The 57,671-nt window shown below is 68.6% G+C and carries 43 protein-coding genes (1 of these 43 running past the window's edge); 15 read left to right on the forward strand and 28 right to left on the reverse strand.

The window, feature by feature from the left end:
- The 8 genes from VD997_06120 to VD997_06155 form a co-directional block, all read left to right on the forward strand.
- The coding region (locus VD997_06120; GenBank protein HYE61551.1) for a MoxR family ATPase at positions 1 to 526 on the forward strand (526 nt) is incomplete at its 5' end.
- Between the two features lie 116 nt (positions 527 to 642).
- Positions 643 to 1,104 carry a GxxExxY protein gene (locus VD997_06125; GenBank protein ID HYE61552.1) on the forward strand — a complete coding sequence of 154 codons (462 nt, stop codon included), beginning with the start codon at positions 643 to 645 and terminating at the stop codon, positions 1,102 to 1,104.
- The gene (locus tag VD997_06130; GenBank protein HYE61553.1) at positions 1,098 to 2,021 is read left to right on the forward strand and encodes a DUF58 domain-containing protein; all 924 of its coding nucleotides are present in this window, start codon (positions 1,098 to 1,100) and stop codon (positions 2,019 to 2,021) included. Before VD997_06125 ends, VD997_06130 begins: the two co-directional genes overlap by 7 nt.
- Positions 2,022 to 2,133: 112 nt before the next feature.
- Positions 2,134 to 4,407, forward strand: a complete 2,274-nt coding sequence (locus VD997_06135; GenBank protein HYE61554.1) for a VWA domain-containing protein — start codon at positions 2,134 to 2,136, stop codon at positions 4,405 to 4,407.
- Positions 4,408 to 4,508: 101 nt separating this feature from the next.
- The gene (locus VD997_06140) at positions 4,509 to 6,737 is read left to right on the forward strand and encodes a hypothetical protein (protein HYE61555.1); all 2,229 of its coding nucleotides are present in this window, start codon (positions 4,509 to 4,511) and stop codon (positions 6,735 to 6,737) included.
- Positions 6,734 to 7,684, forward strand: coding sequence for an ABC transporter ATP-binding protein (locus VD997_06145; protein HYE61556.1), 951 nt, complete (start codon positions 6,734 to 6,736; stop codon positions 7,682 to 7,684). The genes VD997_06140 and VD997_06145 overlap by 4 nt, the downstream gene beginning before the upstream one ends.
- Positions 7,681 to 9,663, forward strand: a complete 1,983-nt coding sequence (locus VD997_06150) for an ABC transporter permease subunit (protein HYE61557.1) — start codon at positions 7,681 to 7,683, stop codon at positions 9,661 to 9,663. Before VD997_06145 ends, VD997_06150 begins: the two co-directional genes overlap by 4 nt.
- Before the next feature lie 54 nt (positions 9,664 to 9,717).
- Positions 9,718 to 12,555 carry a hypothetical protein gene (locus VD997_06155; protein HYE61558.1) on the forward strand — a complete coding sequence of 946 codons (2,838 nt, stop codon included), beginning with the start codon at positions 9,718 to 9,720 and terminating at the stop codon, positions 12,553 to 12,555.
- 419 nt (positions 12,556 to 12,974) lie between these two features.
- On the opposite strand, the gene VD997_06160 is transcribed toward VD997_06155, so the two are convergent.
- Both VD997_06160 and VD997_06165 read right to left on the reverse strand, forming a co-directional pair.
- Complete coding sequence (locus tag VD997_06160; protein ID HYE61559.1) at positions 12,975 to 13,793, reverse strand: class I SAM-dependent methyltransferase; 819 nt, start codon at positions 13,791 to 13,793, stop codon at positions 12,975 to 12,977.
- A gap of 225 nt (positions 13,794 to 14,018) precedes the next feature.
- Complete coding sequence (locus VD997_06165; protein HYE61560.1) at positions 14,019 to 14,975, reverse strand: mechanosensitive ion channel domain-containing protein; 957 nt, start codon at positions 14,973 to 14,975, stop codon at positions 14,019 to 14,021.
- A gap of 270 nt (positions 14,976 to 15,245) precedes the next feature.
- On the opposite strand from VD997_06165, the gene VD997_06170 reads away from it, so the two are divergent.
- Both VD997_06170 and VD997_06175 read left to right on the forward strand, forming a co-directional pair.
- On the forward strand, positions 15,246 to 16,241 hold the full coding sequence (locus VD997_06170) for an RNA polymerase sigma factor RpoD/SigA (protein ID HYE61561.1): 996 nt from the start codon (positions 15,246 to 15,248) through the stop codon (positions 16,239 to 16,241).
- Between the two features lie 131 nt (positions 16,242 to 16,372).
- A complete protein-coding gene (locus tag VD997_06175; protein HYE61562.1) occupies positions 16,373 to 16,858 on the forward strand; it encodes an SRPBCC family protein in 486 nt (161 codons plus the stop codon).
- A gap of 103 nt (positions 16,859 to 16,961) precedes the next feature.
- On the opposite strand, the gene VD997_06180 is transcribed toward VD997_06175, so the two are convergent.
- Positions 16,962 to 17,654 (reverse strand): hypothetical protein, encoded by a 693-nt coding sequence (locus VD997_06180; protein HYE61563.1) that lies wholly within the window; start codon positions 17,652 to 17,654, stop codon positions 16,962 to 16,964.
- 270 nt (positions 17,655 to 17,924) lie between these two features.
- Between VD997_06180 and VD997_06185 the strand changes: the two genes are divergently transcribed.
- On the forward strand, positions 17,925 to 19,208 hold the full coding sequence (locus tag VD997_06185) for a beta-ketoacyl-[acyl-carrier-protein] synthase family protein (GenBank protein ID HYE61564.1): 1,284 nt from the start codon (positions 17,925 to 17,927) through the stop codon (positions 19,206 to 19,208).
- Positions 19,209 to 19,457: 249 nt separating this feature from the next.
- Here the strand turns inward: VD997_06185 and VD997_06190 are convergent, their stop codons facing one another.
- The 20 genes from VD997_06190 to VD997_06285 all read right to left on the reverse strand — a co-directional run bounded on the left by VD997_06190 (position 19,458) and on the right by VD997_06285 (position 41,900).
- Positions 19,458 to 19,862: a GxxExxY protein gene (locus tag VD997_06190; GenBank protein HYE61565.1), complete on the reverse strand. Its 405-nt coding sequence runs from the start codon at positions 19,860 to 19,862 to the stop codon at positions 19,458 to 19,460.
- Between the two features lie 80 nt (positions 19,863 to 19,942).
- Positions 19,943 to 21,040 (reverse strand): hypothetical protein, encoded by a 1,098-nt coding sequence (locus VD997_06195; GenBank protein ID HYE61566.1) that lies wholly within the window; start codon positions 21,038 to 21,040, stop codon positions 19,943 to 19,945.
- A 92-nt stretch (positions 21,041 to 21,132) separates the two neighbouring features.
- The gene (locus tag VD997_06200; protein HYE61567.1) at positions 21,133 to 22,047 is read right to left on the reverse strand and encodes a hypothetical protein; all 915 of its coding nucleotides are present in this window, start codon (positions 22,045 to 22,047) and stop codon (positions 21,133 to 21,135) included.
- Positions 22,048 to 22,099: 52 nt separating this feature from the next.
- A complete protein-coding gene (locus VD997_06205) occupies positions 22,100 to 22,984 on the reverse strand; it encodes an FkbM family methyltransferase (protein HYE61568.1) in 885 nt (294 codons plus the stop codon).
- Between the two features lie 29 nt (positions 22,985 to 23,013).
- On the reverse strand, positions 23,014 to 24,255 hold the full coding sequence (locus VD997_06210) for a glycosyltransferase (GenBank protein HYE61569.1): 1,242 nt from the start codon (positions 24,253 to 24,255) through the stop codon (positions 23,014 to 23,016).
- 86 nt (positions 24,256 to 24,341) lie between these two features.
- On the reverse strand, positions 24,342 to 27,008 hold the full coding sequence (locus VD997_06215; GenBank protein HYE61570.1) for an MMPL family transporter: 2,667 nt from the start codon (positions 27,006 to 27,008) through the stop codon (positions 24,342 to 24,344).
- The gene (locus VD997_06220) at positions 27,005 to 27,760 is read right to left on the reverse strand and encodes a hypothetical protein (protein ID HYE61571.1); all 756 of its coding nucleotides are present in this window, start codon (positions 27,758 to 27,760) and stop codon (positions 27,005 to 27,007) included. The genes VD997_06215 and VD997_06220 overlap by 4 nt, the downstream gene beginning before the upstream one ends.
- Positions 27,757 to 29,292, reverse strand: a complete 1,536-nt coding sequence (locus VD997_06225; protein HYE61572.1) for a class I adenylate-forming enzyme family protein — start codon at positions 29,290 to 29,292, stop codon at positions 27,757 to 27,759. The genes VD997_06220 and VD997_06225 overlap by 4 nt, the downstream gene beginning before the upstream one ends.
- Entirely contained in the window at positions 29,289 to 30,656 is a 1,368-nt protein-coding gene (locus VD997_06230) for a tryptophan 7-halogenase (GenBank protein ID HYE61573.1), read from the reverse strand. Before VD997_06230 ends, VD997_06225 begins: the two co-directional genes overlap by 4 nt.
- Positions 30,657 to 30,779: 123 nt before the next feature.
- Positions 30,780 to 31,688, reverse strand: a complete 909-nt coding sequence (locus VD997_06235) for a hypothetical protein (protein HYE61574.1) — start codon at positions 31,686 to 31,688, stop codon at positions 30,780 to 30,782.
- A 45-nt stretch (positions 31,689 to 31,733) separates the two neighbouring features.
- Positions 31,734 to 34,169 (reverse strand): beta-ketoacyl-[acyl-carrier-protein] synthase family protein, encoded by a 2,436-nt coding sequence (locus tag VD997_06240; protein HYE61575.1) that lies wholly within the window; start codon positions 34,167 to 34,169, stop codon positions 31,734 to 31,736.
- Positions 34,166 to 35,200: a lysophospholipid acyltransferase family protein gene (locus tag VD997_06245; protein ID HYE61576.1), complete on the reverse strand. Its 1,035-nt coding sequence runs from the start codon at positions 35,198 to 35,200 to the stop codon at positions 34,166 to 34,168. The genes VD997_06240 and VD997_06245 overlap by 4 nt, the downstream gene beginning before the upstream one ends.
- 62 nt (positions 35,201 to 35,262) lie before the next feature.
- On the reverse strand, positions 35,263 to 36,066 hold the full coding sequence (locus VD997_06250; GenBank protein HYE61577.1) for an outer membrane lipoprotein carrier protein LolA: 804 nt from the start codon (positions 36,064 to 36,066) through the stop codon (positions 35,263 to 35,265).
- Positions 36,067 to 36,074: 8 nt separating this feature from the next.
- A complete protein-coding gene (locus VD997_06255) occupies positions 36,075 to 36,503 on the reverse strand; it encodes a 3-hydroxyacyl-ACP dehydratase FabZ family protein (GenBank protein HYE61578.1) in 429 nt (142 codons plus the stop codon).
- 3 nt (positions 36,504 to 36,506) lie between these two features.
- The gene (locus tag VD997_06260) at positions 36,507 to 36,764 is read right to left on the reverse strand and encodes a phosphopantetheine-binding protein (protein HYE61579.1); all 258 of its coding nucleotides are present in this window, start codon (positions 36,762 to 36,764) and stop codon (positions 36,507 to 36,509) included.
- A 104-nt stretch (positions 36,765 to 36,868) separates the two neighbouring features.
- Positions 36,869 to 37,471, reverse strand: coding sequence for a cyclodeaminase/cyclohydrolase family protein (locus tag VD997_06265; GenBank protein HYE61580.1), 603 nt, complete (start codon positions 37,469 to 37,471; stop codon positions 36,869 to 36,871).
- 19 nt (positions 37,472 to 37,490) lie between these two features.
- Positions 37,491 to 38,342 carry a sulfurtransferase gene (locus VD997_06270; protein HYE61581.1) on the reverse strand — a complete coding sequence of 284 codons (852 nt, stop codon included), beginning with the start codon at positions 38,340 to 38,342 and terminating at the stop codon, positions 37,491 to 37,493.
- Positions 38,343 to 38,522: 180 nt separating this feature from the next.
- Positions 38,523 to 39,698 (reverse strand): PA0069 family radical SAM protein, encoded by a 1,176-nt coding sequence (locus VD997_06275; protein ID HYE61582.1) that lies wholly within the window; start codon positions 39,696 to 39,698, stop codon positions 38,523 to 38,525.
- A 226-nt stretch (positions 39,699 to 39,924) separates the two neighbouring features.
- Positions 39,925 to 40,578, reverse strand: a complete 654-nt coding sequence (locus tag VD997_06280; protein HYE61583.1) for a class I SAM-dependent methyltransferase — start codon at positions 40,576 to 40,578, stop codon at positions 39,925 to 39,927.
- 131 nt (positions 40,579 to 40,709) lie between these two features.
- A complete protein-coding gene (locus tag VD997_06285) occupies positions 40,710 to 41,900 on the reverse strand; it encodes a nuclear transport factor 2 family protein (GenBank protein HYE61584.1) in 1,191 nt (396 codons plus the stop codon).
- 156 nt (positions 41,901 to 42,056) lie between these two features.
- Between VD997_06285 and VD997_06290 the strand changes: the two genes are divergently transcribed.
- On the forward strand, positions 42,057 to 42,578 hold the full coding sequence (locus VD997_06290; GenBank protein HYE61585.1) for a DinB family protein: 522 nt from the start codon (positions 42,057 to 42,059) through the stop codon (positions 42,576 to 42,578).
- Between the two features lie 234 nt (positions 42,579 to 42,812).
- On the opposite strand, the gene VD997_06295 is transcribed toward VD997_06290, so the two are convergent.
- From VD997_06295 to VD997_06310, 4 genes are all read right to left on the reverse strand, one after another.
- Entirely contained in the window at positions 42,813 to 44,834 is a 2,022-nt protein-coding gene (locus tag VD997_06295) for a hypothetical protein (protein ID HYE61586.1), read from the reverse strand.
- 99 nt (positions 44,835 to 44,933) lie between these two features.
- On the reverse strand, positions 44,934 to 47,102 hold the full coding sequence (locus tag VD997_06300; GenBank protein HYE61587.1) for a PqqD family peptide modification chaperone: 2,169 nt from the start codon (positions 47,100 to 47,102) through the stop codon (positions 44,934 to 44,936).
- Positions 47,103 to 47,236: 134 nt separating this feature from the next.
- On the reverse strand, positions 47,237 to 49,267 hold the full coding sequence (locus VD997_06305) for an efflux RND transporter periplasmic adaptor subunit (GenBank protein HYE61588.1): 2,031 nt from the start codon (positions 49,265 to 49,267) through the stop codon (positions 47,237 to 47,239).
- A gap of 63 nt (positions 49,268 to 49,330) precedes the next feature.
- Positions 49,331 to 50,302 carry an efflux RND transporter periplasmic adaptor subunit gene (locus tag VD997_06310; GenBank protein ID HYE61589.1) on the reverse strand — a complete coding sequence of 324 codons (972 nt, stop codon included), beginning with the start codon at positions 50,300 to 50,302 and terminating at the stop codon, positions 49,331 to 49,333.
- Between the two features lie 284 nt (positions 50,303 to 50,586).
- Here VD997_06310 and VD997_06315 point away from each other — a divergent pair, with 284 nt between their 5' ends.
- From VD997_06315 to VD997_06325, 3 genes are all read left to right on the forward strand, one after another.
- Positions 50,587 to 51,768: a DegT/DnrJ/EryC1/StrS family aminotransferase gene (locus VD997_06315; GenBank protein HYE61590.1), complete on the forward strand. Its 1,182-nt coding sequence runs from the start codon at positions 50,587 to 50,589 to the stop codon at positions 51,766 to 51,768.
- 127 nt (positions 51,769 to 51,895) lie between these two features.
- Positions 51,896 to 55,807: an immunoglobulin domain-containing protein gene (locus tag VD997_06320; GenBank protein ID HYE61591.1), complete on the forward strand. Its 3,912-nt coding sequence runs from the start codon at positions 51,896 to 51,898 to the stop codon at positions 55,805 to 55,807.
- Positions 55,808 to 55,934: 127 nt separating this feature from the next.
- Entirely contained in the window at positions 55,935 to 57,500 is a 1,566-nt protein-coding gene (locus VD997_06325) for a hypothetical protein (protein ID HYE61592.1), read from the forward strand.
- Positions 57,501 to 57,518: 18 nt separating this feature from the next.
- On the opposite strand, the gene VD997_06330 is transcribed toward VD997_06325, so the two are convergent.
- Positions 57,519 to 57,671: the 3' portion of a hypothetical protein gene (locus VD997_06330; protein ID HYE61593.1), read on the reverse strand. Its footprint extends 540 nt past the window's final position; the window shows 153 of its 693 coding nt (coding positions 541-693); its start codon lies off the right edge, out of view; it ends in the stop codon at positions 57,519 to 57,521.

Here is a 57,671-nt window from a genome sequence, read left to right on the forward strand (position 1 = left end):
CACCTACCCGCTCCCCGAAGCCCAGCTCGACCGCTTCATCTTCAAGATCGTCGTCGGCTACTCACAGCTCGATGACCTCATGACCATCCTCGACCGCACCACCGCCACCCAGCAGCCCGAGAGCAGCAAGATCCTCGACGGCCCCACCATCCTCGCCATGCAGCAGCTGGCCCGCGGCGTCATCGTCGCCCCGCACGTCAAGGAGTACGTCGCCCGCCTCGTCCTCGCCACGCACCCCATGGGCGTGATGGCCGCGGGCGGCGCGAGCGGCCCCACCAACAAGTACGTCCGCTGCGGCGCCAGCCCCCGCGCCGCCCAGGCCCTGATGCTCGGCGGCAAGGTCCGGGCCCTGGTCGAAGGCCGCTACCACGTCAGCTTCGCCGACATCCGCAGCGTGGCCGCCATGGCCCTCCGCCACCGCCTGATCCTCAACTTCGAAGCCGAAGCCGACCGCGTCGACCCCGACGCCCTGGTGAAGCAGATCGTCGACATGACCCCCACCGAGCCCGTGAAGGCGGGTGTGTAAGGCAAGGCACCACCGCGGAGTTTGCGGAGTAGGCGGAGTCGCGCGGAGTTTGAATCAGGATGAAGCAGAACGAGCACAGGCCCGGACCGCGCGATGTTCCCGAAGAGTGGAATCGGGTGACCGACCAGATCCTCGCGGCCGCGTTCAAAGTGCATTCCGTCCTCGGACCCGGGTTACTCGAGCGATTGTACGAGGAGGCCCTCGCCTACGAACTCACGAAGCGAGGAATCCCGTTCGAGCGGCAGAAGCGTCTCCGCGTCCGGTACGAGGAGATCGAGATCGGTGATCAGGTTGTTGACCTCCTTGTCGGCGGGCTCGTCATCGTTGAGCTCAAGTCAACGGAGAAAGTCAGCGACGGCCATATCGGCGTGATGATGAGCTACATGCGCTCGACAGGGATGCCCCTGGGCCTGCTGATCAACTTCAATACCCCGAGCCTCAAGTCCGGCATCTACCGCCGCGTCCTCACATCCAGGACCCCACTCCCCCGCTCATTCCTCTCAGAAGAAACTCCGCGCAACTCCGCTCACTCCGCAAACTCCGCGGTAGCGCCTTTCTCCGAGCCACACGAGTGCTGAAGACACAAGCCCCATCCCGCCCCAAAGGCATCGAGGACCTCCTCTCGAACGAGCTCATCGCCAAGCTCGAGAACCTCGACCTCTCCTCCAAGCGCGTCTTCTTCGGCAAGCTCAAGGGCGAGCGCCGCTCCAAGAAACGCGGCCAGTCCGTCGAGTTCGCCGACCACCGCCAGTATGTCTCCGGCGACGACATCCGCCACATCGACTGGAACATCTACGCCCGCCTCGACCACCTCTTCTTGAAACTCTTCCTCGAAGAAGAAGACCTCTCCCTCTCCGTCGTCATCGACGCCTCCGCCTCTTCCGACTGCGGCGAGCCCAGCAAGTTCCTTTTCATGCAGAAGGCCGCCATGGCCATGGGCTACGTCGGCCTCGTCAACCTCAACCGCGTCTCCTGCACCGCCATGGGCGCCGCCGAGGGCTCCGTCGCCGGCGCGCTCCGCGACCTCCGCGGCCGCCGCCGCACCCACGACCTCGCCCGCTTCCTCTGCACCCTCGAGCCCGCCGGCAGCTTCTCCTTTAAGGAAGCTTGCGAACGCATCGCCCTCACCCGCCGCGGCAAGGGCGTCATGCTCGTCTTCTCCGACTTCTTCTTCAAAGAGGGCTACGAGGACGGCCTCCGCCGCCTGGTCGGCCACGGCTACGACGTCTTCTGCATCCAGGTGCTTTCACCGCAGGAGCTCGAGCCGCCCGTCACCGGCGACCTCCGCCTCAAGGACGTCGAAGACGCCGATCTCGCTGAGGTCACGATCTCCGCCCCGCTGATGAAGCGCTACAAGGCCAACCTCGCCGCCTACTGCCAGGAGATCAACGCTTTCTGCCTGCGGCGTGACATGCAGATGCTCACCGTCCGCAGCGACACGCCCATCGATGTGCTGATCCTGGACTACCTGCGCAAGAGGGGGGTGGTGAAGTGATAGTGGCAAAGTGGCACAGTGGCGAAGTGGCAAAGTGGACCAGGAGTGATCGCTTGCGCACTTTGCCACTCTGCCACTTTGCCACTCTGCCACTTCCTAAGGAGGTCGCGCCATGACCTGGCTCACCCCCACCTACGCCATCATCGCCGCGAGCATCGCCGTGCCGACGCTCGTGATCCTCTACTTCCTCAAACTCCGCCGGCGCGACCTCGAGGTCTCCACCACCCTCCTCTGGAAGAAGTCCATCCAGGACCTCCAGGCCAACGCCCCTTTCCAAAAGCTCCGCAAGAACCTCCTGCTCTTCCTCCAGCTGCTCGCCCTCGCCGGCATCATCGGCGCCCTCGGCCAGCTCACGATGAAGGGCCAGAACGTCATCGGCAACAAGCACGTCATCCTCATCGACCGCTCCGGCTCCATGGCCGCGCTCGACGAGGACGACAACGGCAACCCGGTCTCCCGCCTCGACGCCGCCAAGAAGCAGGCCATCGCCCTGGTCGAATCCCTCGGCGAGGGCAACATGTTCAACCGCAGCACCGCCGACGAGGCCATGGTGATCTCGTTCGCCGGCGGCGGCGACGTCCGCCAACAGTTCACCAACGACAAGGCCGCGCTCAAGACCGCTATTGAGTCCATCACCATCTCAGAGGGCCCCACCTCGCTCGAAGAAGCCATGCGCCTCGCCATGGCCCACAAGCCCAAGCGCGTGGTCGAGGGCAACGCCGTCGAGGGCCTCACCGTCGGCGCCCCCGTCACCATGCACCTCTACACCGACGGCAAGCTCCCCGACGCCGACAAGGCCCGCCCCGACCCCGACGACACCGTGATGTACCACCACGTCGGGCGCGAGAACGCCACCAACCTCGGCATCACCGGCCTCCGCTCCGAGCGCAACTACGACGACCCCGCGAAGCTCTCCATCTTCGTCGCCGTGCAGAACGCCGATAGGCAGGACCGCGTGGTCGACATCGAGATGCTCATCGACGGCACCGTCGCGGGCATCCGCTCCACAACCATCCCCGGCGCGAGCAGCACCGAGCTCTCCGCCAGCGCCGCCGCCCAGGCCGAGGCCCGCGAGCGCGAAGCCGCGGCCGCCGCCGGCGCACCCGCCGCCACGCCCAGGCCCGACGACGAGAAGAAGGAAGCACCCGCTGCCAAGATCACCCCCGGCGTCGGCGGCGTGGTCTTCCAGCTCGAACGCGGCGGCGGCGCCCTCGTCCAGGTCCGCCTCCGCTCCTCCGGCACCGGCGAGCCCCTCGAGGGCGACGTCCTCTCCACCGACGACCGCGCCTGGCTCGTCGTGCCCCCCGCCAAGAAGATGGCCGTCGCCATCGTCGGCCGCACCGACCTCTTTATCACCTCCGCGCTCGGCGGCCTGCCCCTCTCCCGCCTCGACCAGAAGACCCCCGCCGAGTTCGAAGAGCTCGTCCGCCAGAACCGCGTCGGCGAGTACGACGTCATCATCCTCAACGGCTGGGTGCCAACGACAGAGGTGGCATCAAACGTGCCACCAGCGTCGCCGCCAACAGGAACCACCCCAACACCAGCCACCGCCGACGCGGCGAAGCTGGTGCCCCCCGGACCGCGGCTGACAACAGCCCTCCCCCCCGGCCGCTATCTCATGCTCGGCGTCGTCCCCCCCGGCCTCGGGATCACCGACAAAGGCCCCGGCCCCGCCGCGGCCGTCATCGACTGGAACCGCGACCACCCCGCCCTCCGCGTCGCCAACATCTCCTCCGTCAACATCGCCGCCTCGCGCCAGATCGAGGTCAGCCGCGAGCTCGGCGCCGAGTCCCTTGCCACCGCCGACAACGGCCCCATGATCGTCGAGGTCACCACCAACGATCTCCGCTCCATCGTCGTCCCCTTCGACCCCGCCGAGAGCGACTGGCCCTTCAAGCCCAGCTTCGTCCTCTTCCTCGCCTCCACCATCAACTATCTGGGCGAGGACGTCTTCAACACCGCCGGCCGCATGCTCCTCCCGGGACGCGAGCTCTCCGACCGCCTCCCCGTCGGCGCCAGGAACATCACCGTGAAACCGCCGGGCGACGACGCCCAACCACTCACCGCGGCCAGCGACGGCCGCATCGTCTTCGGCCCCATCGAAAAGACGGGCGTCTACGACGTCACCTGGGAAGGCCCCGCCGGCCCTACCGACCTCGAGGACGGCTCGGGCCGCGTGCTCCGCAGCTACGTGTGCAACATGCTCGACCCCAACGAGTCCGACCTCGCCGCCGCGAAGACCATCATGCTCGCCAACGACGAGGTCAAGCAGGAAACCAAGCGCTCCGCCGAGGCCGACAAGCGCCTCTGGCCCTGGTTCCTCCTTGCCGCCCTGGGCGTCGTCATGTTCGAGTGGTTCATCTACAACCGCAAGGTGTACCTGTGACGAGTCCGAGCATCGACACGCATACGAGACCGGAGCGCAAGCTCCGGACGAGTTCCCAGATCCTTTCACCCTCAGCAACAGCGAGGGCCCCGCACATCGCCGTGCGCCACCGATTCGCCGCGCTGCTCTTCACGCTCCTCTTCTCCCTCCTCTTCACCTCCTCCACCCTCGCCCAAGACAAACCCAAGCGTCGCAAACCCCCACCCGTCGAGATCGTCAACGTCGACCTCGGCTGGGGCTCCGGCATGCTCTCCGGCGAACGCTGGCAGCCCGCCACCGTCTGGGTCACCAGCCAGGACAAGCCCTTCTCCGGCATCCTCACCCTCACCTGCCAGCAGGACGGCACGCAGAACGCCGTGATGTACGTGGGCCCTGTCGCAACAACGCCCGGCCAGATCACGCCCGTCGAGGTCATCTTCAGCCCCGCGTTCAACGCCAGGGAGCTGGTCTTCACCCTCGCGGGCCCCGGCTATAGCACCAAGCTCCGATACGCCCGCCAGCCGCAGGGCGACGACCTCCAGATGCCCCGGATCGGCCTCGCGCGCGCCGGCCACGCCGTGCTCGTCGGCGAGACCTCCGCCAAGAAGGCCCTCGAGATCAAGCAGATCAACGTCAACCAGGGCACCTCCGCGTACAACTTCGGCAACCCGCCCAACGCCAACGTCGACCCCGACCAGATCTGGGACAACATGTTCCCGGCCAACATCCAGCCCGGCCGCCTGCCGATGAGCTGGACCGCGTACGAGTCCGCCGACATGCTGGTGTGCGCCGCGGAGGACCTCGCCCGCGTCGACCCGCGCATCAAAACTGCCATCAGCACCTGGGTGCAGGCCGGCGGCCGCCTCATCATCCGCGCCGACCAGATCGGCCCCGCCTGGCCCGACTTTCTCTCCGATCTCCCCGCCCCCATCAGCGGCACCGAGCAGCAGGTCTTCACCCTCGGCTCCGACATCAAAGACCTGATGCCCGGCATCGCCGCGACCACCCACCAGGCCCGCGCCCTCAACCTCACGCCTGAGGGCCAGCGCCTGGGCTGGAAGACCCTCTACCCCGCGCACCGCCCCAGTGATGACACCCCCGCCGGCTTCCTCGTCGCCCACGGCCCTGCCGGCCTGGGCATGGTCACCGTCATCGGCTTCGAGCCCCGCAACGCCGCGGCCCTCATGAACGACGAGGCCGTCAAGAAGGTCTGGCGTGCGATCATGACGCCCACCCTCACCCCACGCGCCAAGCTCGGGGGCCACCAGCAGCAGTACTACTGGGGCGGCTGGGGCGAGCTCAACGAGTCTGAGACCGCCGGCGCCATCAACAGTTCCCTCGACACCATCGCCACCATCCCGCCCATCGGCACCGGCGTCTTCTGGGCCATCTGCACCTGCATGGTCGGCCTCGCCCTGCTCGTCGGCCCCATCGACGCCAAGGTCCTCAAGTGGCGCAAGCAGTCGCGCTACTCCTGGTTCACCGCCCTCATGTGGATCTGCCTCGCCGGCACCGCGGCCGTGCTCGTTCCGCGGGTCATGCGCTCCGGCGAGTCGATCGCCTCCCGCCTCACCTTCGCCGACACCATCTGCTCCGCCGAGGGCCAGCCCCTCAGGTCCGCGCACCTGGGCCTCACCGGCATCTTCGCCGGCAAACCCATCACCGTCGCCCTTGAGGGCGGCCGCCACGCGGCCTGGGCACGCGGCGTCTCCGCCAACTCCAACGCCTTCAACTCCGACACTTCCCTCATCTCCCTCCCCGACCTCCACCTCCCCATCCTCAGTGACGACAGCGGCGCCGCACTCCGCACCGCCTGGCCCGAGACCGTCGACGTCCCCCAGTGGAGCTTCCGCACCGTCTCCGACCTCGCGCCCCTCGCCGAGTGCACATCAAAGGACATCGGCGCGAAGGTCAAGGACGCCGGCGGCTACTACGAGGTCACGCTCACCAACCTCCCCGAGGGCGCCGTCGTCCGCGAGGCCTTCCTCGGCATCGGCGACCAGTGGCACGCCATCGCACCGGAGACCGCCGTCACCGCCGCCAATGCGCGCGACCGTGTCTTCCGCGTCAGCACCGCCAGCCCCACACACCGCAGCACCGCCTGGAACCGCACCCCCCACACGAGCCCCGACTACTGGCGCCCCCCCACCGCCACCCCCGCCTCCCTCCCTTGGGTCCGCGAGCGGGGCGAAGCCGTGGACGCCATGCTCGCCGGCGGCCACTTCGCCTGCGTCTGCGTCCGCCTGACCGACCTCCCCATGGACCTCACCGTTCAGGGCGTCAAGAACCTGCAAACCAAGCAGACGACCATGCTGCGGCTGCTCACGCCGCTGGAGACTCAGCAGCCATGATCCGCACCAGCGGGCTCACCAAGCGCTACGGCGCCCTCACCGCCCTCGACAACCTCACCCTCGACATCGGGCCCGGCGAGATCTTCGGCTTCATCGGCCCCAACGGCGCCGGCAAGACCACCTGCATGAAGATCCTCGCCTGCCTCCTTAAGCCCGACAGCGGTTGGGCCCAGGTCTGCGGCCTCAACTGCGCCACCCGCGCCGACGACATCCGCCGCCTCATCGGCTACATGCCCGACTTCCTCGGCGTCTACGACGACCTCACCGTCGACGAATACCTCCAGTTCTTCGCCGCCGCCTTCAGTATCCCCCGGCGCGAGCGCCGCCGCATCGTCGACCAGGTCCTCGAGCTCACCGACCTCACCCAGAAGCGCACCGCCCTCGTCGACTCCCTCTCCCGCGGCATGCAGCAGCGCCTCGGCGTCGCCCGCGTTCTCATCCACGACCCCAAGGTCCTCTTCCTCGACGAGCCCGCCTCCGGCCTCGACCCCCGCGCCCGCATCGAGATGCGCTCCCTCCTCACCGAGCTCGGCCGCATGGGCAAGACCCTCATGGTCTCCTCCCACATCCTCACCGAGCTCGGCGAGATGTCCACCTGCATCGGCATCATCGAGCGCGGCCGCCTCCTCTACTCCGGCTCGATGAAAGACGCCCTCGCCCGCACCCGCGCCATCTCCACCGTCGGTGAGCGCATCGAGGTCAAGCTCGAGCCCGAGGGTGCCCCCGTCGAAGTCGCGAAGGACGCCCTCCTCAAGGACCCGCGCGTCTCCAGCGTCAAAAACGGCGAAGACCTCGCCCTCACCGTCGAGCTCGTCCAGGGCACCCACGGCCACCACTTCGTCATCGAAAAGCTCCTCGCCTGCGGCGCCCGCATCGCCAGCTTCCAGCCCCAGGAGGTCAAGCTCGAGGACGCCTTCCTCAAGCTCACCACGGGGGCCCTGCAATGACCATGGCGCCCGCCGCGCCGCCCTCACTCGACGCCCCGCCACCCGACGCCACCCCCGCGCCCCCGCGCGAGTCCCTCCTCACCCGCCTCAAGCTCCTGCTGCGCCCGAAGAACTTCATCGCCGCCGTCCCCGGCCCCATCTTCCACCGCGACGTCTGGATCAGCGGCCGCAAGAGCGGCACCTATTGGATCCGCTGCATTTACGTGCTCCTGCTCGCCGGCGTCATCGCCCTTACCTTCGCCGGCGCGTCCGACGAACTCCGCTCCGCCGCCTCCCCCTCGCTCCGCCTTCAGTCCCTCCAGACGGTCGCCCCCATCGCCACCAAGGTCATCCTCTGGTTCCAGCTCGGCGCCCTCGCCTTCGCGGGCGCAATCTTCGGCGCCCCCGCCATCTGCGAAGAGAAGCGCGCCGGCACCCTCGCCACGCTCCTCACCACGCCCCTCAAGGCCTGGCAGATCGTGATGGGCAAGACCTTCGCGTTCTTCGTCCAGCTCCTCATCCTCACCCTCGCCGCGGCCCCCCTCCTCCTCGCCGTCCGCGTCTTTGGCGGCGTCTCCGCCACCGAGATCGTCGCCGGCACCGTGCTCTCCCTCGCCACCGCGCTCTTCGCGGGCATGTGCGCCCTGTGGCACTCGATCAAGGCCAAGCGCACCACCAACGCCATGAGCGCCGGCTTCACCCAGCTCCTTTTCGTCATGGGCATAGTGCCGCTCGGCTGGATCATCTACGCGTGGAAGTTTAACGTCCCCCCGCCCTTCGAGTTCCTCACCTACTGCTCCACCCCCGCGGCCATGGCCTGCGTCACCTTCGGCTTCGAGTTCGGCGCCGCCGACGCGGTGCGCAACGCCTGGATCTTCTCCACGCTCTACACCCTCGGCTGGTGCGCCCTCATGTTCGTCGCCTCCTCCATCCGCCTCCGCGCCGTCATGGCCCGCGAGGGTGCGGGCGGCTCGATCATCCCCAAGGGCAAGAAGGTGAAGAAGCCCAGGAAGGTCAAGGGCGCTCCACCCGTCGCCGACCAGCCTGCCGTCTACGCAGCCGCTGCGAGCGCCATCGCAGGCACGCCCACCCCCACGTCCGACGACACCTTCACGCCTCCCGACATCAAGCACAAGCGCCGCGCCTCCTCCGTCCAGGAAGGCGTCACACGAACCGTCAGCGACCACCCCGTCCTCTGGCGCGAAGTCCGCCAGGCCCACTTCCGCACCAGGTTCCGCATGTACGCCGCCCTCGCCATCGCCGCGGCCGCCATGTGCACCATCTACTACTACGCCGGCCTTGACGGCGAAGAACTCCACTTCCCCGTCGGCATCATCGGCATCCTGCTCGTCCTGCTCACGGGCGCGATCTCGCCCTCCGCCGTCATCAGCGGCGAGCGCGAAGCCCGCACATGGGAAGTACTGCTGACAACCCCCCTCTCCGCCTGGTCGATCATCATCGGCAAGGCCGCGGGCGCGCTCCGCCGCCAGTGGTACATCCCTCTCATCCTCGGCGTGCACTTCGTCCTCGCCGTGCTCGCCGGCTTCTACTACGACCACCGCACCATCAGCCCCGCCATCCTCCTCTGGGTCCCCCTCATCCTCCTCCCGCCGCTTATCTTCCTCACCGCCACGGGCGCGCTCCTCAGCATGGCCTGCAAGAAGTCCGCCACCGCCGCGGCGGCTAACTTCGGCGTTGCCCTCCTCCTCTGGGCCATCATCCCCGGCGTCACCGCCTTCACCCTCTTCGCCATCCTCAACGCCAACGACGCAGGCGAGGACTTCTTCAGCATCTTCATGGTCCTCAACCCCGTCGCCCTAATGGCCCTTGCCCTGGAGGGGGCAATGGACCGCAGCTACAGCCTCTTCGACATCGACGCTGGCCTCATCGGCTTCGTCGCCGCCGTCATCATCTACGCCGGCCTCTATCTCGGCGCCGCCTACCTCGTCCTCAAGGCTGCCGCCGGCATCCTCGCCGCCAAGACCCTCCGCCTGAAGTAACACAGGCCCGCCACCGCCAAAGCCCCCCCCCTCCCGCGGCCGATAAGTACCGGAATGACCCGCGCTCCCGGGACCGCTATCCCCTGCCTCCTCGCCGCGGCCGCCGGGCTCGCGCTTTCAGCCGGCCTCGCACCCGCCCAGCAGCGCATTGAGATCATGCCGCCCGCGACCGCGCCTACGCCCGAGGAGGTCGCCCGCCCCGGCGCCAGCCGGCGCGTGGTGCGCGTCTTTGACTTTGAGGAACGCGACACCAACCCGCACGAGGTCCCCGAGCACTGGTTCCACGCCCACGATCGTCCCAAGGCCCCGCGCCCCGGCTTCCCTGCATGGAACCTCGCGACGCTGCGTTACACCAGCGAGGGCGGACTCGCCGCGGCTGGCGAGGGTGCGGTGCAGCTGCCCACCGCTGGCGGCAGCACCTCGCTCCTCCTGGGCGACGGCGTCATCCCCGTCTTCCAGAACGCCGATTACCTCATCTCCGCCAAGGTCCGCACCGAGAACCTCACCCACGCCCGCGCCGCCCTCGTCGCCCGTTTCCTCGACGCCGCTGGCCGCACGATCCCCAACACCGAAGTGCGCACCGAGCTCGTGGTCTCCAACGGCGAGTGGAAGCCGGTCGCGACCGAGCTCGTCGGCGACGCCGCCAACGCCGCTTACATCCAGCTCGAGCTCCAGCTCCTGCAGCCCCAACAGCACCACGCCGCACGCGCCGACGCTGGCACGGTGTGGCCGCAGGACTTCGACGGCTCCGCGTGGTTCGATGACGTCGCCATCGTGCAGCTGCCCCGCATCGAGATCACCACTGCCTCGCCCACGAATATCACCGCGCAGCCCGGTGCGCCCGAGCTCAAGCTGCTCGTGCGGGACCTCACCGGCGAGCCGCTGGCGATCCGCATCATCGTGACCGATGCCGAGGGCCGCCCCGCCGACAGCCTCAACAAGAGCATCGGCGCGGGCTTCACGCAGCTCGACTGGACGCCCCGCCTGCCGCGCCTCGGCTGGTACCGCGCGGCCATGACCGTCACCACCGACTCCGGCACACCCGTCGGCCAGTCCTTCGTCGACTTCCTCTGGACGGCCTCCAGCGTGGTCACCACCGATGCCGTGCTCGTGGCAGACCGGGCCAGGTTCGGCTTGAGCTTCTCGGAGATCCCCGCACAGGCGCTCCCGCATGCCGCAACGTTCGTACGGCAGATCGGCGCCGGCGCGCTGTCGATCCCTGTGTGGAATGAGCAGCTCACCACCGAGACCGCGCCCGCGCACACCGGAGCGCTCGCGCCGCTCATCGATGCGCTTCTCGCCGACCGGCGTGTTATCACGCTCACGCTCCCTCGCTTGCCCGCGCAGCTCGCCGCCCTCACCCAGCTCGACCCCGCGGACACCTGGACCCTGCTCGCGGGCCAGCAGCGCGCATGGCTCCCCTACCTCGCCCCCACGCTCGAGCGGTACGGCCAGCGCATCAACCGCTGGCAGCTCGGAGCGCCCGGCGACGACCGCGTCCTCTCTCGCGAGCACGCGTCCGCCGAAGCACAGTCGATCTCGCAGGCCCTCGCAATGCTTGTCCCCGGCCCCACGATCGCCGTTCCCACGAGCGTGGGCGCGGGATGGCCGAGCGGCTCCAGCCCCCCGGCGCTTGTGAAAGCGGTCCCAGCCGACGCGCCGCCCCCGGTCGTCACCGCCGCGGTGCGTTCCGCGGCGCCGCTGCTCGAATCCGGTGACGGCGAGCTCTCCTTCGTCCTGCAGCCCACATCCGCCCACGCGGCCGGCGCAACACTGACCGCACGTCACGCGGTGCACTTCTGGGCCGCGCTCTCGCGGGCGGACGGCGCGATGATCCCGGGTGCGACGATGTCGCTCCAGGACCCGTGGGTGTGGGTCCAGCAGGGGCGTCGATCGCAGCTCGCCCCGCGCCCGGAGGCAGGCGTATGGCGCACCATGACTGACCAGCTCGCAGGTCGGCGCGTGGTCGGCTCGGTGCCCGCCGGCGATGGAGTCACCTGCTTCATCCTCGCGCCCGCGCCCGGCCTGCGGCAGGCCCGCCCGGGTGCCCTGGTTGCGTGGAGCGAGTCCTCCCAACCAGCAACGCTGACCGGGGACTTTGGTCGCGGCCAGCTCCGCACCATCGACCTGTACGGCAACTCGCTCCCGGTGCCCGCGAGCGGCGTCACCAGTGCAGAAGGTCGCCCGCGCACGTCCATCCCGCTGAGCGAGGCTCCGATTTTCATCGAAGGCGTCGACGTCGACCTGATCCGCTTCACCGGCGCCCTCGCTATCAACCCGCCGACACTCGAATCCAGCACCGACCAGCACGAGCGCGAGCTGGTGATCCTCAACCCCTGGCCCGCGGCGGTCTCCGGGCAGGTCACCTTCCTCGAGCCCGGCGGCTTCGACACCGGCCACAAGAACCGCTCCTGGCAGATCTCGCCCCGCACCGTGCCGTTCAACATCGCGCCGGGCGACACCGCCCGCCTGCCTATCGCGATCTCCTTCAGCCCCGCCGAAGAAGTCGGCCCCAAGGACTTCGTCATGGCGGTGCAGCTCTCCGGCGACCAGCAGGCCTACGGCACCATCGAGGTCCGCCGCGCCGTCGAAGTCTCCGTGCAGAACCTCACCATCGACCTCACCGCCAAGGTTCAGGGAGGCGACGACCTGGTGATCGAGGCCACGCTCACCAACCGCGGCCCCACCGCCGTCACCCTGCAGCTCACCGCGTTCGCCGAGTCGCTGCCGCGCTCCAAGGCCACCATCACCGAGCTGCCCCCCGGCACCCAGACCACCCGCCGCTTCACCTACCCCAACGCCGCCACCAAACTCCGCGCCCAGCGCATCCTCGTCTCCGCCGAAGCCCCCGGCGCCAGCGTCCGCGTGAACAAGTCGGTCATCGCCCCGTGACGGCCGCTCACCCGCGCTGCGGTGCTCCCTTCCAGTTCCTCGGCCTCATATGAGTCCCATGACTCCTATGAGTCCTATCCACAACCCTGCACAACAGCATTCACTACAACCACTTACAACAATCTCCTAACAAAATCCAACAACACCGTTGCAACCCCTTCCAAATCCCGTACACTCCCCGCGTGTCCACGCCCCTCGAAAACCTCGAGGCCCTCTCCGCTCAGTGGCAGCGCGCCAATGCCGAGCACGCGCGCCTCCAGCAGGCCCGCCGCGACTTCGACCACGAGATCGCCAACGCCCCCGATTCCCGCGCCCAGCTCCGCGCCTGCACGAAGCTGCTCAAATCGCTCGAACCCGCCCTCCGCGCTCGGGGCTCACAATCTCGTGCTTCCCGCGCGTCCCATTGCTCACATGCCTCTTCACCGCCGCCGCAGCACGAACACGAAGTAGCCCGGCTCTCGCGCCGCCGCGTCCGCGCCGCTGCTGTCGACAACCCCCGCGATCTCCAGCGGCGACCGCTCGATCAGCGTGAGCCACTGCCGCAGGTTGTACGACCGCAGCGCGTACGTCGAGTCGAAGTGCGTCTCCTCATCGCCCCCGCGACGCCGCCGGCGAACCGTCACGTGGCTCACCACCCGCTCCTGCCGCTGGCCCTCCCCGCGTCGAGCATCCCCGCCCCCGCTCCCCGGCGGAAGGTACTGCACCACCTGCGTGACGCTGAGCCCTTTCGCGCGCCCGCTCCAGGTGTCCTCGGTCACGCTCTCCAGCCCATACGCCGCGAGCGAGAGCCCCACCGCGTACACGCCGTCGCGCCGCAGCACCCGCGCCACCTCGCCGAAGTGCGCCAGCATGGCCGCGTCGCTGCTCAGGTGCCGGATCGTGTTGATCAGGTTGAACGCGAAGTCCACGCTCCCCTCGCGCAGCCCGCACGCCTTGACGAACGACTCCATCGACGCCACCCGCAGCCGCACGCGCCGACCCACCCCCGCCTCGCGTGCCCGCGACCGCGCGTACTCGACCATCGCCTCGCTCAGATCAAACCCGACGCCACGAACACCGAACTTCGCGCCCCGGATCAGGTACCGCCCCGTCCCGCACGCGGGTTCCAGCCACAGGGGCGAGACCCGCCCCGCCGTGAACCGCCGTGCGACGCGCCGCAGCACCGCCACCTCCCCCGCCGTCCCCGGCGCGTGCAGCACGTCATATACCAGCGGGTCCGCATAGAAGTCGGTCGTCATCGGCCGCGGATGCTACACGCTCGCACTCTTCGCGTGCCATGGCGACGTCTTCGTCGCTATGACGAACCACCGTGCCACCCCGCACGCCTGGTCGCAGTGCGACCACATTGCCTCTCGCCGCGGACGCGGCCCACGACCCTAGCCGGGGGTGGCGTCCTCGACACCCCCGGACGAAACGTCGCGATCACCGCCGCCCCAGCGGGGCGGGTGATTCAACGCGCACTCTTAATTGTGCCCGTTCCGACCGAGCTCCGGCATCCCCGCCATCCGCCCCACGAACGCCGGCGTGTGCACCACCATCTGCGGGTACGGGATATCGATCCCCGCGCGCTCCAGCTCTTCCTTCACGCGCTTCACCAGCTGCTGCCGCACCGCGCCGTATGTGGCATTGGGCGCCCACACGGCCACCGTCCAATCCACGGAGGACGCGGAGAGGTTCTGGATCACCGCATCCACCGGACGCCCCGGCGCCAGCCCCTCCAGCCCCGACGCGGCCCGCAGCAGCGTCGTCCGCGTCTGGTCCACATCCGCCGCGTACCCGACGCCGACGTTGACCTCGACCTTGCGCACCTCGTGGTGCGTCACGTTGATGATGATCGAACCGAACACCTGCGCGTTGGGGATGATCACACGCCGGTTGTCGCCCGTGTCCAGGCGCGTCGAGAAGAGCTCGATCTCGTCCACCACGCCGGCCTGGCCCGCGACGACCACGGCGTCACCCACGCGGAAGGGGCGGAAGATCATGAGCATCACGCCCGCCGCGAGATGCGACAAGCTGCCCTGCACGCCCAGGCCAATCGCGAGGCCGACGGTGCCGAGGACCGTCACGAAGCTCGTCGCCGGAACGCCGAAGATGCCAAGGCACGCGATGACGACCAGCACAAGCAGCGCCCACCGCGCGAGGTTCGCGAGGAACTTGGAGAGGGTGACGTCGACCTTGGCCTTGGTCAGCCCCCGCACCATGGCGCGGACCAGCCACGCGGAGAGGATCCAGGCGCCGATGAGGAAGATGAGGGCGCCGACGACGCGCAGGCCATATTCGGTGAGCAGAGCGCCGGCCTTCTCGCCGATGACCTTCCAGTCGAAACCGCTCGTCGTGGTCGTGGTGGTCGTCGTCGTGGTCCCCTCGCCGGCGGCCTGCGCGAGCACCAGAACACTCAAGAGCTTGTCGAATACGAACATGTGCACTCCTCCCCAGGCCCTGTGGGCGCGATGTGGGCGGAACGGTATCCAGCTGGTGGAGAAACGGACACCCGGTGATCAACCCCGGTCGGGGCCGCCTGAACCGGATTTAGTCCCGCCTTTGCCGCTCGTTTGGGCGGCAGCTAAGCCCGCGTATTTGCTGGAGTTGGCGCATTAAGCCGGGCCCGGGCCAAGCACCGGCTGGCCACGGGGTGAAAGAGAATCACCCCGCGCTGCTGGCTCATTAATCCCACCCGCGATGATTCCGGCATGACTCAACCCAAGCCCGTTTCGTTCAACCGCTGGCAGTCCACCTCAAGAGGAGCAGAGAGCCGCGCCCGGGTCCGCCGCGAGCCCGAGCCCCGCACCTACTCGGCCAACGCCGAGGTGCAGTCCGACCTCCAGATCTACCTCCGCGAGATCAACCGCTACCCGCTGCTGACCGCCGAGGAGGAGCGGGAGCTGGGCTGGAAGATCATCAACGAGAACTGCGCCCAGGCGCGCGAGAAGATGATCCGGAGCAACCTCCGGCTGGTGGTGTCGATCGCCAAGCGCTTCACCAAGCCGGGCGTCTCGATCACCGACCTGATCGAGGAGGGCAACATCGGCCTGCTCCGCGCGGTCGAGGGCTTCGACCCCGCCAAGGGCGCCCGCTTCAGCACCTACGCGAGCTGGTGGATCAAGCAGGCGATCATGAGGGCTCTGCTCAACGCCGGCCACCCCGTGCACATCCCCGCGTACATGGTCGAGCTGATCAGCAAGTGGAAGACCGCGTACCGCAAGCTGGAGAGTGAGAGCGGGACCCAGCCCTCGCCCCAGGACCTGGCCAAGGCCATGAACCTGCCGCTCAAGAAAGTCCGCATCATCCGGCGGGCGCTGCGGGCGTTCCAGTCGCCCACCGGCGACGTGCAGAACAGCGCTGGCGACATGGTGAGCCTGTGCGACCTGGTCGCCGACCAGACCACCGGCACTCCCGAAGAACGGGCCCTGCACCGCGACGAGCTCAACACCCTCAAGATGCTGCTTGACACCATCGACGGTCGCGAGGCCGAGGTGCTCCGCCTCCGCTTCGGGCTCGACGGCTGCCAGCCGCTGACCCTCCAGGAAATCGCCGACGAGGTCGGCATCAGCCGCGAGCGGGTGCGTCAGGTGCTGGATGATTCGCTCAACAAGCTCAACGCGCGCCTGAACGACGATCGCCCGTCGCGCTACTTCCACCGGCGTCCGACGCCGCCCTCGGTCTCCCGCGGTCGCTACGGCCGCTGATCCGGTTCTCTCTTTCCCCCGCGACCTGACACGTGACCCTGGGGCCGGCACGTCTACGGACGGACGTGCCGGCCAGCCCAAAAGGGAGCGTCCGGGTGAATCGCACGAGCGGATCGCGCCGAAGTCACGGGGTGGACTACCTGCTTGAGCGCGTGCAGTTCCTGCCCTGTCCGGTGGACGAGGTGTTCGCGTTCTTTTCCGATCCGGCGAACCTCAACGACCTGACACCCCCGTCGCTGCACTTCCGGATCGTGACGGCACGCCCGATCGAGATGCGGCCCGGCACGCTGATCGACTACCGGCTGCGGGTGCACGGACTGCCGATGCGGTGGAGGACGCGGATCACGGCCTACGACCCGCCGCGCTCGTTCGTCGACGAGCAGCTCCGCGGGCCGTACGCGAAGTGGGTGCACACGCACACGTTCGTGCCGCACGTTGAGAATGGCGTCGACGGCACGCTGATGACGGACCGCGTGGAGTACGCGCTGCCGCGGTGGTCGCCGGGGTTCGTGAACCGGCTGGTGCACCGGGCGTTCGTGGCGCCGGACCTCACGAAGATCTTCGAATACCGGCGGGCGATGCTGGTGCAGCGGTTCCCGGCGGCGACTCACGTCTGAGGCGCGGCCCATGGAAGAGCCGCCGCGGAGCGGCGGGGTACCCAATGAAAAACGCCGCGGCGTTCCGGGCCAACGGCGTCAGTGGTGGGACGTGGTTGTGCGATCAGCGGCGGCGGCGGCGGGTGGCAAGGAGGGCGGCGCCAGCGAGGGCCGCGGCGCCAGCGGGGGCGGGCACGGGGGTGATGCGGTACTGGAGGAGGATGTAGTTGGTGCCGTCGCCGATGGTGGCGAGGTAGTTGCCGTTGTCGCGACCGGCCATGAAGCTGCCGTTGAGGCCGGAGATGTTGCTGAAGCTGCTGAAGGACTGGCCGCCGTTGTCGGAGAAGAAGATGCGGGCGCTGGTGAGGCCGACGGACTCGACCCAAGGCATGTAGTTGACGGCCTCCGTGGTGCCGAACTGCCACTTCCAGAAGAAGGCGGGACTGCCGTTCACCGTGGCGGTGGGCGGCATGAACATGGAGCCGTCGGAGGTCTTGAAGATGGCGTTGATGTAGAGGTCGTTGCCCTGGACGACCTCGTCCCAGGAGCCGAGGATCTGGCCGCCGCCGTTGCGGTTGTTGCCCAGGCTGGTGAAGCTGGCGCCGCGGGTGACGTTGACGTGCCCGCCCATGTTAACGGCGATGGAGTTGTCGTTGGCGTCGATCATGACCAGGCTCATGCTGGCGGCGTCGCCGGCGAGCACGGCCCGGCTGGCGGCGCGAGGGCCGTAGCCGCCCTCGTAGGGCGTGATGCCCGCGAGGGTGGGGGCAGCGGCGAGGGCGAGCCCGGCCGCGATGATGATGCTGCGAATGACCATGACACTCTCCACTCTCTTAGCCCGCAACTCCGGCCCGGTCATCGGGCGGAGCGCGCGTAGCCACAGCGGTCGGGTTGGGCGCACACACCAAACCCTGCGCGAGGCCAAGTCCCGGGTGGGAAGCCGCTCACTGGGAAACTAACCCGTTTTTTCGGGAAAACCACCAAAGGCGGCACTTTCCGCGCACGTGCTGCAATCGGCCGTTTTTCTCAACCACACCAGGGGAGCGTGCGACGTGTACATTGACTGGAGGGGGAGCACGGGAGCCTCATGGCGAGCACTCGCAGCGCGGCCATCACGGGCATGGGCGCGGTCACGCCGATCGGCGTTGGTCTGCCGGCCTTCGCGCAGGGGCTGCGCGAGTCCCGATCGGGCGTTCGGCTGCTGCGGTTCAGTGACGAACGGATCAAGAGCTCGGTGGCGGCGGAGTGCGCGGACTTTGATCCAGCGGCGGTGATGGCGGAGGCGGAGCTGGCGCGGGTGCCGCGGCTGGTGCCGATGGCCTTGGCGGCGGCGCGGGAGGCGGTGGCGCAGGCCCGCCTGCCGGTTGGGCACGGGGCGGACCCCGAGTTCTCGCGGACGGTGGGGCTGATCCTGGGGACGGGCGCGGGCGGGATCGACTTCACTCTGAACCAGGCGGAGGCGGGGCACCAGGGGAAACGCCCGAGCCTGTGGACGATCACCAACGCGACGCACGGGAACCTTGCGGGTGAGTTGTCGATCGCGCTGGGCCTGCGGGGACCGTCGCTGTGCTTGAGCACGGGGTGTGCGTCGTCGTCCGACGCCGTGGGGCTGGCGCTGGACCAGCTGCGGTCGGAGCGGCCGGGGACGCCGGACACGTGGATCGTGGTGGGCGCCGATGCGCACGTGCGGTGGGAGACCTTGTGGGGGATGGAACTGCTGCGGGTGATTTCGACGCGCGACTGGCGCGGCGAGCCTGCGCGCGCACACACGGCGTCGCGCCCGTTTGACCGCACGCGCGATGGGTTCGTGCTTGGCGAGGGCGCATGGGCGGTAGTGCTGGAGCGTCCGGGGACGGCGCGCCGGCGCGAGGTGCGGGCGCTGGGGCACGTGCACGGGTACGGGGCGACGTGCGACGCGTACCACCGCGTGCGGCCGGACCCCGAGATGGCGGAGAGCGTGCGAGCGATGCGGCTGGCGGTGGCCGACGCGGGGCTCGGGATGGATGACATCGAGGTCGTGCACTACCACGGCACGAGCACACAGATGAACGATGCGGTGGAGACACAGGCGGTGAAGAGCGCGTTCGGCGACCACGCGCGACGGCTGGCGGGGCACAGCGTCAAGGGAGCGATCGGGCACCCGCAGGGGGCGTCGGGGCTGGCGGCGATGGTCGCGACGCTCGCGGGGTTGTGCGGCGCGGATGGGGGTGCGCCGTTCGTGGTGCCGACCATCAACCTGGAGGAGCGGGACCCGGAGTGTGACCTGGAGTACACGGCGAATGTCTCGCGGGAGACTTCGGCAAGGGTGGCGCTGATCAACTGCCTGGCATTTGGGGCGAAGAACTCGGCGCTGGTTGTGGGTGCGGGGTAGCGAAGGCAAAGAGAGTTTCTCGCGGAGACGCGGAGACGCGGAGGGGAGACAGGATGCACCGGGGGGTCAGCGGCCTCCGAGTTGATTCGCACTTCTGGTGAGACCGCCATTGAAGAGGTCCGGGGCGAAGTGGTACACTGCGGATGTCTCGCTGGAGACTGCGGCGCGAGTGGCTGGGGGTAGCGGTAAGGAAGAGAGTTGCTCGCGAAGACGGAGAGACGCGGAGGGGAGACAAGATACCAGGTCTGGTCAGCGGCCTTCTAGTTGGTTGGCGATCCTGGTGAGACCGTCTTTGATGAGGTCGGCGCCGAAGTTGATCAGGAGACCGAGGCGGCAATCGAGCAGCTTCAAGTAGGTGAGCGTCTGCTTTTTGTGCACGGGCGCGATCGTCTCGACGCTCTTGAGCTCAATGAGCCCGGCGTCGTTGACGATAAGGTCCGCTCGGAAGCCCACTTCAAGACGGACATCATCCCATATGACAGGGACGGCAGTCTGCACCGCTACTTCGAAGCCGCGCTTGCGGAGTTCGTGCGCCAGGACCGCCTCGTACACCGACTCAAGCAGCCCGGGCCCGAGCCTGCGATGAACGTCGACGGAAACTTCCAGTATGGCACCGCTGATCTGGTCATACTGCGCGCGAGTGAGCGTTTGCATGATCGCGAGTCTAACAGCACGATCGACCGGCTCTCTCCCTCCGCGTCTCCGCGTCTCCGCGAGAGATTCCTCTTTGTTTGCTACAGGAAAATACCGAGCTTTCCGGCGATCCATGCACCGAGAGTGATGTAGAGGATGGCTCTGGTGCCGAAGGAGAGCACGGCGACGATCACGGCGTCGGGGAGTTCCATGTCGAGGTCTTCGTGGAGCATCCAGACGTAGGCGATCGACGCGAAGCCCATCGGGACGATCGGGACGGGCAGGAAGCTGAGCACCGTGTAGATGAGGTTCGCGACCGCGTACGCGCCCGAGATGCGCAGCGCAACGAGGTGCAGGGGCATGTCGAAGCCGATCCACGCGATTGCGCACGCGATGTACACGGCCATCATCGCTGGGATCGTCACGGCGAGGTCGATGATGCGGAAGAGCGGCCACTCCCAGCCGGGGTGGCGGAGGAGGTCGACGAGGAACACGCCGCCCAACCCGATCGCGAGCATGATCACAGGCTTGAGGTAGGCCCACTTCGTAACCTCGCGCGAGGTCGCGGCGTAGGCGCCCGAGCGGCGGGTGAGGCTCACCTTGGTGCCGCACTCGGGGCAGATCGGCTTCGTGAGGCCCGTGAGCTCATAGCCGCAGTTGCGGCACTTGGGGGCCTCGCCCTCCTGCTCGGTGAGCTTCTTGGGGATGCCGTTTCGGACGTCGTAGCCGCAGAAGGCGCAGATGGGCTCGTGCTTGTTCACCGTCTGCGAGCAGTTAAGGCAAATGCGCTTCTCGAGCTTGACGGTGGGGTCGGGCGGTGAGACGGAAAGGTCGGGGACCAAGCCGGCGTTGGCCGGCGCGGGGGGCGGGACGGTGCGGACGCGGCCGGGGCCGTGGTCCTCGGTGACCAGCAAGGCGTCTTGTGCGAGGGGGATGGGCGGGGGCTCGTGGGCGCGGCGGACGGGGGCGCGCGGGGTGTCGTGGACGGGGGTGGGGTTCGGCGCGGCGGGCGCGGTGACCGGCGGGTCGGTCGGCTTGCGGAGGCGCTGCACGGCGGCGGTGAGGGCCGCGGCGCACTGGGAGCAGTAAAGGCTGTGGAAGGGGTCCTTGGCGGCGGTGTTGATGGGTTTGCGGCAGCGGGCGCAGGGCTTGGAGCCAGGGGGCTGGCCTTGCTGGGGCTGTATGGGCGGGGTTGGCATGGGCGTGGGCAGACTAACAGCAGGACGCCGCGGGGGGTCAGTTGTGCGGATTAGAAGAGGGGGCGGGTGAGAAGGCATCCAGGCAAGAGGCATCAGGGCATCGAGGCAGGGTCCTCGGCCTTCTCGGGCTTGTCGGCCTTCTTGCGCTTCTCGTACTTGGGGGCGCCGCCGCCCTTGAACTTGGCGGCGAGCTGCTGGCCCTGCTCCTTGGTGAGGATCTGCATGAGGTTGGCCAGCATCACGCCCTGGGCCTTCTTGTCCTTGTTGTCGATGCCGCCGACGGCGTAGCTGCTGCAGAGCTTGCGGAGCTGCTTCTCCTGCTCGGGGGTGACCTCGATGGAGTCGAAGAGGTAGTGGTAGAGCAGCGTGCCGCTGCGCTCACAGCGCCTGTACGCGGCCTCGATCTCGCGGCCCAGGCTCTTGAACTTCTCGTCGATTACCGCGCCCACGCGGCCCTTGGGCTTGCCCATGTCCCTGGGCGTCTGCTTGTCCTCCGCGGCGATCGCGTCCCAGTACTCCCTGAGCAGGCGGTCGAAGTGCTTGCGGTCTTTCTCGGGCAGGGCGGCGCGGACCTGCTGGTCGAGCGGGCCGTCCTCGCGGAGGGCCTTGCTCTTCTCGAGGGTCTCGGCGAACAGCGCAAACTTCTCGCGCCCGGTGGCGCTCTCGGCGGTGATGAGGCGAGACATGAGGTCGAGGTTCTCTTCGATGAACTTCTCGAGGGTGCGGGCGCGCTTGGCGAATACCGCATCGACCTTGGCGCGGGCGTCCTTGTCGAGGCTGAGGAGCTTGGCCGCGGCTTCTTCGGGGGAGGTCTCGGGGCGGCGGACCTTGCCGTCGAGGTCGCGGGCGGCGATGGTGGGGCGGGTGGTCTTGTCGGTGACCTTGGGGCCGCTGAGGGGGGCGGGGTTGCCGGGGCGGGTTTCCTGCGGTGCGGGCGATTGCGCGAGAGCGGCGGGAGCTGCGGCAAGGGCGACGGTGACGATCAGGCTCATGATGACGCGGTGCATGGCGGCTCCCGGAGTGCTCAGTGTACTTGGTGGGTCAACGCACGCGCGGGTTTCAGGGGGCGTCGTCCAGCGGGGGGGGCGGGGGCGGCGCCTGGCCCAGAAGGCGGCGCATGAACAGGGGCCAGAGGCCCTTCCCGGTGCGGGCGTCGTAGTGCTGGAGCGCGTAGGCGGCAAGGTCGTGGGAGTGGTAGCAGTCGTTCACGATGACCGCGAGTTTCAGGAGCTGCTCGGGCGAGAGGTCACGGAATCGCATGAAGTCTTTGATGTATACCGCGTCCGCCCACATGACCTGGTTGATGCGCCTGCCGGGATCGCCGGCCGGGGCGAGCGGTTTGAAGCAGCGGCCCTGCCCCTCGCCCATGATGTGGATGCAGAAGCCCTGGCGGCGCAGCTCGGCGTCAATGTCCGCGAACAGGGGCTGACTGATGTACATGGGGAGGAACTCGACCTCTGTCTGCACGACGACAGCGTTCTTGAGCAGCCGTTCGCCGCCCCTGAGGACATCGAGCTCGGCCCCCTGCACATCGATTTTGAGCAGGTCCATGCCAGTGATCTCCGGGATGTCATCAAGGCGGCGGGTGTTGACGCTGGACCGCTTGATCGGAGTCGTGATCTCCTCCAGCTGATTGAAGCGGCGGAGCAGCGGAAGGTTGGGTTCGAGGAGGCTGGAGGTGAAAGGCGCGGTGCACTGCTTGAACTCGGCGCTGTTGCCGTCGCCGATGAAGTAGGGGAGGAACCGCTGGTTCTTGCCGCAGGTGCGGTTGAGCTTTTCGCACTCCTCGGGGATGGGCTCAAACCCAACAACATGCCCGACGCCCTGCTGCACCAGCGGCTGGTACTCGTTGGTCGCACCGGCGAGAATCATCGCGCCGACGTCGATGATGTCGATGGATGGCGCGGCAGAGCCGAGGAAGGTGGCCAGGTTGAGGTGGGGCATGGGACCATGATACTGGCCGGGGTGGGTCATCAGGCGGAGGCACGCAGGTCGCCGGGGGGTTCGAGGCGGGTCATGCGGAGGGTGGCGGTGCGGGCGGCGGCCTGGCCGTAGAGCTCCTCGAAGCGGGCGATGAGGCGGTGCTCGTCGAACTGGCGGAGGGCCCAGGTGCGGGCCTTCTGGCCCATGCGGTCGAGGATGCGGGGCTGCTGGAGGAGGCTGGCGAGCTCACCGCAGAGGCCTTCGGCGGTGGGCTCGACGATGGCCGCGCCGCCGCTGCCCTGGATGTCGCGCCAGATGTCGACGCCTTTGGTGGTGACGACGAGCGTGCCGCACGCCATGGACTCGATGAGCACCAGGCCGAGGTTTTCCTGGCTGGTGGGGAGCACGAAGAGGTCGCACGCCTGGTAGAGCGAGGTTTTCTCGACACCTCCCACGTGGCCGACGAAGTGCGTGCGTTTGGCGATGTTGAGCGACTCGGCTTTGCGGCGGAGGGAGTCGACGTACTCGGACTCACCGGTGCCGGCGATCGCGAGATTGAAGTCGTGGCCGCTGCGGGCGAGCATGGCCGCGGCTTCGAGGAGGGCTTCGGGGTTTTTCTTGTAGTGCAGGCGGGAGAGGAAGAGGATGGTGGGCTTGTCTTCGTTGAGGAAGGGGAACCGGGCGTGCGCGGCGTCGGGGCCGGGCAGCTCGCGGTAGAGCTCGAGGTCGATGAGGTAGGGGATGACGACGGTGCTGCCCATGGGGAGCCAGCGGCGGGCCTGCTCGGCCTCGGCGGTGGCGGTGCAGTGGATGCGCCAGGCCTTCTCGAGGAAGTAGCGGCCGCCGAGGGAGAGGTAGACGCGCTTCTTGAGGTAGCGCTGGGCCATGGACCAGTCGTCGAGCATGCCGTGGAGGCTGATGATGTAGGGCACGCCCATGTCGCGGGCCTGTGCGGCGAGCTGCATGCAGGTGGTGGCCCAGAGGCAGTGCAGGTGCAGGACGTCGGCCTGGCTGAGCTCTTCGCGGACGCGGTCCATCGCCTCGGGGGTGAAGAAGTGGTCGGCGATTCCGGGCTTGCCGAGGGAGATGACGCGGGGGAGGCGGTGGTCGTGCGGGGGTTCGCTGGGGCGTGTGTCGTCGACGAGCCAGGAGGCGGGGGTGTCCGTGGTGTCGTCGGCGAGGATGGTGGAGCAGTGCCCGTGGGCACTGAGAACGCGGGCGATGTCGAGGACGAAGCGGGGGACGCCGCCGTCGCGGAGGTCGGTGCGGGGGACGTAGTGCAGGATCTTCACGCGTGGTCCCTCCGGCCGGGTTGTCGGTCGGCATGGAAGGGTGCACGCTGAGACCAGCAGGGGATGACCCGCGCGTGAAGCTGGGGTCAGGTGTGCTGGTGAGGGGTGCTCACCGGGTGGTCAGCTGGTGCGGCGTGGTTGGGGAGCGGGTGATCGGGCGAGGCGGGGTGTTTGCTGCGCCGGCCGGCGAGGATGAGGAGCAGCGGCGCGAGGAGGAGGAACGCGCCCGCGAGGCACGCGGCGACCCCGATCGCCACCACGCGCCCCAGCGACTGCACGGCGGGGGTGGTGGTGAGGATGAGCGTGCCGAAGCCGATGAACGAGGTGACGGCGGTGTGGGCGATGGCGTGGAAGCTGGCCTTGAAGCGGGTGACGAGCTGAGCGCGGGTCTCGTTAGCGTGCTCGCTTTTCTGCGCGAGGACGGCGAGGAAGATGCCGTAATCAACGCCGATACCGAGCAGCAGCGGCACGGCCATGGCGTTGGCGAGGTTGAGGCGCTCGTCGGTCATGGCCATGACTGCGAGGAGGACGGCGCCGCCGAAGAGCAGGGGAATAAGGGAGAGCAGGGTGTACTTGAGGGAGCGCAGGCAGAGGAGGAGCAGAGCGACCACGGCGGCGGTGGCGGCGAGCATGAAGCGGGGGAGGTCGTGACGGACGGCGTGCTCGACGTCGTGGCCGACGACGGCCATGCCGGTGACGACGGCGCCGGGGATGTCGGCGATGGCGTCGCGGAGGGTGGCGGCCGCGGCGTCGCGGGTGCGGGCGTCGTTGGTGGGGTTGTGGATGGAGACGAGGGTGATGGCGGCGGGTTTTGTGCGCGGGTCGGAGTTGCGGGCGAGGACGAGGTCGCGGAGGTCGGGGTAGTTGTTGAGGGTGGCGATGGTGGGCGGGCTCTGCGGGGCGAGGAAGCGGCGGAGGAAGGTCTCGAAGTCGGCGAATGCCTCGGAGGTAAAGCTGGAAGAGGCGACGGCGGCGCGGAACGCGGCGATCGTCTGGTCGATGTCGAAGCTGGTTGAGGTCGCGGCACGCGCAGGGTCCGGGAGGAGCGATGCAAGCCCGGTGACGGCGGTGATGTGGCCCTGCTCGCGTGTTTCTGCAGGGGCGAGGGCGCGGTGCACGCGGTGGGTGGTGGAGACGAGTGTGTCGGGCGTGTCGGCCTCGGTGTAGATGATCATCGTGTCGCCGCCGCCGAAGCGGCGGGCGATCTCGTGCTCGGTCTCCAGCGGGCGGTTGGGCTGCGGGTGCATGACGTTGAGGTTGGTCTCGAACGTCGGCAGGCCGCGGAGGATGGTGATGGTGAGGGCCGCGAGCATGAGGAGCGCGCAGGCCCAGAGCATGGGGCGGGCGCGGCGGTCGAGGGCGGTGACGAGGGGGGTGAGGTGGATGCGCGGGCCGGTGGCGCGGGGGCTGGACGTGCGCGAGGTGAGGCGGAGGAGGGCGGGGAGGATCCAGACGGTGGCGAAGAGGGAGAGAACCAGGCCGATGGAGCCGAGGATGGCGAAGTCGCGGAGGGCCTGGATGCTGGAGAAGGCGATGGCCGCGAAGCCGACCACGGTGGTGGTGCTGGCGGCGGTAAGGGGCATGGCCAGGTCGCGGACGGAGGCGAGCGCGGCGTCGGCGGGGGACATGCCGAGTTGGCGGCGCTCTTCGTAGAAGGAGATGAGGTAGACGGAGAGGTCGATGCCGCAGGCGATGAGGGTGGCGGCGACGGCGGCGGTGAGCGGGGTGAGGACGGGGCTGATGAGGGCGAAGAGGCCGAAGGCCAGGAGCAGGGCCGCGGCGTTGGGGAGGAAGGCGAGGGGGAAGCTGAAGAGGTTGCGGAAACCGATGAGGAAGACAATCTGGAGGAGGACGACGGACCAGATAACGTTGCTGGTGAGGTCGCGGCGGATGGCCTGCTCGCTGGCGGCGGCGATGGCGTAGGCGCCGGAGAGCTCGACGGTGAGGCCCTCGTGCGGGGTGGAGGCGAGGAGCTGGTTGGTTTCCGCGACGATGCGCTTGCAGAAGTCGAGGTCGCTGGGGGAGCGGGTGCCGGCGATGCGGATCAGGATGCTGCGGGCGTCCTGCGAGATGAACTCGGGCTGGTTGCGCCAGGTGCGGAAGCCGGCGCGGGAGTGGGCGAGGCGGTCGCCGAGGAACTCGCGCAGGCGGAGGGGGTCCTTGATGAGCTGCTTGGCGAGGGCGCTGGCGGCGGGGCCGGGTGCCGAGAGCATGGCCTCGTTCTGCGCGAGCTGGGCCTGCATGGCGGGGAGCGTGAGGCGCTCACGGAGGGCGGCGAGCTCGGCGTCGCTGAGGTAGAGCAGGCCGGCGGGCACGGCCTCCTGCTGGATGAACTGCATGAACTGGGGGCTGGCGGCGTAGGTGACCTTGCCGAAGGTCTGGTCCCTGTTGCTGGTTTGAGTGTGCGCGGCGGTGTGGGCCTGGACTTTGGTCTCGAGCGCGCGGGCAAAGGTGAGGAGCTGGGCGGCCGCTTCGTCCTCGGTGCCGGGCGGGTGATCGAGTGTGGCGAGGACGAGGAGCTCGTCGGCGGTGGGGAAGTGATCAAGGACTTTCTGGAGGGCGACGACGGAGGGCTTGTCGGTGCCGAGGAGGTCGGCGGCGGAGCCGCTGGCGCGAACGCGGGTGATGGCCGCGGCGGCGAGGAGCATGAGGAGAACGGTGATCGCGAGCGTGGCGCGGGGGTGGTGGACGGGGGCGAGGAGCCAGCGCTCCCAGCGTGTGGCGGAGCGTGCGCCGCGCTGGCCGTGTATCACTGCTTCACCGCCCGGCGCGGGGGGGTGAAGGCCGCGGGTTGGATGGGGCCGTTGAGCTCGACGTCCTGGAGGCGGACCTCAGCGGAGCCGTGCTCGCCGACGGCGCGGATGCGGAGGGGGAAGGGTGTCGCGTTGGGGCCGAGCTCGCGGTAGGTGTCGAGATGGAGGGCCTGGCGCTCGCGGTTGTGCTCGTCGCGGATGGAGTACTTGATGACGGTGAGGGTGGCGCGGTCGATGGTGGCGACGATAGTGCCGGAGTCGATGGGGCGGGTGGCAGTGAGCTCGGGCGTGGTGGTGAGGACCAGGCGCGGGTCGCGGAAGAAGTCGCCGGTGAGCAGGGAGATGGCCTGGGCGATCTGCTCGGGGCGGGCGCGCTGAAGGCCGTCGGCGGGCATGCGCTGCGCGGCCTGCTCGGAGGTCATGAGCCAGACGCCGTCCTCGCGGACGGTGGCGTCGAACACGGCCTGGCCGAGCTTCCAGGTGCGGAGGCGCAGGCGCGGCTGGTTGTCCTTGAGCTCGAAGACGAGGGCGCCGTCGAAGTTGACGGTCTCGCCCCGGGGGTCAGTAAGGGTGAGTGCGCACGCGGCCTGGATGCTGCGGATGGACTCGGCGCGGGCGGCCAGGGTCTCGACGGCGGCCTGCTCGCTGCGCCAGTCGTAGGGGCGGACGTAGGGTTTCGAGCACGCGGTGAGGGCGGCGAGCGCGATGGCCGCGAGCGTGGTGAGGGTGTGGCGCATAAGTGAGTGGGTCACGCCTCGGACTCCAGTTGGGCGCGGAGCACCTTGCCCGCCGGGGTGCGCGGCAGGGCTTCGCGCGTTTGGAAGAGGCGCGGGACCTTGTGGCCGGGCAGGCGCTCGCGGGCGAAGCGGCGGAGGTCGGCCTCGTCAAGGTTGCCGTTGACGGGGACGACGACGGCCTTCAGGCGCGAGACGGTGGGCGTGACGGGCACGCCGACGACGGCGCACTCTCGCACGCCGGGGTGGGCGCTGAGCACGGCTTCGACCTCGGCGGGGTTGACCTTCATGCCGCCGATGTCGATGAGCTGCTTGAGGCGCCCGGTGATGGTGAGGTTGTTGTGCTCGTCGAGGCGGCCGAGGTCGCCGGTGAGGAAGTGGCCGTCGATAAAGGGGGGCTCTTCGCCGACGTAGGTGTGCATCATGGAGGGGGCTTTGATCGCCACGATGCCTTCCTGACCTGACGCAACCGCGGAAGACTCCACCGAGATGAGGACATCTCGGTGGCACGTGTTGATTGCATCGGGGTCGAGGATGCGGATGCTCACGCCGTGCATGGGCTGGCCAACGCTGAGGGGGTCGGGGGCGGGGTGGTCGGGGTGGTTGAAGGTGACGGAGCCGAGTTCAGAAGCGCCGTAGAGCTGGCCGACGCGCCGGCCGAAGCGATGGGCGAAGGCCTCGGCGACGGCGGGTGGGAGCATGCCGCCGGCGGAATAGGCGAGGCGCAGCGCCGTTTCGGGCCGACCCTCAGTCTTGGCGAGCACCTCGAACATGAAGGGAACGCCCGGGAAAACGGTGCTGCCCTGCGGGTTGTCGGCGGCGAACTCGCGGAGGGCGACGGGGAGGTCCAGGCCGTCGCAGAGGTGGACGCACGCGCCGGCCCAGAGGGGCGCGAGGAAGCCGTTCTCGATGCCGTAGGCGTGGCAGATCGGCGCGGCGGCAAAGACACGGTCGTTGGGCGTGAGGCCGGTGGCGTCGGCGACGTTGCGGGCGACGGCGTCGATCGCTGAGGCGGGGCGGTGGACGATCTTGGGCAGGCCCGTGGTCCCGGAGCTTTGGAGCATGAGGCCGGCGAGTGCGCCCGCGTTCGCGCGAATGGGTGCTGGGGTGGTGGTCGAGAGGAAGGTGTAGAGGTCGAGCTCGTTGCACCTGCTGCTGCCCGTCGTAGGCGCATGGCCCGAGCACGGGGCCGGGCACCCGTTGAGGATGAGCTTTGCGTTGGTGCCGGCGGCGGCGGCGGGGACCTCTTTCGCAACCGACGGGTGCATCGGGAAGGCGACGCACCCCGCGGCCCAGATGCCCAGGCAGGCGGTGAAGTACTCGACGCGGTTGCCGCAGATGAGGATGACGACGTCGCCCGGCTTGGTGCGCTGGCGGAGCGCGTGGGCCACACCGCCGACCTGCTGCGCGAGCTGCGCGTAGTTGGTGTTCGCGCTCGAGTTCAGGCCGACCTCGCGCGCGGCGATTGCGTCGGGGCGCTCGAGCGCGTGGCGGGCGAGGCGGGCGAAGAGCTCCATCGGGTGCGCGCCATCAGGACGCGGGGCGCTCACACCGCCCCCGCGGTTTCGCGGTGCGGCTTGACCTCTGCACGCGCGTGCATGCCCGGCAGGGGCCCGGGCTCGGGCGCATCGAAGATCGACCACGTGGGGCGCTTGGGCCCCAGGGCGACGTGCTTCTGGGCCCACACGCAAGCGCGGAAGTACCACATGCGCCAGCGGATGCTCCAGGGCGGGGCGGGCGGGAAGACGTTGCCCGCGAGCAGGCTGATCACGGCGCGGTGCACCTGGAGCGGCCCCTGCCCCTCCATGAACAGCTCGCGGAAGTTCTGGTGGTGGTACATGCGGATCATGTTGAAGAAGTACTTGCTGCTGTTGTGCACGTAGCCGCAGTAGCTCTTCTTGAGCTGGTCCACGTTCTTCGCGCCGCGGACCAGCTTGGCGACGGTCTGGCCGACGCGGACGCCGCCCATCATGCCCATGCAGGCGCCGGTGGAGAAGATGGGGTCGACGAACACGGCCGCGTCGCCGACGAGGAAGTAGCCGTTGCCCGCGAAGGGCTCGCAGCGGTAGCTGAAGTCGGCGAGGATGTGGTTGTCTTTGGGCAGTTCGGCGTTCTTGAGCTGGTTGGCGATGTGGGGCACGCGGGCGACGGCCCAAAGAAGGGCCTGATCGTGCTTGACGGGCAGCTTCTTGGCCTCATCGGCGTCCATCACCATGCCGATGCTGACGACCTCCGAGTTGATCGGGATCATCCAGAACCAGCCCTCTTTGTACATCACGATGGTCGGGTAGCCGCCCACCGGCATGGGCTTGCGGTCCACGTTTTTGAAGTGGCCGAAGAAGGCGATCTTGCGGTGGCCCTCGATGACCTTGCGGGTCTTGAGCAGCTTGCCCAGGAACGAGCCCTGGCCGCTGGCGTCGATGAGCCACCTGCCCTTGACGCGGCCGGCGCTGGTTTCTACCTCGACCTCGCCGTCGCGCATGACGGGGACGTCCTTGACCGTGACGTTCTCGCGGACGACCGCGCCCTCATCCTGCGCGGCCCGCAGCAGCATGTTGTCGAACACGGCGCGCTCGATGTTGAAGGCGTAGGTGCACCCCACGCCGGGGAGGCCGCCGTCGAAGCGGAAGTGCATGGACTTCTCGGGCTCCTCGGCCCACGCGAACTCGGCCCCCCACTTTTCCACCTGCGGAAGCTTGCTGAGCCGCTCCTCGAGGCCGAGCTCCTTGAGCAGGGCCATCATGCGGGGGAGGAAGCTCTCGCCGATGTGGAAGCGCGGGTGCTGGGCGCGGTCGAGCACGAGGACGGTGAGGCCCTCGCGGCGCATCTGGAGCGCGGCGGTGGCGCCCGCGGGGCCGCCGCCGATGACGATGGCGTCGTAGATGGTGTCGGATGTGGAATGGGTGGTGGTCATGGGACTGCTCGCGTTGCGATGACGGGTGTGGGCGTCTGTGGTGTTGGCGGGATTGAAGCTGCGCGGTGAGCGGCCGCTTGGGATGGCCAGCCGCTCCCTTACGGTCGCGGTTCCTACTGGTTTCTACTGGACGGCGGCGACTCCCTCGACCTCCACCAGCAGCTCGGAGCGGCAGAGGTCGGCGCGGAGGACCTCGACCTTTGCCACGTGGCGGAACTCGCGGGCGCAGGCGTCGCGCATCAGGGCCTCGTCAACGGCGCGGGGGCAGTAGACGCGGACCTCGCGGAGGCGGTCGAGGGCCGCGGTTTCGGGGCAGCCGCAGCCGCGGGCGATGACGGCGCGGAGGTTGATGAGGGTTTCGTGGACCTGGGACTCGAGGTCGCCGATGTGGACGGACTCTTCGCCGCGGATGCTGGCGGTGCCGGCGACGAGGAGCACGCGCTCGCTGCGCAGCTCGGCGATCGTCGCGCGGGCGAAGCACGGGGGCGTGGGGCCGAAGCGGCGGGAGTAGAGGTACGCGGGCACCTGGCGCGGGTTCTCCACCGGCGTGCCGGGCTTGGTGGCGGCGAGGCAGTGGATCACGAGGTCGTCGCCGCTGTGGCCGATGCCGCTGGCGCAGGCGACGCAGCGGCGCACCTGGTCCACGCCGCCGAACCACTCCTGCATCGCGGAGAAGCGGCCGGCGTTGAACGCCATGTAGCGGTCAAGGCCCGGCGCGACGCGGTCGTGCAGGCCGGGGATGTGGTTCCAGAAGCGCACCGGGTGGTGGGCGTGGCAGACTTTCAGTCGGGTGAACAGGGCGCGGTAGGCGGCGCTCACGTGCGCGGCCACCCCAGGCTCTTGCAGTTCGCGCAGGTTCGGCACGCGCACACTGACGAGCGCGATGCCATCGCGCTCGATGGCGACAGGCGCGCGGTCGTGCAGGTCGGCGTGCGGCAGCTCGCCGACGAGACGGGTCACCCACGCGGGCGGGGCGACGACGTCGGCTGCAAGCGCTTCATGAGGCACGGGTTGTGCGAGGGCCGCTGTCACTGGCCGCAAGCATACCGCGGTGAGGGGCACTTCACACGCAAACGCCTAGCGATCCCCAATCGCGACCCGAACCGCGGCCGCGGCGCCGGCGAAGTCGGTGGCGAGCAGCCCGAAGCTGCGGACGGGCGCCGGGCCGGTCACTCCCCCGAACAGCCGGGGCGGGGCGTGCCTGGTGAGCAGCACACCCGCCAACGCGGCCAGCGGGCCGGCGCTGAGGAGCTCGGGCAGGTAGCCCTCGATGCTGCCCACGTGAGCGAAGCGGCGGCGGCCGCTGAGGCACGGGCGTGTGTGTGATTCTGGTGAAGGTGGTGGGCGGCGGGCGGCGCGCTCGATGGCCGCGTGCTCGACGCGGTCGAGCCAGGTGCCGCAGCTGGAGGTGATGAGGGCTTCGATCGAGCCCAGTGAGGACACCAGGCGCTCGCAGGCGGTGGTCATGGCCGCGACGGTGCGGGCGCAGGCGGCTCCGCCGGCGCGGGCATCGATCGTGGCGCGGGGCGTGACATTGCGGGCGAGGGCGGAGGGCTCGCTCTCGAGGATGATGGCGGCGGCGCCGCTGGCGGTGAAGAAGCCCCGCTCGGCGCGGGCGCTGCCGACGAAGCCGGGCCCGGCCTTGTAGCCCCACTGCCGCCAGATCTCGTTGGCGAGGGTGTGGTGCTCCTCGCCCGCGCTGACGATGGCGCGCTCCCACTCGCCGGTGGCGATGCGCACCGCGGCGAGCCAGAGGGCCTCGAGGCCGCTGGTGCGCGTGCCGATCACGGTCTGGCAGCCGCCCTTGACACCGAAGACCATGGAGAGCTGCGCGGCCGCGGCGTTGGGCACGCCCTCGGCGAAGAGCATGGGGTTGGCGGCGGCGATGCCTTCATTGACGATCTGGCGGTAGTAGCTCTCGCTGAAGCTGGTGGAGCCGAGCATGGAGCCGAGGATGGCGCTGGCGGTCTCGCCGAACGCGGGCGTGTCGGTGATGGACGCGTCGCGGAAGGCCTCGGCGGTGGCGGCGAGGGTGATCTTCTCGTACTCGCTCATGCGGCGGACGCGCCGGGCGTTCAGGAGGTGGGCGAGGGCTTCGTCGGTGAGGTGGCCGGGATCGGCGGTGAGGGGTATCTGGGTCTCGTGGGTACCCCGCCGCTCCGCGGCGGCCTCTTCGTTGAGCGCGAGGCGGGCGGAAAGCGCATCGTTCCCGATGACACCGGGAGCGACGACGCCGACGCCGGTGATGAGCACTGGGCGGAGGTAGGGTTGCTGTGTGCGCGGATCGCTGGAAGAGCCGCCGCGGAGCGGCGGGGTACCCAAAGGCGGGGGACCCAGAGACGCGATCATGCAGGTGTTCGCGCCGCCGAAGCCCAGCGACATGTTCATCGTCGCGGCGATGGCCGCCTCCCGCGCGGCTCCGCACTCAACGCGCACGGGGAACTCGAGGGCATCGGGCGTGACGGCCGCGGTGGGCGGGATGCGCTGCTCGCGCATGGCGGTGATGGAGAGGATGAGCTCGGTCGCGCCCGCGGCCCCGAGCGTGTGGCCCACGTGGCTCTTGAACGCGACGACGCCGGTAGTGCTGAGGTGGTCGCCGAGGACCCTCTGCATCGCGGCGAACTCGGCCGCGTCGTTGTTGGGGGTAGCGGTGGCGTGGGCGGAGCAGAGGCCGATGGCGCGGGCGTCGAGGTTGTTCGACACGCGGGCCATGGTGAGCGCGGCATTGGCGGCGCGGGCGGCGCCCTCGCCCTCGGGGTGCGGCTGAGTGAGGTGATGGGCGTCGCTGCTCTCGCCATAGCCCAGGAGCTCCGCGAGCGGCTCGGCGTGACGGGCGTGCGCGTCGTCGGCGCGCTCAAGCACGACGATGGAGTAGCCCTCGGCGAGCTTCATGCCGTCGCGCCCCTTGCAGAAGGGGCGGAGGTCGCCGCTGGCCACGAGGCGCAGGCTGTTGAAGCCGGCGTACACGTACTCGCTCACCGGGTCGTAGCCGCCGGCGATGACGACGTCGAGCAGGCCGGCGCGGAGCAGGGTCATGCCCATCGCGATGCTCGCAAGGCCCGAGGAGCATGCGGAGCAGGTGGTGAGCGCGGGGCCGCTGATCGGCAGACCCTCAAGCACGTCGGCGAGGATGCTGCCGCCCAGGAAGTGCCGCAGCGGGCGGTGGTCGCCGCTCCGGAGGTAGGCGCCCCCCTGGCGGATGCCGTGGAGCGTGGTGCCGAGGATGACGCCGGTGCGCGCCGGGGTGAGGCTGGCGGGGCTGATGCGCGAATGGCGCAGGGCGTCGTCGATGGCCCAGCGCAGGTAGCGCACCTCGCGGACGGCGCCTGGCATGAAGTCTGCCGGCAGGTCCACGGCCTGGCCGCCGGTCTGGCCAGCGGGGATCGGCTGCTCGAGCGCGGGCATCGAGTTGAAGGCGCGGCGTTTCTCCAGCACGCCCGACCATGTCTCGGCGCAGGTGCGGCCCAGGCAGGTGACGAGACCCGCGCCCGTGATGACGATCCGCTTGCTCACGCACGCTCCTGCGTTTGCCCGGTGCGGGCGGCGGCCTGGTCCTCCACGAACGCGGGGCTGAGGAGCAGCCACTGGTCGGGGTGCTTCTCGACATAACGCGCAATGAGGTTGGTCAGTTCGACGAGCGCCGGGTGCGGCGGGGCGCCGGGCCCGGCCTCGCGCAGGCCGCCCTCTGCGATGATGGGGTCCTCGATGATGATGCGGACCTTGCGGCGGCCAACGCGGAGCGCGAAGACAGGAATGATCGGCGAGCCCGCGGCCATCGCGAGCTTGACGGGGCCGGTGGGGACCTCAAGCGTGCCGCCGAGGAAGGGGAGGCGCACGCCGCGCTGCCCGGGCATGACGCGGTCGGCCTGGATGAGGACGACGTCGTTGGCCTGGAGGCGGTTGCGCAGGTGGAACCAAATCCCCATGCCTTCGTCCACGGGCGTTTCGTTCACGCCCAGGCGGAGGTGGAGCTCCTGGCGGAGGCGCTCGTAGGCGCCGATGGGCTCGCGCTTGAAGACGACGTTGATGTGGGGCTCGTACTCCTTGAGGGCCGCGGCGGCGACCTCGTAGGAGCCCATGTGGGCGACGGCGATCACGGCGCCGCGCCCGGCGGCGCGGGCGGCGAGCAGCTTCTCGTGGCCGATGATCGACTCGACCTCGACGAGCATCTCCTTCTGCGTGCGGCGGGAGTTGCGGCCGACCTCCGCGAAGAACTCGTAGAAGTTGGCGAGCACGGCCTTGCCGAGGCGCACGCGCTCGGGTCGCGAGGAGGATTCGCCGAGGATGCGGCGGGCATTAGCGGTGGTGCCGCGCCGGATGGAGATGGAGGCGAGCCAGGTGCCGTGCACGAAAATGGGCTTGACGAGGTCGACGAACCACGGGGCCCGGGCGGCGAAGTGGGCGAGGAGGCGGATCCAGAAGGCCGCGGCGGACTCGCGGAGGCGGAGGAGGGGCCCTGGGTGGCCCGCCGCTCCGCGGCGGGGCGTTGCGTCATCGCGAGTGCGCGGCGACTCCTGGGTGCTCCGCTCCTTCGATACGGGCATGTGCTGGCGCGGAGCCTCCCGCGCAAGCGGGGCTGGATCATCCGCAATGCCGCCGGCGACCGTCACTTCTTCGGCTCCTTCTCGCGCTCCTGCGGCGGCTGCGTGGAAGGATCGGCGGGTTTGGGCGCTTCACCCTGGAGCGGGCGGGAGATGGTCGTTCGCTCAGGCGTCTTGAGCGTGACGTCCTCGTCTTTGAGGCCGGTGTTGGTCTTGACGTTGCTGAAACGCATGACGGTGACCTCGCCGTCGGCGTCGGTGATCTCGACCAGGCGCCCGATGCCGGTAGTGCCGTCGATGATCACGCGGACCTGGGCCACGTGCTCCTTCAGCGTGTCCTTGATGGGCGTGAGCGCGAGGCCGAGCTCGCCGTCCTTTGCGTTCGCGTCGATGTCCTTCGCGGGAACTTCGGCGATGGTGAAGTGCTCGCGGACGGTCTTGTTGCGGGGCAGGGGCGAGGCCGCGAGTTCGGCCATGCCGCCGGCGACGGGGTAGACCTCGACGGTCTTCTGCTCGGGGTAGTAGATCTTGAGCTCGCTGGCGTCGATGGTCATCGCGGTCGGACGCGGTTTCAACGTGTCCCAGCGGGTGGTGGAGCCCTTGACCTTGACGGTGCCGCTGGAGACGAGCGGCTTTTTCAGCAGCGGCGTGCGCTTCTCCTGCTCGAAGTCGGCGGTGAGGTCCTCGATCTTGGTGACCGTGGCGTCGAGCTCTTCGAGCTTCTTGTCAAAGGAGCTAACGGGTGCCGTGCCGGGCTGAACCGGGTTGGTCCCCTGGGTCGGCCGGGTCGTAGTGGTCGGCTGCGGCTGCGACGGGGCCTGAGCGAGCGCGTGCGCGCCGAGGGCGACTGCGAGAACAGCTGCAGGCAAACGGCGGCTCATGACGCCACCCCCGCGAGGGCGAGCGTGCCGCGGGCGATGCGGCTGTCGCCGACGTGCGCCGTTACGTCAAACTGGCGCAGCGGGCCCATGGTGCGGGTGAGCGCACTACGGAGCACGATCTCGGCGGGCGGGCGGGCGGTGCCGTCGTAGCGCATGTCCACGTGAACGAGGCGGCCGGCGGTCACGCCCGTGCCGTGCAGGCCGACGAGGCCGCTCAGCTGGGCGAGGGCCTCGCTGATGAGCACGCCGGGAACGATGGGATCATCGGGAAAGTGACCTGCGAAGAAGGGCTCGTCGCCGCGGAGCTGCCAGAGGGCTTCGCCACGCTCACCGGCGGAGAGGCTCACCACCCGCGTGAGGAAGCGGAAGGGCGGCCGGTGGGGCAGGCGTTCGAGCACGTCGTCCATGTCAGCCTGCCTCATCATCCTTCACGAAGCCTTCGCGGCCTGCACGAACCCCGCGAGCGTCTGCACGTCCTTGAACGCCTCGCGACCGATCTGGCCGTCGGCGATCTTGATGCCGAACTCCTTCTCGATGCTGGTGACCAGCAACAGCACGTCGAGCGAGTCGAGGTCGAAGTCGCCGCCCACCAGGGGGGTGTCGGGCTGGATATCAACCCCGTCGCCGAGCTTGAGGTCCCGGCGCATGATCGTCTTGATTCGCTCCACAATTGCTGCGTCAGCCATTTGCGGGCATTGTACGCGAAAGCGGCGGGAACGCGGGAAAGGCATCTACCGCGGAGTTGGCGGAGGAGGCGGAGTTTCGCAGAGGAGGAAGGGGGAGAGCCAAGTCAGCTGCAGGCTTTTTCGGCCTCTGCGGCGAGACGGGCGGCTTCCGGGAGCAGCGTGCCCACGAGCTTGACCGAACGGGCCTTCTCGGCGTCGTCATTGAGGAACGCGAGGTTGACCTCGACATTCCAGCGGCTGCCGCGGGCCGTGGCTTCCGCCAGGATTGCGGCGATCGCGAGGTCGCTGCGGAGCTGGCGGTTGGTGATGGGGGCGAGGGTCACGAAGAGCCGCAGCAGGTCGACACACGCGGCCATGACCGCCAGCGGCACCTGCACGGACGCGGCGTTGGCGGCGGGGAGCTGGGCGCGCCGGGGGTCACCCTCGGGCAGCTTCTGCAGCTCGTTGACGAGGCCGTACGCGGCGGCGTCCTCCTCGGCAAGTTCGAGCAGCACCGCGCGAGCGCGCTCCAGAATGAGCGCGGCCTCGGTCAGGCGCGGCTGGTGGTCGGCGAGGTTCTTCTTGCCCAGCGAGTAGGAGACGACCATCTGCGCGAGGGCGGCGCTGAGGGCCCCCACCGCTGACGCCACCGCGCCGCCGCCGGGCGTGGGGGTCTTGGCGGCGGTCTGCTTCAGGAAGTCGGCGATGGTGGTGGAGGCGAAGGGCATGGGCAAGATTACGACGCTGTTACACACTCTTCTCAATCGGCACGCCCACCAGGTTGCCGTACTCGGTCCAGGAGCCGTCGTAGTTCTTGACGTCGGGGAGGCCCAGCAGATACTTGAGCACAAACCACGAGTGGCTGGAGCGTTCGCCGATGCGGCAGTAGGCGATGGTCGGCTTGCCCTCCTGCACGCCAGCCTCCTTGAGGTAGAGCTGCGCGAGCTCCTGGGCGCTCTTGAAAGTGCCGTCCTGGTTCACGGCCTTGCTCCATGGGACGCTCTTGGCGCCGGGGATGTGGCCGCCGCGCTGGGCGGTCTCGGTCATGCCGGGCGGGGCGATGACCTTGCCGGAGAACTCGTCGGGGGAGCGAACATCGATCAGATTGGCGGAACTGCCGTTGACGTTCTGGATGACCTCGGCGATACGGGCGCGGACCTCGGGGTGGGTCTGCACGATCTTGTACGTGGTCTTCTTCGGCGTGGGCTTCTCGTTGGTGAAGGGCTTGTCCTCTTCTGCCAGCCACTTGCTGCGCCCGCCGTTCATCAGGCGGACGTCCTCGTGCCCGTAGTACTTGAGCAGCCAAAGGCCGTACGCGGCGAACCAGTTGTTGTTGTCGCCGTAGAGCACGACCGTGTCCTTCGGTTCGATCCCGCTCTCGGACATCAGCCGCTCGAAGGTGCTGGCGTCGATGATGTCGCGGCTGAGCTGGTCCTGCAGCTGCGTCTGCCAGTTCCAGCCGATAGCGCCGGGGATGTGGCCGACGTCGTACTGCTTGGTGTCAACGTCGATCTCGGCAAGCTTGACCTTGGGGTTGCTCAGGTTGTCACGCACCCAGCTGGTGCTGACGAGGACCTCGGGGTGGGCGTAGTCGTGCATGCCGCAAGGGTACACCCACGCGTGCGGGGAGAAAGGCAGAACACGGAGGGGACGGAGGTGAGACGGAGCGCACAGAGAGGAGACTTGGTGTTGCAGTCGCAAACAGTTCGATTCCTTGATCCGGCTTTTTCACCCTCTGTTCCTCTGTTCTCCTTTGTGGCCTCTGTGTTCCTCCTCCTCTTAGAACAGCTGCATCTGCCCGCCCTCGGCCACGTCTTTTCGGAAGGCGGTCGTGTTGAGTTTGGGGAGGTCCTTGTCGAGGCCGTAGCGTTTGGCGAAGACTTTGAAGGTCTGGCCGACCTGCTGGGCGAAGGGTCCGGTGCCGCGCTGGCGGTTGAACCAGGTGGAGGAGTAGAGCTCGCCGCCGTGCATCTGGCGCACGAGGCTCTCCACGTGCGCGGCCCTCTGCGGAAACTCTCTGCGTAGCCAGTCGAGGAACAGGTCCTTGATCTGGTAAGGGAGGCGGAGCATGACGTAGCCCGCGCCCTGTGCGCCGGCGTCGGCCGCGGCCTTGAGCAGGGCGGGCACCTCCCGGTCGTTGAGGCCCGGGAGCAGGGGCGCGGTCATGACGCGCACGGGGATGCCCGCGCTGGCGAGCTGCTCGACCGCCTCGAGGCGTGCCTTGGGGGAGCTGGCGCGGGGCTCCATCTTGTGGGCGAGGTCGTTGTCGAGGCTGGTGATGGAGATGGCCGCGTGCACGCCGCCCCACGCGTTCATCTCTTTGAGGATGTCGAGATCGCGGGTGATCAGCTTGTTCTTGGTGATGAGGCCTACGGGCTGGCGGAACTCGGCGCAGACCTTGAGGCACGCGCGGGTGATCTCGCGCTCGCGCTCCATGGGCTGGTAGCAGTCTGTCACGCCCGACATTACGATGGGCTCGCCGGTCCACCTGGGGTGTTTCAGGGCCTTGCGGAGCAGCTCGGGGGCGCGGGGCTTGGCGAAGATCCTGGTCTCAAAGTCCAGGCCGCTGGAGAGGCCGAGGTACTCGTGGCCGGGGCGCGCGTAGCAGTAGATGCAGCCGTGCTCGCAGCCGCGGTAGGGGTTGACGGTCCACTTGAAGCAGATGTCGGGCGAGTCGACGGGGTTGATGATGGTGCGGGTGTCGTCGTCGAGGGGCGTGGTCTTGATCTGAATCCCACGCCCGCCGTCACCGGTTTCCTCCTCGCGCTCGCGCCACTGCTCGTCGAGGTGCTCGCCCAGCACGTGGAGGCGGACGGACTCGAAGCGGTTGCCTGGGTTGAGCTGAGCGCCACGCCCGCGGACTTTTCCCTGCGAGAGGGCGTCCTGGTAGAGCGGCTCCTCGCCCTCCAGGGGAGTTCGGGTGGCTTTCGGGTTGAACTCCGGTGGCGGGGGCATCCAACCCTAGTATATACCAAACTGTGCCAAAATGGAAGCCTACCGCGGAGTTGCGCGGAGGGGGCGGAGTTGCGCGGAGAAGAGACTTGGCTGTCTTCAACTCCGCGCGACTCCGTTTACTCCGCGGAACTCCGTGGTGGGTTTGACTCCGGCGCGATTGCACCGGCGCACTAGGTGACCGAACCCGGGACTTCGCCCAGAGCGGCTCAGTCCCGGCGTCGTGACGCTACATGCGACGCAGCATGCGGACGCCGCCGAAGGTGAGCGGTCTCCCAGTCTCAACGCGGACGCCCTCGTTCCGGGTGGTGGCGAGCATGCCGCAGTTCATGAACGGCAGGCCCTCGGTGAGGGCGGCGTCGATGCCGCGCTGGACGGGCGCGTGGTATGCGTCGTGGAGGAGGATGGTCGCACCGGGCGTTGTCGCGTCGGCGACGGCGCGGAGGTCCTGGTGCACGGCGTCCTGCGTGTGCAGGCCGTCGATGAAGACAAAGTCGAACGCGCCGCCCGCGGCCTGCACGCAGCGGGGGATGTCGTCGGGCGAGCGGCCCACGATGAGCGTGGCGCGGTCGGCGATCTCGGCCCAGTCGAACTCGAGGGCGGGCTCAGGGTCGATGGACACGAGGTGGCCGTGGGAGAGGTCGCTGAGCGCGGCGTGGATGATGCGGGATCCGCCGCCCCAGCGGACGCCGATCTCGAGGCAGCGCTGCGGGGCGAGCGCGAAGACCATGGCGTAGAGCAGCACGCGCTCGCGGGGTTTCTGGTCGGCGTGGGCGATGAGGGAAGTGGTGAGGCGCCAGGGCTGGGCGCGGAGGAGGGGGTCGGTGGAGGATTGGAAGGTGAAGGTGGTTGCAGCTGGCGCGGGAGTGGCGGTCGTAGGCATGGGGTGTGTATCGGCTGGTGCGCGGGGCGTGTTGCAGAACCGGTGTTGGCCGCCAATCGGGGACTTCGCCCTGAGCGGCTCAGTCCCGGCGTCGTCGGCAGGACAGCCGCGAAGCGCGGCTGTCCGCTCCCTTAGGGTTGCGGTTCCTGCTCGCGGGACTTTTTCGCGACCTCCTCGGCAAGCTCGTTGGGGACGAGCATGGTGAGGTTGTACTGCTTGACCTTCCACTCGCCGTTGACCTTGATGAGCACGCCGCTGCCGCGGCAGAGGCCGAGCTTGGCGTTGCTCAGCTTTTCGTCGAACCAGGCGACGTCGCGCTCCTTGCCCTCGATGGTGATGAATCGGCCGCCCTCAACCGGTGTGTAGGTCCACGCCTTGCCCCGTGCGAAGTAGGGGTGGGCGAAGGCGCGGAACTCTTCGAGGGTCCAGCGCTCCTTGGCGTCGGTGCCGAGGAAGACGGCGCCCTCGGCGTACAGAGAGAAGTAGCGGGCCTCGTCGGCCTTGGCCGCGGCGTCGTGGAGGTCGTCGAGAACCGCCGAGACCTTTTCTTTCTCCCCGTCGTCCGATTCCATCTGCACCAGCTTCGGGAGGAAGCCGAAGACGAGCTGCGAGCTGGCATTCGGGTGGTTGCCAAGGTCGCAGGGGTACACGCGGCGTGAGCCGGCCTTGCGGAGCGCCTCCATCGTGCGGTGCACCTCCTGCAGCACGCGCTGGTCGTCGTTGCGGTGGATGAACTTGACGGGCGTGTCCTTCAGGCCCAGCACCACGCCCATCATGGCGGGATCGGCGCCGGCGTTGATCGGTGCGACCGCGCGGACCTTCGACGGGATGAGCCCGCCCAGGTACAGCGCTGCCCGCCCGCCCTCACCCGTGCCCGCGAGGTAGTAGCCGTCGCCCTCCGCGGACAGGATGCGGCCGATCTCCTCGAGCACGCCCTGCCAGGAGTCCTGCGGCAGGGCCATCAGCGACGCCACGCCCAGGATGGGCTTGGCGATGCCGACGAGCACCCACTTGCGCTTCGCGGCCTCGGTCTCCCACTGCTCGAGCTGCTTGAGCACCGCGGCCCGGTCCTGCTCGCCGTCGCCGAAGTAGATGAGCACGGGGTAGGGGGGGCCGGGCTGGTAGTCGGGCGGGAAGGTGACGAGGTAGGGCACGTCGACGCCGCCGCGAACGCGGGTGATGTCGAAAACCTTGGGGTTGGGCGGGAGCGGCAGGATCTGGGGGGCGGGGCCTTGCGCTGGCGGCTGGTCGCCCTGGGCGTGGGCGAAAGGCGCGGTGAGCAGGAGCGCGGCGGCGAGAACGAGGGTGGTGAGCGTGCGCATGGGTGGGCCTCCGGAGAGGAATCATCCCACGCGGCGGCGCGGCCGCAAGGGGAGACGGGGTATGTCCACAAGTTTGCGCACAAACGTCGCCGATGGGGTGGTAGGTCGGATAGGACTCATGGGACTGATACGACGGAATCGCGGGTAGACTTGGTCATGGACCGACGCACTGCGATTGCTGATGGTGTTCTTTCGACCAAGCCGCTGCTGGCGCGCTATCTCAAGGGGTTCAGCGACGCGAACCACACGGCGCAGGCGCCGGGGTTGCCGAACCATGTGGCGTGGCAGCTGGGGCATCTCGCGCTGGTGATGCAGACGATCGCCAAGCACTTTGACGGCGAGCCGCTGGCAGAGGCAGACTTCGTGCAGGGTGCGGCGGTGAACACGCCGGAGAAGTTCGGGACCGAGACGGTGTGCTTCGCGTCGCCGGCGCCGGTGGCGGGGCAGGTGTGGCCGCGGTTTGAGCGGTGCGTGCAGGCGTACGACGCGGCGGTGGAGCGGCTGGCGCGGTGCGTTCGCGAGAGCGAGGACGCGCGGCTGGACGTGATGATCCCGTGGGGGCCGACGCAGATCCCGCTGTACATGGCGGCGCAGCGGATGGTGTTCCACAACGGGATGCACACGGGGCAGCTGGCGGACCTGCGGCGGGGGCTGGGGATGGGGTCGATCTTCGCGTGAGGGTGGGTGCGCGTCGCTCGGGCGGATCCGGAAGATATTTCGGGTTTGGAATTTCGGATCGCGGATGTTGAGTGAGTCACCCGTATCGCGTGGTGTGCGTTCGCTCCTCCGCCCCGTCGGGGCGGGTCGGCTCGCACCTTCAACCACGGGCGGCGCGAGACCGAAGCGGTCTCGCTCTGCCCGTGGCAACACTCAGCGCCCCGTTGGGGCGAAGAAGAACGGTGAGCAGGGCCGTCAGCCCGCGCCGGGCAGGTACTTGTCGATCCAGTCGTCCTGCTTGAGGACCTGGGCGCGGTTGCGGCGGTCGCGGGCTTCGCTGCGGGATTGGGCGAGGCGGAAGACGCGTTTCGCGAGGCCGATGCTGGAGAGCTCGGGGGTGGGTGAGCGGTCGCGGAGCAGCTTGGCGAGCACCGGCGTGTGCTTGGCCACGAGGTCGTCCTCGCAGGAGACGAAGGTCTGTGCGGAGCCGGGGTCGCCCTGGCGGCCGGCGCGTCCGATGAACTGGCGGTCGATGCGGAGGGCGCCGTGCATCTCGGTGAGGATGACGTGCAGTCCTCCGGCCTGCTTCGCGGCGTCGTCGAGCTTGATGTCGGTGCCGCGCCCGGCCATGTTGGTGGCGACGGTGATGGCCGCCTCGGAGCCGTCGAGGCCTGACCCACGACCCTTGCCCGCGCGGGCGACGACCTCGGCCTCGTCCTTGTCGAAGTTGGCGTTGAGGACCTGGTGCTTGAGGCCGCGCTGGTTGAGCAGGTCGCTGAGCAGCTCGCTGGTGGTGATGCTGCGGGTGCCGACGAGGATGGGGCGGCCTTGCGCGTGGATCTCTTCGATGGACTGGGCGATGGCGGCGTACTTGTCCTTCTGCGTGCGGAAGGCGCGGAGGGGCCACTGCTTGCGGGCGATGGGGCGGTTGGTGGGGATGATCGTGACCGGGCGCGAATAGACGCCCTCGATCTCGATCGTCGCATCCGCGGCGGTGCCGGTCATGCCGCAGAGGAACGGGTAGGTGCGGAAGAACCGCTGGAATGAGAGGCGGGCGAGCGTCTCGCGGTCGGCGGTGACTTCGAGGCCTTCCTTGGCTTCCACAGCCTGGTGCAGGCCGTGCTCCCATGAGCGGTCGGGGAGGAAGCGGCCGGTGTACTCGTCGACGATGATGACCTTGCCGTCGACGATCTCGTACTGCTGGCCGCGGAGGTAGCAGTGCTTGGCGACGAGGGCCTGGCGGATGAGCTCTTCGCCGCGCCGGGTGGCCTTCCAGATGGGCTCGCCGCCGCGGGCGATCGTTTCCTGGAACATTTGCTCGCAGCGGTGCACGCCGCGGCGCTTGAGCTCGACGCGACGCTGCACGTGCAGGACTTCGTAGTCGGGGCCCTCGTCGAGCTTGGCGGCCATGAGCGAGGCCTCGCGGTAGACGCGGGACATCTCGTCCTCGCGGCGCGAGCGGGCGATGATGAGCGGGACGACGCCCTCATCAATGAGCACGGCGTCGGCCTCGTCGACCATGGCGGCGCGGAGGCCGGGGACGAGCGGGCCGTGCCCGCCGGTGCGCCCGAGCATCACGGCCTGGCGGGCGGCCCACGAGGTGTTAGCGCGGCCCAGGGCGATCTGGTCGCGGAGCCAGTCGGCGACGATCTGCTTGGGCGTGCCGTAGACGATGGCGCGCCGGTAGACGTCGGCCCGCTCGGGGGGCTCCATCTCCTGCGTGATGGCGCCGACGTCGAGGAAGCAGCGCTTGTAGATCTTCTCGCGCGAGGCGGCGTCGCGGGCGGCGAGGTAGTCGTTGACGGTGAAGATGTGCAGGCGGCGGTGCTGCCAGGCGATGAGCGGGGCGGCGATGGAGCCGGTGAGCGTCTTGCCCTCGCCGGTCACCATCTCGACCACGCGCCCGTGGTACATGGCGAGCGCGGCCATGAGCTGCACCTGGAAGGGCTCTTCGCCGGTCTCACGCCGCGCGACCTCGCGCACGCCGGCGAGGGCGCGTCGCACGGCGTCCTCGTCCTGGCGCTTGCGGAAGAAGACCTCGCGGAGGTCACTGAGGTGCTGGCTGAGCACGCCGTCGGACATCTGCCGCATCTGCGGGGAGAGCGCGGCCGTCTGCTCGGCCTGGGACCAGAGGTAGGCCTTGCCCGTACGGCGGTGGCGCACGGCGGTGCCGGCGCGGCTGGCGAGCATGTCCAGACCCTGCGGGATCTCCGGGCGCATGCGGCGGCTGCGGAGGGACTCGTACAGGGAGTGGTATTGGGTGAGGGCCTGGGTCATTTCAGATCGCAAAGGGGCAAACGGCAAGGGCAAATAGGAACGTGAGGTCGGAAGTTCTAATTTGCCCTTTGCCATTTGCTCTTTGCCCTTTGGCTCGGATCACAGCTTCACCCGACCTTGGATCAGCTTCTCCAGGCGGTCCACCCACTGGCTGACCAGCGGCTTGCTGGGGAGCTCGAAGCGGAGGGCGACGCGCTCGCCGGGCTGGCCGGCGAAGGCGCCCTCCTCGAGCAGCGGCGTGAAGTAGGCGGTGAAGAGCGGGCGGGCGGCGGTGAGGCCGCTGCGGTCGCGCTCGTCGACCTCGATCGTGCCGCCCCCTTGGAAGCCCAGCGACTGGTGCGGCAGCTCGCGGGTGCCGCCGGCGAGCACCTTGTCGGTGCGGGCGTCGTACACGCGGTCCACCTCCGACAGGCGGCGGACCTCGACCTCATAGTCCTTGCTGTTGAGCTCGTACAGCCACGCGGCCTCGGGCTGGGTGAGCGTCGCGACCACGCGCACGCTGCCCAGGTCCACGATCTCGCAGAGCCCGTCGCCCTCGTTGACGTAACTGCCCACGAGGTTCTCGGGGTCCTGACCGACGAGCACGCCGTCGTGCGGGGCGCGGACGGTGAGCTTGTCCTTCTTGTCGAGCAGGTAGGTGAGCTTCTCGTTGAGCGTGACGATGTAATCCTGCGCGGTCTTGGACGCGGCGATGTCCTTGGTGTGGGCCACGCCCTCCTTCACCTTCGCGCCGGCGATCTCGCCCCTGGTGCGCTCGATCACGGCCTCGAGCTCATCGCTCTCAAGGACCACCAGCGGCTCGCCCTGCTTGACGAAGTCGCCGGGGCGCTTCTTTGACTCGATCACGAACCCGGCGGTGCGGAAGTAGACGCCCGAGCGGTGCTCGCTCTCGACCACGCCAACGGCCCGCCGGCGGTCGGGCATGGGGATCACGCCCACCAGCAGCAGGCCGGCGACGATGAGCACGAAGCTGGTGGCGATGGCACGCCCGCGGAACTCGTTGAGCTGGGTGTTGGTCGCCAGCCAGTGCACGAAGCCGCCCACGGGGGCGATGAACCACACGGCCGCGGTCCACAGGGCGAGGAAGAGGCCAATGGCGAACATCTGGCCCATGACGTAGAGCGTGATGGAGAAGAAGAGGAAGACCCGGTAGACCATGGCCAGCACGCCGTAGGTCAGCAGGATCATGGCCTCGCCGGGGCTGCTGGTGGGCGGGGTCGCGCCCTTGATCTGGTAGATGAAGCGCTGGGCGAGGAACTTGAGCATGTTCTGCGAGCGCTGCATGAGGTTGGGCACCTCAAGCAGGTCGGAGAGGATGTAGTAGCCGTCGAACTTCATCAGCGGGTTGGCGTTGAAGAGGACGGTGGAGATGCCCGCGGTGAACATCACGTTGTACGCGAGCTGGTGCACCATGCCGGGCGTGTGGCGGGTGGCGATCCACACGAACGCCGCGATGGAGGCCATGGTGAGCTCGAAGATCATGCCGCCGGCGCCCACGGCCATGCGCTGCCACTTGCTGCCGAAGCCCCACGCGGCGGAGGCGTCGACGTAGGGCGCGGGGATGAGCACGAGCATCATGGCGCCGAACTCGGGCACCTGGCCGCCGTAGCGCTTGCAGATCAGGCCGTGGCCCAGCTCGTGCCAGAGCTTGGTCACGACGAAGACGACCATGATCCAGCCCCAGTTGGCGGGGGCGATGGCGGACTCGAAGCCGCCGCGGAGCTCATCCCAGTAGGGCAGGAGGTTGCCCAGGGCGATGATGACCAGCATCGCCCAGAGGATGAACCCGACGCGCCCGATGAGGGGGCGGAAGATGGGCTCGAGCCAGGTGAGGATGCGGTCGGGGTTGAAGAGCTTGATGCGGAAGTACATCAGGCCGATGGCCTGCTGCTTGACCTTCTGCCCCAGGCGCTGACGCCCGCGCGAGAGCAGCTGCTCGGTCTCGGGCGGCACGTCCGCGGAGAGCAGGTTGCTGGAGAAGAGTTGTGAGAGGAGCTGGATGACCTCGTTCTGTGTGAGCGCGGCGTCGCCGTGCTTCTGCAGGCTGGCCTGCCACACCGCCTCGACCTCGCGGTGGCCGTCGAGCAGGCCGACGAACTCGTGGGCGACGGGGTTGAGGCGGTAGTACTGGTTGCTGGAGGGGTCGTGGACGACGTGCCACCGCTGGCCGCGGTAGTGCTGACGCGTGATCTGCACGTGGGGGCGCAGGCGCGGCTTCATCACGCGGACGCGGTGCCAGAAGGGGGAGAATGTGGAGCGTTCGCTCATGCAACCTCAAGTGGCAAAGTGGCCAAGTGGCAGAGTGGCAAAGTGCGCGGACACGTCGGCAGACCCGCAACGCGGCTGAACGAGGCTCTTCACTTTGCCACTTCGCCACTTTGCCACTCTGCCACTTCCTTCCATCACCACCACAACCACACCTTCAAGGTGTCCACGATGCGCCTGCTGGCGATCCACGCGAGGCTGTGCTCCTCGGTGTTGAACTTGGCCTGACCCTCCATGCCGGGGCGGAACCAGCCGGGGGTGCGCTCGAGCCGGCCGCGGACCTCGAAGGCGTTGGTGCCCTCGGCGGTCTGGGCGAGGGGCACGATGGCTTCTACGACGAACGGCACGACGAACGAGGGGTTGGCCTTGGGGGCAATCTCCCCGGTCTGCTCGATCTGGATGAGCGAGATGTCGCGGTCGTCGACCTTGGCCACGACCTGCATGTCGCTGAGGTCGGCGATCTCGAACATCTTGTCGCCGAGCTTCACGCCGGCGCCGACCTTGTCCTTGAGGTCGCCGGTGATGATCGTGCCGTCGATGGGCGCGACGATCGTGGCCCTGCCGATCTGGCTGGTCAGCAGGTCGCGCCGGGCGCGGATCTGGTCGGCCTGGGCACGCGCCGCCTCGTACTTGGCCAGTTCGCCCGCACGCAGGGCCTCGTTGGCCTCGGCCTCGTACTGCTGCAGTTCGTTGATGGACTGGAGGCGGGAGAGCTCCATCTCGTGTGTGTAGAACTTCACCAGCGGCTGGCCCTTGGTGACCTTCACGCCCGGCTCGATGCCCTTGTGCAGCTCGGCGATGACGCCGTCGAAGGGCGCGGAGATCGTGCGGCGCTCGCGCGGCATCAGCTCCATAGGCGCGCCGACGCGGTACGTAACCGTCACGAAGAACAGCAGGAACGTCGCAACCATCACCAGCACGCCGACGATCTTCCACACCGTGTGCTTGGGCCCCACGGCCCACGCGCCGGCCTTCACGGCACTGTCCCACGCGCGGAGCGGCAGAGCGCGGTCGTCGCTGTGACGCACGGCGAGCACGGGGGCGATCAGGTCGAGCGTCGCCTGCACGAGCTCGATGGTGGTCAGCTCGATGTTGCCGTCGCCGGCGCTCTCGATGAGCACCACGCCGATGATCCGCTCGCCCTTGGCGTCGGTCAGCCGCAACGGGAAGCTGGCGACCTTGAGCTTGGCGTCGCTGGACGCGAGCTCGCGGTGGGCGTGCGTGATCGCCTGGCCGAGCACCGCGTCGCCCTGCACCGCCGGCGGCGGGTAGAGCACGGTCTGCTCCTGGTCGAGGCACTCCTCCATCGCGGCCTCGACCTTCTGGGCCATGGCCATGCGGCGGTCGAGGTTCTCGGTGTCGGAGAGGGCGGTGAGGCGCACGCCGGTGCGGCCCGCGCCTGGGACAGTGCCTTGGCGGCGGGCGTTGGCGCTCCCGCTCACCCAGCCGAGCGCGACGCGATCAACGCTGAGCTGGCGGCAGAGGTCGTTGACGAACTGGAGGGCGCAGCCCTTGAAGCCCGGGACCGTGTTGATTGCGGCGATGAGGCGGGCCGCGAGGTCAAGGGCGGCGGACGCCTGGCGGGTTTTCTTGAGCGCCTGGTTGGTCGCGTGGGTGAACACGTACCCCGCGAGCACCTCGACCAGGGCGAGCGTGGTCTGGATCGCCTGGCGCGACATGCTCTCGATCGAAAGCACGGCCACGCCCAGCAGCGGCGCCTGGGCCGCCTGCTCGGGCAGGCCGGCGCTGATCGGCACCGCGATCAGGTAGGTGCCATTGTTGCTGGGGTCGTACATCAGCTCGTCACCGAGGCTGAAGACGGCGGCCTGGCGCGAGTTGCCGGCCGCGCGGGCCGCGTCGCGCGACTCGCGGGCGTTGACGATGTTGGACTCGTTGCAGCGCTCGCCGCCGAAGAGGGCGTCGGCGGGCACGGTCATGCGGCCTTGGGCGTCGGTCACCTCGCCGTAAGGCCACACGAGGATGGGGCGCGGGTCGGCCGGGTCATCCTTGAGGGGGACCTGGTAGAACACGGCCTGGCGCGCGCCGCTCACCTGCGCGAGCACGGAGAGCAGCCGCACCAGGAAGAGCTTGTCGTCGGGCGCGGGAGCGGTGAGCTCGGCCACGACGCGCGACCAGCCGGGCGCCCGCAGTTTGGACAGATCGTTCATCGGCATCTCTTGGGTACCCCGCCGCTCCGCGGCGGCTCTTCGTCGAGCCGCAGGTTCAACTTGTTACTTCGACGCCTGCACCGGCTGCTTCATGGCTTCGATGGCCGCGGTCACCTTGCTCATGACCTCAGCGGAGGGCTGGGTGAAGCGGACCCACGCGGGCTCACCGGCCAGGATGCGCTGCGGCCCCTTGGGGTTGGGCAGCTCGACACGGATACGGCGGCTGCGGCTGGCGAGGTCGGTGGTCGGGCTGACCTCGATGACCTTGCCCTCGGCGACGCGCGAGCCGGTCGCGATGTCGATCAGCACCCAGGCCTTGTCGCCGGGCTTGAGGGAGAGCGTGGCCGGGTCCTCGGTGGGGGCGGGCACGTCCATCCACAGTGGATCGACGTTGACCACGCGCACAACCTTCTCGTTCTCGGTGACGGACTGGCCGACGTCCACCATGACGCTGTCGATCTCGCCGTCGAAGGGGGCGCGGAGGCGCATCTTCTCGAGGCGGGCCTCCAAGCGCTCGACCTGTAGGACTTCCTGGGTCTGGTTCACTTTGGCGGTCTCGTGGTCGAGTACCGCGGCCTCGGAGGAGAGGCGTGCGCGATCAACCTCGAAGGCGCTGGAGCCGCGCTGGTCGAAGGCCGTCTTGGTCTTCTCGTACTCGACCTTGGCGAGGGCCGCGGCCTTCTCGGCCTTCTGCACCGGCCAATCCTTCTCGGCCTTGACCTTCTGGAGCTTGAGGATGGCGACGTCCTCGGCCTCGTCGCCGCGGACGATCATGTCGCCCTTCTTGACCTCCGCGCCGCCGCGGAGGAGGACCTCGGAGACCTGCGTGGGCAGGGAGAATCCCATGGTGGCGTCGCGGCTGGGGCGGGTCGCGGCCTTGGTGCCGCCGAACTCGCTGATAATGGATTGGTCGAGGCGCGTGAGGGCGCGGGGCTTGGCCCGGGGGGCCTCACCCTGACCAACCGCCACGCCGGACAGAGCGACGAGCAACGCCAGACCCGCAACGCGGGCCACGCCAGAACGAGGGAATCGCATGTGCGACTATACGTCGATGGTGCGCACCCCTGTTGCCGCACACCCCCAAACCGGCGACGCCGGTCGGGGCTGGTTTGGGTGAATAGGGAAAGACGCTACCCCTGCGTGGGTACCCCGCCGCTCCGCGGCGGATCTTCTTCATCACGGTTGGCAACGCGCCCTTGCAAGCATTGATCAACTGAAGAAAAGGCGGCCGCCGCGGAGCGGCGGGGTACCCACGGAGTGAGTGGATGCTATCCTCACGCTCTGTCAAACCGACCCTCAGGAGTTGCCGCTTGTCCACCGTGCTGACCCCCGCCGCCCCCGCCGACAGCAAGACCGCCTCCCTCGCCGTCAACGGCGGCACGCCGGTCAGCCCCAAACCCGTGCCCTTCATGTCCACGGGCCTGACCGATGGCGACGTCAACGCCGTGGTCGAGGTGCTGAGGAGCGGCATGCTGCGGGCGGCCGCCAAGTGCACGGCCCTGGAGGAGAAGTGGGCGAAGCTCACCGAGGCCAAGTACGCAATGACCTGCGCCAACGGCACTTGCGCCCTGCAGCTGGCCTACGAGCCGCTGATCAAGCCCGGCGATGAGGTGCTGGTCCCCGCCTGGTCGTACATCGCGACAGTCTCCATGATCGTCGCCCGCGGCGCCACCCCCATCTTCGTGGACGCCCTGCCCGACACCTACCAGATGGACCCGCGGGACGCCGCCCGCAAGGTGACGAGCAACACGACCGCGATCGCCGCGACGCACCTCTACGGCTGCCCGGTGGACATCGACGCGTTCCAGAGCCTCGCCGAGAAGCACAACCTGATGGTGATCTACGACGCCGCGCAGTCGCACCTGGCGACGTACAAGGGTCGCGGCATCGGCGCCTTCGGCGACGCGGTGACTTACTCGCTGTACGCGACCAAGAACTTCGCCACCGGCGAGGGCGGCTTCGTCACGTGCAACGACGAGGGGCTCGCCCGCGAGATCAAGCTGCTCCGCTCCCACGGCGAGACCGATAAGTACCTGCACGAATCGGTGGGTTACAACTACCGCATGAACGACCTGACTGGCGCCCTGGGCCTCTCGCGCCTGGAGCGGCTGGAGGCGCAGACCAAGGCCCGCCAGACCGCGGCCGCGAAGTACGACAAGCTGATCGCCAAGATCCCTGGCATCAAGACTCCGGTAACGACGCCTGGCGCCGAGGCGGTGTACCACCTGTACACCGTGCAGCTGGACCTTAGCAAGTTCCGCTGCACGCGCGACGAGTTCTGCAAGGCCCTCAACGCCGAGGGCGTGCCCACCGCCACGCACTACCCGCGCTCGCTGCCCAAGCAGCCGGCGCTCAAGGAGTGGGACCTGGCCAACTGCCCGGTGGCCGACTCGCTGTCGAGCAAGGTCTTCTGCCTGCCGATGCATCACGACCTGACAGATGATCACTTCCGCATCGTGGGCGAGGCGCTGAGCAAGGTGGCGGCGGCGTACAAGGCCTGAGCCGGTATTCGAGTGACCACGTGAGGCGGCTTCCCTGAGCGGGCGGCCGCCTCATGTGCTTTTGGGCGTGAATGCAATTGCGTGCAGCGCGGCCTTTGGTAGCCTCGACGGCTTGGAGGTTCCCCGCATGAGTCGTTCGCTCGTTACCGCTTGCCTGGTCCTCGCAGGTGCATCTTCGCTCGCAAGCGCGCAGTCCATTACGCCGATCTTCCCGCTGCCAGACTTCAACACCGTTGACGTGTATGCGATCAGCGCCGACGGCTCGACGGTGGTCGGCATGTTGCGCGACATCTTCTCGCCTGGGTACTACGCGGCGTTCCGGTGGACGAAGAGCGGCGGGACCGAGTTCATTGCGGCGCCGCCGGGGGGCACTCAGCCGTTTGCGCGGGATGTCAGCTTCAACGGCGAGACCGTATTGGGAGCATGCACTATCAATGGGGTCTCGGTTCCCTTCCTCTCCCAGCCTGGTCAGGTCTCGGCGGTGCCCGTTATGAGAGAAGGTTTCGGGCTGAGCAGCGACGGGCGCTTCATCGCGGGGAACGCAGGGAACGGGAGTGTCGGACCCTCGGCGGTCTGGTCCCAGGCGGGCGGGCGGCAGTTCCTGCCGAGCCTGGGAGACCAGGGGTCCTTTGCGGTCGATGTGAATCACAACGGTGCTGTGGTGGTTGGCATCACCCAGTTCAGCTCGGCTGATGGCAATGGAAGGTTCAGAGCAACCAAGTGGGTCAATGGCACGCCGACCATCCTCTCGAACGTGGAGTTGTCTGAGGCGCAGGCGGTGAGCGGGGACGGGAGTGCGGTGGCGGGGGCTGTGCTGGCGCAGCTAAGCGGCGGCTTCTGGCAGGCAATGCGATGGGGCAGCGGTGGCGAGACCGACTTGGGCATCATGCCGAACGCGAGAAACCCGTTCCCGTCGTGCATCAGCACCGACGGGCGTGTGGTTGGCGGGCGCGCTGAGTGGATGGTGTCCGGCGAGCGTTCGAGCACCGGCTGGATCTGGACCTCTGCGACGGGAATGGTCGAGATCAATGAGTACGTGGCGGCCCGCGGAGTGGCCCTCACCGGGTGGGTGCTCGGACCCGTCAGAGACGTCTCCATCGACGGCATGGTGATCACTGGCGACGGTGCGTACCTGGGCCAGTACCTCCCGTACGTGGTCGACCTCCGCAAGGACACCGACGGCGACGGGCTCTACGACGACTGGGAGATGAACGGGATCCCGTACCTCAGCCATGATGGGCAGGTGCTGCGGTACGAACTGCCCGATGCGCACTACCTCCGCAAGGACCTGTACGTCGAAATCGATTCGATGCCGGGGCTGATGCCGCCGCAGGGGGCGATTGATCGCGTGGTGGCCGCGTTCGATACGGCGCCCGTGACGGTGGATGCGCCGGGCGGTCTGCCGGGGATTGCGCTGCATGTGCAGTTCGACGACACCAACGTGCCGATGCGCGACTTCCTCAGCAGCCACGGCGCAACCGAGTTCTTCGACGAGAAGGCTGACTTCTTCGGCACCTTCGAGGACCAGAATCATCCTGATCGCGACGCGCGCCTGAAGGCTCGCGCGCAGGCGTACCGGTACTGCATGTCGGTCCTCAGCCTGCCCGATGGGGTGCTCGGAGTCGGAGAGGTCCACAGCGCGCCCGCGGAGGGGCCCCGCATCGGCGGCAACGACCTGATCCTCGCGCTTGGCAACTACGTCCCGCCACCCAGCGTCAGCATCGAGGACATGTACGCGGCCGCGTTCATGCACGAGCTGGGCCACACGCTCGGCCTGTTTCACGGGGGCGGGAAGAAGGCACAGAACTACAACCCCAATCACTTCAGCGTGATGAACTACTTCTGGTGCGGGGCGCGTGACTTTGCTCCACCGGGGCTGCGGGTCAACCTTGACTATCAGCGGCAGGCGCTGCCGATGCTGGACAAGGCCAATCTCTACGAGTCGACCCCGATCGGCGGGCTGCTGACGGGGGTCGTCACTCCCTACTTCGTGCGTTCGCCCAATGGCGTGTCGCCGTGCCTCCCGACCGACGCGCCCAACCCGCTGGGCAGCTGCACGGCCACCTTTGTCAACAACGTCTGCATCAACTACGTCCCCTTCTTCTCCGGCGTGGACTGGAACAACGATGGAGTGATCGCCCCCGCCGGTGAGCGCGTGTGCGCCAATCCGAACCAGGGCGGGATGGGGTCGGTCGATGAGCTTGAGCTCGTATCGGTGAACGAGTGGGCGCTGCTCGATTACAACTTCCGCGACGCGCCGAGCTTCCTGGATCGCGTGGTAGTGGAGGATGTGCACGTCTGCCACACCATCGCCGAAGAACTTTTCCTCTCGACGCTCCCAGCGGCCCCGCCCGCTCCGCCCTGCAACCCGCCGGTGGCGGCGGCCCCGACACCGGCCAGCGCTCCCGCCTGCCAGGCGGGCGGAGCGTTCTTCGACATCAACCCGACCGGCGCCGGGCCATTCCACGTGCAGTGGCGGCGCTTCGACGCTGCTTCAAACGCCTGGGTTGACCTTGACAATGGCACGCTGGCAAACGGGAGCCAGATCAGCGGCGTGCACGGGCCGCGCTTGTTGTTCGAGAACGCCAAACAGGCCGACTTCGGGACGCCAACGGTGCGCCTCGCGTACCACCTGACCGACGCGTGCTCGCAGGCGACGCAGAGCGGCGAGGCGACGCTCACGTTCCCGCAGGTGCAGGTGAGCGCGGCCTCCCCGACCGCTGTCGCGTCCTGCCCGGGAGCGAGCGCAAGCTTCAGTGTGAGCTTGGATCCTCCCGGGACCTACGACTTGAGGTGGCTGTGCTCAGGATTCCCGACGCTCGTGGACGGCGTGCTGCCGCACGGCACGGTCGTGTCAGGGTCGCGCGGCAGCACGCTGACGCTCTCGAACGTCAGCCCGGAGGACTTCCCCAATGGCGTGCACACGCTGTCCTGCTCCGTCGACGACTCGTGCACGCAGGGCTTGAGCGTGCAGTTTGCGTTCTCGCCCACGGGCGCACTGGTCGCCAGTCAGAGCGATCACGTCAACCTGCCGTGCAGCGGCGGCGATGCCACGCTTTCCGTCACTGCCGTGGGCCCAGGCCCAATCCAGTACCGCTGGCACCGGGACGGTCAGCCGCTGAGCAACGGGGGTCGCATCGCGGGAGCTCAGTCCGCCACGCTGACACTAACACCGGCGATACCCGTCGACGCGGGTTTCTACACGTGCGAAGTGATCACCGGTTGCGGCGAGGCCGCGTCGGGGCCCATCCATCTGCGGGCCGGCACGCCCGTGGCCTGGCCGTCGCCCAGCGGCTTCGCGTGCCCCGGACAGACGGGCGTGCTCCGCGCCGATGTCGCCTCCATCCAGCCGTGCACCTTCCAGTGGATGCGCAACGGCGCGAGCCTTGCAGAGGGCGGCCACTTCACGGGCACGCAGACCGGCATGCTCACCATCAACGGCGTCCAGGAGGCCGACTACGGAGACTACGAGCTGAACGTCGAGAACCGCTGCGGCACGGCGATCATCCCAGCTTCGTTCACCATGCCACCGCCGATCATGATCGTGCAGCAACCCCAGTGGCAGCGCGGGTGCGCCAACTCCGAGGTCAACCTGTCGGTCCGGTACGACTTCCCCGAACCGGTTTTCATCTGGTGGGAGCGCGAGCAGCCATGGGGCGGCTGGTGGGTGCTCTACAACAGCGACATCATCGAGGGCAACCGCTGGTGCGGCCGCTCGAGCGGCGTGAACACCGAGAACCTGCGGATTCAGTGGCGGGATCAGGCCGGCTGCGAGACCCGGTTCCGCGTCCGCGTGGGTCTCTACACCAACTGCACCGAGATGTACTCCGAGCCCGTGTGGGTCGACCGCCTCGCCCCCTCCGACTTCAACGGCGACGGCGACATCGGCACCGACGCCGACATCGAGGCGTTCTTCGCCTGCCTGGGCGGCAACTGCTGCCCTGCGTGCGGGAGCGTGGACTACAACAACGACGGCGACATCGGCACCGACGCGGACATCGAGTCGTTCTTCCGGGTGCTTGGCGGAGGGCCGTGCTGACAGGCTCGCGGGAGCGGGCTTGTTCGCGCTCGGTGCGCCGAGACCGGACGCCTCACGCCGATTTGACGACAGTCCTATGTCCATGAAAGGTCCTTTCAGGTAGCTTCGTCTGCACGAAAGGGACCTGATGCGTTGGATCGCCCGCAGGAGATTCGCCGCGGCTTTCGCGCTCGTTGCAGGTGCGCACACATCCGTCGCGCAGACCATCACCGCCGTTGACACGCCGCACCCGTGGCAGTTCGCCTCCGCGCCGCACGTGAGCGGGGACGGGGAGCATGTTGTCGGCACCCTCCTCGACTTCAGCGCCGGCGAGCACCGCGCGTTCCGCATGCGCGTGGGCGGACCGATGACGGTCATCGCCCCGCCGGCGCCGTACCTCTCGCATGTGTGCCTCGGCGTGAACCAGTTGGGAGACCGCGTGCTGCTGACGGCCGACAACGGCGCGGGTCCGACCTACATCTGGCGTACCGACGGGACGCTGACGCACCCCTTCGGGAACAGCACAGACAACCTGATGCGCGGCATCAGTGCCGATGGGCGCGTGCTGCTGGGCGGGAACATCACGGGCACGTTCACGTGGACCGCCGACACCGGCTACACCTATCTCACCCCGGCGTTCAACCGGCGGGCGCGCCCCAATGCGCTCAGCTCGGACGGGAGCATCGCTGTGGGCGACTGCCCGCGCACCTTCCCCGTGGGGGATCCGCCGGTGAACGCGAGCGAGGTGAGCGCCTGCCTGTGGCTCGACGGCGCCGTGACCCTCCTGCACACGCCAGACTCGACCGCTTTCGGCGTCAACAGCGACGGCACGGCGATCGTCGGTGAGGTGCGCCAGGGCGGAGCCCCTCCAATCGCGTACCGCTGGGGCGCTTCGAGCGGGGCCATCGCGTTCCCGCAGGGGCCGCAGGGGTCCGTGGCCGACCGTGTGAGCGGCGACGGCAGCGTGATCACCGGCTCGGGCCTGCGCACCACCCCCGGGGGCATTCCTTATAACGGGCCGTGGATCTGGACGGAGCAGAGCGGGACGATGCCCTTTGAGGAGTACCTCTCAGCCCGCGGCGTGACACTCGGAGGCTGGGTGCTGAGCACCGTGCAATCGATCTCGATGGATGGGCTGGTCTTCGCCGGCACCGGCGCCCTTGACGGATTTGACCGTGTGTACGTCGTGGACCTGCGACCCCCCGTTCCGCCGATCGTGATCACCACCCAGCCCGCTTGGCGGCGTACGTGCAACAACACGTCCGCGACGCTCACGATCAGAACCTCCGCGCCGCCCGCAGCGGTCCTCTGGCAGCTGGCCGACCCTGCCGACCTCTCAAGCTGGATGGACCTCTCTGACGGCCCGCTGGGGGCGGCGTGCGCGACCGTTTCTGGTGCTAACACCCTCACACTTCAAGTGGTGTGGGATCAGGACGGGAACTGCCCGCCTCAGCGCACCTTCCGCGCCCGGGCCAGCAACGCCGCGGGCGTCGCGAACTACAGCGATCCGGTGACCGTCGACTCGCTGCAGCCGCACGACTTCAACGGAGACGGCGACATCGGCACCGACGCCGACATCGAGGCGTTCTTCGCGTGCCTGGGCGGCGACTGCTGCCCCACCTGCGGGAGCATCGACTACAACAACGACGGCGACATCGGAACCGACGCGGACATCGAGTCGTTCTTCAGGGTGCTTGGCGGAGGGCCCTGCTGACAGGTCGTGGGATGATGCTCAGCCGCCGCGGACCTTTTTGATCACCCCCGCAATGGCCGCTACGACTACGCCGATCAGGGCGAACGCGACGATCCGGCCTGTCGCGTACCCCAGCCGCTCGGCCTTGTCGACCTCGGATCCGCCGCCGGGCGTGAACTGCTTGTCGGGCGC

This window comes from Phycisphaerales bacterium, from assembly GCA_035627955.1.
Classification (GTDB): domain Bacteria; phylum Planctomycetota; class Phycisphaerae; order Phycisphaerales; family UBA1924; genus JAEYTB01.

What these genes read in the sequence shown, in the direction of transcription:
- VD997_06135 (HYE61554.1), top strand. Translation starts at nt 2,134, where the DNA reads ATGACCTGGCTCACCCCCACCTACGCCATCATCGCCGCGAGCATCGCC.
- VD997_06145 (HYE61556.1), top strand. Translation starts at nt 6,734, where the DNA reads ATGATCCGCACCAGCGGGCTCACCAAGCGCTACGGCGCCCTCACCGCC.
- VD997_06150 (HYE61557.1), top strand. Translation starts at nt 7,681, where the DNA reads ATGACCATGGCGCCCGCCGCGCCGCCCTCACTCGACGCCCCGCCACCC.
- VD997_06155 (HYE61558.1), top strand. Translation starts at nt 9,718, where the DNA reads ATGACCCGCGCTCCCGGGACCGCTATCCCCTGCCTCCTCGCCGCGGCC.
- VD997_06160 (HYE61559.1), bottom strand. Translation starts at nt 13,793, where the DNA reads ATGACGACCGACTTCTATGCGGACCCGCTGGTATATGACGTGCTGCAC.
- VD997_06165 (HYE61560.1), bottom strand. Translation starts at nt 14,975, where the DNA reads ATGTTCGTATTCGACAAGCTCTTGAGTGTTCTGGTGCTCGCGCAGGCC.
- VD997_06170 (HYE61561.1), top strand. Translation starts at nt 15,246, where the DNA reads ATGACTCAACCCAAGCCCGTTTCGTTCAACCGCTGGCAGTCCACCTCA.
- VD997_06180 (HYE61563.1), bottom strand. Translation starts at nt 17,654, where the DNA reads ATGGTCATTCGCAGCATCATCATCGCGGCCGGGCTCGCCCTCGCCGCT.
- VD997_06185 (HYE61564.1), top strand. Translation starts at nt 17,925, where the DNA reads ATGGCGAGCACTCGCAGCGCGGCCATCACGGGCATGGGCGCGGTCACG.
- VD997_06190 (HYE61565.1), bottom strand. Translation starts at nt 19,862, where the DNA reads ATGCAAACGCTCACTCGCGCGCAGTATGACCAGATCAGCGGTGCCATA.
- VD997_06195 (HYE61566.1), bottom strand. Translation starts at nt 21,040, where the DNA reads ATGCCAACCCCGCCCATACAGCCCCAGCAAGGCCAGCCCCCTGGCTCC.
- VD997_06200 (HYE61567.1), bottom strand. Translation starts at nt 22,047, where the DNA reads ATGCACCGCGTCATCATGAGCCTGATCGTCACCGTCGCCCTTGCCGCA.
- VD997_06205 (HYE61568.1), bottom strand. Translation starts at nt 22,984, where the DNA reads ATGCCCCACCTCAACCTGGCCACCTTCCTCGGCTCTGCCGCGCCATCC.
- VD997_06230 (HYE61573.1), bottom strand. Translation starts at nt 30,656, where the DNA reads ATGACCACCACCCATTCCACATCCGACACCATCTACGACGCCATCGTC.
- VD997_06245 (HYE61576.1), bottom strand. Translation starts at nt 35,200, where the DNA reads ATGCCCGTATCGAAGGAGCGGAGCACCCAGGAGTCGCCGCGCACTCGC.
- VD997_06255 (HYE61578.1), bottom strand. Translation starts at nt 36,503, where the DNA reads ATGATGAGGCAGGCTGACATGGACGACGTGCTCGAACGCCTGCCCCAC.
- VD997_06260 (HYE61579.1), bottom strand. Translation starts at nt 36,764, where the DNA reads ATGGCTGACGCAGCAATTGTGGAGCGAATCAAGACGATCATGCGCCGG.
- VD997_06265 (HYE61580.1), bottom strand. Translation starts at nt 37,471, where the DNA reads ATGCCCTTCGCCTCCACCACCATCGCCGACTTCCTGAAGCAGACCGCC.
- VD997_06270 (HYE61581.1), bottom strand. Translation starts at nt 38,342, where the DNA reads ATGCACGACTACGCCCACCCCGAGGTCCTCGTCAGCACCAGCTGGGTG.
- VD997_06275 (HYE61582.1), bottom strand. Translation starts at nt 39,698, where the DNA reads ATGCCCCCGCCACCGGAGTTCAACCCGAAAGCCACCCGAACTCCCCTG.
- VD997_06280 (HYE61583.1), bottom strand. Translation starts at nt 40,578, where the DNA reads ATGCCTACGACCGCCACTCCCGCGCCAGCTGCAACCACCTTCACCTTC.
- VD997_06285 (HYE61584.1), bottom strand. Translation starts at nt 41,900, where the DNA reads ATGCGCACGCTCACCACCCTCGTTCTCGCCGCCGCGCTCCTGCTCACC.
- VD997_06290 (HYE61585.1), top strand. Translation starts at nt 42,057, where the DNA reads ATGGACCGACGCACTGCGATTGCTGATGGTGTTCTTTCGACCAAGCCG.
- VD997_06295 (HYE61586.1), bottom strand. Translation starts at nt 44,834, where the DNA reads ATGACCCAGGCCCTCACCCAATACCACTCCCTGTACGAGTCCCTCCGC.
- VD997_06300 (HYE61587.1), bottom strand. Translation starts at nt 47,102, where the DNA reads ATGAGCGAACGCTCCACATTCTCCCCCTTCTGGCACCGCGTCCGCGTG.
- VD997_06305 (HYE61588.1), bottom strand. Translation starts at nt 49,267, where the DNA reads ATGAACGATCTGTCCAAACTGCGGGCGCCCGGCTGGTCGCGCGTCGTG.
- VD997_06310 (HYE61589.1), bottom strand. Translation starts at nt 50,302, where the DNA reads ATGCGATTCCCTCGTTCTGGCGTGGCCCGCGTTGCGGGTCTGGCGTTG.
- VD997_06320 (HYE61591.1), top strand. Translation starts at nt 51,896, where the DNA reads ATGAGTCGTTCGCTCGTTACCGCTTGCCTGGTCCTCGCAGGTGCATCT.
- VD997_06325 (HYE61592.1), top strand. Translation starts at nt 55,935, where the DNA reads ATGCGTTGGATCGCCCGCAGGAGATTCGCCGCGGCTTTCGCGCTCGTT.